This window comes from Streptomyces sp. RLA012 (assembly GCF_056270325.1).
In genome coordinates this window covers 10,080,545-10,138,215 of record NZ_JBWDPA010000002.1, presented here as the reverse complement: position 1 = coordinate 10,138,215, position 57,671 = coordinate 10,080,545, and the positions used below count along the sequence as shown (strand labels likewise).

At 72.1% G+C, this 57,671-nt stretch carries 45 protein-coding genes and 4 pseudogenes (2 of these 49 running past the window's edge); 22 read left to right on the top strand and 27 right to left on the bottom strand.

Going from position 1 to position 57,671, the window contains the following annotated elements:
- From RV986_RS46050 to RV986_RS46040, 3 genes and pseudogenes are all read left to right on the top strand, one after another.
- Positions 1 to 104, top strand: partial view of a hypothetical protein gene (locus RV986_RS46050; protein WP_475923047.1) — the 3' end only. Its footprint begins 181 nt before the window's first position; only the last 104 of its 285 coding nucleotides appear in the window; its start codon lies beyond the left edge, outside the window; its stop codon occupies positions 102 to 104.
- Between the two features lie 2 nt (positions 105 to 106).
- Positions 107 to 349, top strand: a pseudogene (locus tag RV986_RS46045) (serine hydrolase); the annotation flags it as partial.
- A 151-nt stretch (positions 350 to 500) separates the two neighbouring features.
- Positions 501 to 2,792, top strand: coding sequence for an FUSC family protein (locus tag RV986_RS46040; RefSeq protein WP_475923046.1), 2,292 nt, complete (start codon positions 501 to 503; stop codon positions 2,790 to 2,792).
- A 64-nt stretch (positions 2,793 to 2,856) separates the two neighbouring features.
- On the opposite strand, the gene RV986_RS46035 is transcribed toward RV986_RS46040, so the two are convergent.
- The gene (locus RV986_RS46035) at positions 2,857 to 3,513 is read right to left on the bottom strand and encodes a response regulator (RefSeq protein ID WP_475923045.1); all 657 of its coding nucleotides are present in this window, start codon (positions 3,511 to 3,513) and stop codon (positions 2,857 to 2,859) included.
- Complete coding sequence (locus RV986_RS46030; RefSeq protein ID WP_475923044.1) at positions 3,513 to 5,867, bottom strand: sensor histidine kinase; 2,355 nt, start codon at positions 5,865 to 5,867, stop codon at positions 3,513 to 3,515. Before RV986_RS46030 ends, RV986_RS46035 begins: the two co-directional genes overlap by 1 nt.
- 137 nt (positions 5,868 to 6,004) lie before the next feature.
- On the opposite strand from RV986_RS46030, the gene RV986_RS46025 reads away from it, so the two are divergent.
- From RV986_RS46025 to RV986_RS46010, 4 genes are all read left to right on the top strand, one after another.
- On the top strand, positions 6,005 to 6,988 hold the full coding sequence (locus RV986_RS46025) for a lysostaphin resistance A-like protein (RefSeq protein ID WP_475923043.1): 984 nt from the start codon (positions 6,005 to 6,007) through the stop codon (positions 6,986 to 6,988).
- 29 nt (positions 6,989 to 7,017) lie between these two features.
- Positions 7,018 to 7,353, top strand: coding sequence for a PadR family transcriptional regulator (locus RV986_RS46020; RefSeq protein WP_475923042.1), 336 nt, complete (start codon positions 7,018 to 7,020; stop codon positions 7,351 to 7,353).
- The gene (locus tag RV986_RS46015; protein ID WP_475923041.1) at positions 7,350 to 8,240 is read left to right on the top strand and encodes a hypothetical protein; all 891 of its coding nucleotides are present in this window, start codon (positions 7,350 to 7,352) and stop codon (positions 8,238 to 8,240) included. Before RV986_RS46020 ends, RV986_RS46015 begins: the two co-directional genes overlap by 4 nt.
- Before the next feature lie 318 nt (positions 8,241 to 8,558).
- Positions 8,559 to 9,515 carry a DUF4184 family protein gene (locus tag RV986_RS46010; protein ID WP_475923040.1) on the top strand — a complete coding sequence of 319 codons (957 nt, stop codon included), beginning with the start codon at positions 8,559 to 8,561 and terminating at the stop codon, positions 9,513 to 9,515.
- Between the two features lie 319 nt (positions 9,516 to 9,834).
- Here RV986_RS46010 and RV986_RS46005 read toward each other — a convergent pair whose 3' ends face one another.
- Complete coding sequence (locus RV986_RS46005) at positions 9,835 to 10,338, bottom strand: RICIN domain-containing protein (protein WP_475923039.1); 504 nt, start codon at positions 10,336 to 10,338, stop codon at positions 9,835 to 9,837.
- Positions 10,339 to 10,756: 418 nt separating this feature from the next.
- On the opposite strand from RV986_RS46005, the gene RV986_RS46000 reads away from it, so the two are divergent.
- Entirely contained in the window at positions 10,757 to 11,539 is a 783-nt protein-coding gene (locus RV986_RS46000; protein ID WP_475923038.1) for a polysaccharide deacetylase family protein, read from the top strand.
- Positions 11,540 to 11,634: 95 nt separating this feature from the next.
- On the opposite strand, the gene RV986_RS45995 is transcribed toward RV986_RS46000, so the two are convergent.
- The gene (locus RV986_RS45995) at positions 11,635 to 12,285 is read right to left on the bottom strand and encodes a TetR/AcrR family transcriptional regulator (RefSeq protein WP_475923037.1); all 651 of its coding nucleotides are present in this window, start codon (positions 12,283 to 12,285) and stop codon (positions 11,635 to 11,637) included.
- A 69-nt stretch (positions 12,286 to 12,354) separates the two neighbouring features.
- On the opposite strand from RV986_RS45995, the gene RV986_RS45990 reads away from it, so the two are divergent.
- Complete coding sequence (locus RV986_RS45990) at positions 12,355 to 13,017, top strand: O-methyltransferase (protein WP_475923036.1); 663 nt, start codon at positions 12,355 to 12,357, stop codon at positions 13,015 to 13,017.
- Between the two features lie 188 nt (positions 13,018 to 13,205).
- Here RV986_RS45990 and RV986_RS45985 read toward each other — a convergent pair whose 3' ends face one another.
- Positions 13,206 to 14,351 carry an Lrp/AsnC family transcriptional regulator gene (locus RV986_RS45985; RefSeq protein WP_475923035.1) on the bottom strand — a complete coding sequence of 382 codons (1,146 nt, stop codon included), beginning with the start codon at positions 14,349 to 14,351 and terminating at the stop codon, positions 13,206 to 13,208.
- A 51-nt stretch (positions 14,352 to 14,402) separates the two neighbouring features.
- Here RV986_RS45985 and RV986_RS45980 point away from each other — a divergent pair, with 51 nt between their 5' ends.
- Together RV986_RS45980 and RV986_RS45975 are read left to right on the top strand one after the other, a co-directional pair.
- On the top strand, positions 14,403 to 15,692 hold the full coding sequence (locus RV986_RS45980) for a metal-dependent hydrolase family protein (protein ID WP_475923034.1): 1,290 nt from the start codon (positions 14,403 to 14,405) through the stop codon (positions 15,690 to 15,692).
- Positions 15,692 to 16,777: pseudogene (locus tag RV986_RS45975) on the top strand (AbgT family transporter); the annotation flags it as partial. The gene RV986_RS45980 and the pseudogene RV986_RS45975, both read left to right, overlap by 1 nt.
- A gap of 276 nt (positions 16,778 to 17,053) precedes the next feature.
- Here the strand turns inward: RV986_RS45975 and RV986_RS45970 are convergent.
- The 3 genes and pseudogenes from RV986_RS45970 to RV986_RS45960 form a co-directional block, all read right to left on the bottom strand.
- Positions 17,054 to 17,377: pseudogene (locus tag RV986_RS45970) on the bottom strand (alpha/beta fold hydrolase); the annotation flags it as partial.
- A complete protein-coding gene (locus RV986_RS45965; RefSeq protein ID WP_475924672.1) occupies positions 17,374 to 18,426 on the bottom strand; it encodes an LLM class flavin-dependent oxidoreductase in 1,053 nt (350 codons plus the stop codon). The gene RV986_RS45965 and the pseudogene RV986_RS45970, both read right to left, overlap by 4 nt.
- Before the next feature lie 416 nt (positions 18,427 to 18,842).
- The gene (locus RV986_RS45960; protein WP_475923033.1) at positions 18,843 to 19,520 is read right to left on the bottom strand and encodes a uracil-DNA glycosylase; all 678 of its coding nucleotides are present in this window, start codon (positions 19,518 to 19,520) and stop codon (positions 18,843 to 18,845) included.
- Positions 19,521 to 19,776: 256 nt separating this feature from the next.
- On the opposite strand from RV986_RS45960, the pseudogene RV986_RS45955 reads away from it, so the two are divergent.
- From RV986_RS45955 to RV986_RS45945, 3 genes and pseudogenes are all read left to right on the top strand, one after another.
- A pseudogene (locus RV986_RS45955) lies at positions 19,777 to 19,932 on the top strand (uracil-DNA glycosylase); the annotation flags it as partial.
- A 2-nt stretch (positions 19,933 to 19,934) separates the two neighbouring features.
- Positions 19,935 to 21,062 (top strand): N-acetylglucosamine kinase, encoded by a 1,128-nt coding sequence (locus tag RV986_RS45950; RefSeq protein ID WP_475923032.1) that lies wholly within the window; start codon positions 19,935 to 19,937, stop codon positions 21,060 to 21,062.
- 95 nt (positions 21,063 to 21,157) lie between these two features.
- Positions 21,158 to 22,081 (top strand): sirohydrochlorin chelatase, encoded by a 924-nt coding sequence (locus tag RV986_RS45945; RefSeq protein ID WP_475923031.1) that lies wholly within the window; start codon positions 21,158 to 21,160, stop codon positions 22,079 to 22,081.
- Between the two features lie 134 nt (positions 22,082 to 22,215).
- On the opposite strand, the gene RV986_RS45940 is transcribed toward RV986_RS45945, so the two are convergent.
- From RV986_RS45940 to RV986_RS45920, 5 genes are all read right to left on the bottom strand, one after another.
- Positions 22,216 to 23,262, bottom strand: coding sequence for a lactonase family protein (locus tag RV986_RS45940; RefSeq protein WP_475924671.1), 1,047 nt, complete (start codon positions 23,260 to 23,262; stop codon positions 22,216 to 22,218).
- Between the two features lie 177 nt (positions 23,263 to 23,439).
- The gene (locus tag RV986_RS45935) at positions 23,440 to 23,886 is read right to left on the bottom strand and encodes an NUDIX domain-containing protein (RefSeq protein ID WP_475923030.1); all 447 of its coding nucleotides are present in this window, start codon (positions 23,884 to 23,886) and stop codon (positions 23,440 to 23,442) included.
- A 197-nt stretch (positions 23,887 to 24,083) separates the two neighbouring features.
- Positions 24,084 to 26,195 carry an acyltransferase family protein gene (locus RV986_RS45930; protein WP_475923029.1) on the bottom strand — a complete coding sequence of 704 codons (2,112 nt, stop codon included), beginning with the start codon at positions 26,193 to 26,195 and terminating at the stop codon, positions 24,084 to 24,086.
- A 218-nt stretch (positions 26,196 to 26,413) separates the two neighbouring features.
- Complete coding sequence (locus tag RV986_RS45925) at positions 26,414 to 27,916, bottom strand: FUSC family protein (RefSeq protein ID WP_475923028.1); 1,503 nt, start codon at positions 27,914 to 27,916, stop codon at positions 26,414 to 26,416.
- Positions 27,917 to 28,182: 266 nt separating this feature from the next.
- Positions 28,183 to 28,740 (bottom strand): TetR/AcrR family transcriptional regulator, encoded by a 558-nt coding sequence (locus RV986_RS45920; protein WP_475923027.1) that lies wholly within the window; start codon positions 28,738 to 28,740, stop codon positions 28,183 to 28,185.
- Positions 28,741 to 28,912: 172 nt separating this feature from the next.
- Between RV986_RS45920 and RV986_RS45915 the strand changes: the two genes are divergently transcribed.
- The 3 genes from RV986_RS45915 (at position 28,913) to RV986_RS45905 (ending at position 31,622) form a co-directional block, all read left to right on the top strand.
- Positions 28,913 to 30,106, top strand: a complete 1,194-nt coding sequence (locus RV986_RS45915) for an MFS transporter (RefSeq protein WP_475923026.1) — start codon at positions 28,913 to 28,915, stop codon at positions 30,104 to 30,106.
- Between the two features lie 185 nt (positions 30,107 to 30,291).
- Complete coding sequence (locus tag RV986_RS45910) at positions 30,292 to 30,768, top strand: Lrp/AsnC family transcriptional regulator (RefSeq protein ID WP_475923025.1); 477 nt, start codon at positions 30,292 to 30,294, stop codon at positions 30,766 to 30,768.
- 98 nt (positions 30,769 to 30,866) lie between these two features.
- Positions 30,867 to 31,622, top strand: a complete 756-nt coding sequence (locus RV986_RS45905; protein ID WP_475923024.1) for an HAD family hydrolase — start codon at positions 30,867 to 30,869, stop codon at positions 31,620 to 31,622.
- A gap of 25 nt (positions 31,623 to 31,647) precedes the next feature.
- On the opposite strand, the gene RV986_RS45900 is transcribed toward RV986_RS45905, so the two are convergent.
- From RV986_RS45900 to RV986_RS45880, 5 genes are all read right to left on the bottom strand, one after another.
- Entirely contained in the window at positions 31,648 to 32,580 is a 933-nt protein-coding gene (locus RV986_RS45900) for an NADP-dependent oxidoreductase (protein ID WP_475923023.1), read from the bottom strand.
- Positions 32,581 to 32,747: 167 nt separating this feature from the next.
- The gene (locus RV986_RS45895; RefSeq protein ID WP_475923022.1) at positions 32,748 to 33,917 is read right to left on the bottom strand and encodes an XdhC family protein; all 1,170 of its coding nucleotides are present in this window, start codon (positions 33,915 to 33,917) and stop codon (positions 32,748 to 32,750) included.
- Positions 33,910 to 36,060, bottom strand: a complete 2,151-nt coding sequence (locus RV986_RS45890) for a xanthine dehydrogenase family protein molybdopterin-binding subunit (RefSeq protein ID WP_475923021.1) — start codon at positions 36,058 to 36,060, stop codon at positions 33,910 to 33,912. Before RV986_RS45890 ends, RV986_RS45895 begins: the two co-directional genes overlap by 8 nt.
- Positions 36,057 to 37,049, bottom strand: a complete 993-nt coding sequence (locus tag RV986_RS45885) for an FAD binding domain-containing protein (RefSeq protein ID WP_475923020.1) — start codon at positions 37,047 to 37,049, stop codon at positions 36,057 to 36,059. Before RV986_RS45885 ends, RV986_RS45890 begins: the two co-directional genes overlap by 4 nt.
- Entirely contained in the window at positions 37,046 to 37,654 is a 609-nt protein-coding gene (locus RV986_RS45880) for a (2Fe-2S)-binding protein (protein WP_475923019.1), read from the bottom strand. Before RV986_RS45880 ends, RV986_RS45885 begins: the two co-directional genes overlap by 4 nt.
- Before the next feature lie 248 nt (positions 37,655 to 37,902).
- On the opposite strand from RV986_RS45880, the gene RV986_RS45875 reads away from it, so the two are divergent.
- Positions 37,903 to 38,493, top strand: a complete 591-nt coding sequence (locus tag RV986_RS45875) for a TetR/AcrR family transcriptional regulator (RefSeq protein WP_475923018.1) — start codon at positions 37,903 to 37,905, stop codon at positions 38,491 to 38,493.
- Between the two features lie 26 nt (positions 38,494 to 38,519).
- Here RV986_RS45875 and RV986_RS45870 read toward each other — a convergent pair whose 3' ends face one another.
- Positions 38,520 to 39,194, bottom strand: a complete 675-nt coding sequence (locus RV986_RS45870) for a dihydrofolate reductase family protein (protein WP_475923017.1) — start codon at positions 39,192 to 39,194, stop codon at positions 38,520 to 38,522.
- A gap of 185 nt (positions 39,195 to 39,379) precedes the next feature.
- On the opposite strand from RV986_RS45870, the gene RV986_RS45865 reads away from it, so the two are divergent.
- Both RV986_RS45865 and RV986_RS45860 read left to right on the top strand, forming a co-directional pair.
- Positions 39,380 to 39,811, top strand: coding sequence for a tetratricopeptide repeat protein (locus RV986_RS45865; protein ID WP_475923016.1), 432 nt, complete (start codon positions 39,380 to 39,382; stop codon positions 39,809 to 39,811).
- Between the two features lie 697 nt (positions 39,812 to 40,508).
- Complete coding sequence (locus RV986_RS45860) at positions 40,509 to 41,513, top strand: SGNH/GDSL hydrolase family protein (protein WP_475923015.1); 1,005 nt, start codon at positions 40,509 to 40,511, stop codon at positions 41,511 to 41,513.
- A gap of 164 nt (positions 41,514 to 41,677) precedes the next feature.
- Here the strand turns inward: RV986_RS45860 and RV986_RS45855 are convergent, their stop codons facing one another.
- The gene (locus RV986_RS45855) at positions 41,678 to 43,042 is read right to left on the bottom strand and encodes an FAD-dependent oxidoreductase (protein ID WP_475923014.1); all 1,365 of its coding nucleotides are present in this window, start codon (positions 43,040 to 43,042) and stop codon (positions 41,678 to 41,680) included.
- A 268-nt stretch (positions 43,043 to 43,310) separates the two neighbouring features.
- Here RV986_RS45855 and RV986_RS45850 point away from each other — a divergent pair, with 268 nt between their 5' ends.
- Positions 43,311 to 44,495, top strand: a complete 1,185-nt coding sequence (locus RV986_RS45850) for a PP2C family protein-serine/threonine phosphatase (RefSeq protein ID WP_475923013.1) — start codon at positions 43,311 to 43,313, stop codon at positions 44,493 to 44,495.
- Positions 44,496 to 44,587: 92 nt separating this feature from the next.
- Here the strand turns inward: RV986_RS45850 and RV986_RS45845 are convergent, their stop codons facing one another.
- The 4 genes from RV986_RS45845 to RV986_RS45830 are packed head-to-tail and all read right to left on the bottom strand — an operon-like array spanning position 44,588 to position 47,568.
- A complete protein-coding gene (locus tag RV986_RS45845; RefSeq protein WP_475923012.1) occupies positions 44,588 to 44,848 on the bottom strand; it encodes a hypothetical protein in 261 nt (86 codons plus the stop codon).
- Positions 44,849 to 44,874: 26 nt separating this feature from the next.
- Positions 44,875 to 45,282 (bottom strand): hypothetical protein, encoded by a 408-nt coding sequence (locus RV986_RS45840; protein ID WP_475923011.1) that lies wholly within the window; start codon positions 45,280 to 45,282, stop codon positions 44,875 to 44,877.
- 49 nt (positions 45,283 to 45,331) lie between these two features.
- Positions 45,332 to 46,825, bottom strand: a complete 1,494-nt coding sequence (locus RV986_RS45835) for a sensor histidine kinase (protein WP_475923010.1) — start codon at positions 46,823 to 46,825, stop codon at positions 45,332 to 45,334.
- Positions 46,822 to 47,568, bottom strand: a complete 747-nt coding sequence (locus RV986_RS45830) for a response regulator transcription factor (RefSeq protein WP_475923009.1) — start codon at positions 47,566 to 47,568, stop codon at positions 46,822 to 46,824. Before RV986_RS45830 ends, RV986_RS45835 begins: the two co-directional genes overlap by 4 nt.
- Positions 47,569 to 48,185: 617 nt before the next feature.
- On the opposite strand from RV986_RS45830, the gene RV986_RS45825 reads away from it, so the two are divergent.
- On the top strand, positions 48,186 to 49,544 hold the full coding sequence (locus RV986_RS45825) for a C40 family peptidase (RefSeq protein WP_475923008.1): 1,359 nt from the start codon (positions 48,186 to 48,188) through the stop codon (positions 49,542 to 49,544).
- A 120-nt stretch (positions 49,545 to 49,664) separates the two neighbouring features.
- Here RV986_RS45825 and RV986_RS45820 read toward each other — a convergent pair whose 3' ends face one another.
- From RV986_RS45820 to RV986_RS45810, 3 genes are all read right to left on the bottom strand, one after another.
- A complete protein-coding gene (locus tag RV986_RS45820) occupies positions 49,665 to 50,357 on the bottom strand; it encodes a SpcZ (RefSeq protein WP_475923007.1) in 693 nt (230 codons plus the stop codon).
- Positions 50,354 to 51,232 (bottom strand): TauD/TfdA dioxygenase family protein, encoded by an 879-nt coding sequence (locus RV986_RS45815; protein WP_475923006.1) that lies wholly within the window; start codon positions 51,230 to 51,232, stop codon positions 50,354 to 50,356. The genes RV986_RS45820 and RV986_RS45815 overlap by 4 nt, the downstream gene beginning before the upstream one ends.
- A gap of 80 nt (positions 51,233 to 51,312) precedes the next feature.
- On the bottom strand, positions 51,313 to 57,671 hold the 3' portion of the coding sequence (locus RV986_RS45810; protein WP_475923005.1) for an amino acid adenylation domain-containing protein. The gene runs 3,391 nt beyond the window's last position; the window shows 6,359 of its 9,750 coding nt (coding positions 3,392–9,750); its start codon lies off the right edge, out of view; it ends in the stop codon at positions 51,313 to 51,315.

Genomic DNA, 57,671 nt, shown 5'->3' with positions numbered 1-57,671 from the left:
TCGGCACCACCGAGCTGGGCGGGCGAACAGCGCCGGACGCGAGTACTCATTTCCGGATCGCCTCCAACACGAAGACCATGACATCGGCGCTGATCGCCTGTTGAAGATGTGCAGCGGGCTCTACCACTACACGGACGCGCCCGAATTGGCGGCGCGTCCGGACGCCGACCCGGCCAAGGCGTGGACCCCGCGGGAGCTGTTGACCATCGCATTCCGGCACCCACCTGAGTTTCCGCCCGACACGGCCTACGACTACAGCAACACCAACTACGCGCTGCTGGGTCTGACAGCAGAGAAGGCCGGCGGGCGCCCCTTGGCCCAGCAGTTCCGGGACCGGCTGTTCGGCCCGCTCGGGCTGCGGCGGACCTCGCTCCCCCGCTCCCGACGACACCTCCATGCCGGCCCCCACCGCCACGCGGTAGTGCGATGCTGTCCTGCGTCGCGAGAGACGTCACACTCGGGTGAGGCGGACGATCTGTCCACAGGAGGTGTGCGGGCACGTGCGGACATCCGGCGGCATCCGGCTCGGGCCGGTCGTAGCGTGGCTGCGCGACCACGATCCCGAGTTCGCGGCGACCAGACGTGCCGGGCGCACGGCGATCGTGATGCCCGCCCTGTTCGCGCTCTGCAGCCAGGTCATCGGCTCGCCGACGATGGCGACCTTCGCCGCGTTCGGTTCGTTCTCGATGCTGCTGCTCGTGGATTTCACCGGCCCGATCGTGCAACGGCTGCGGGCCCACCTCGGACTCGCGGTGGCCTGGGCCGTCCTGATCTGTCTGGGCACGCTCGTGGCCGACGACACCTGGCTCTCGGTCGCCGTCATGGTCGTCATCGGTTTCCTGGTGCTGTTCTCCGGCGTGGTCAGCTCCGTCCTCGCGGGCGCCTCGACCGCCCTGCTGCTGGCCTTCATCCTCCCGGTGACCTCGCCCGTCCCGTTCGCGGAGCTTCCCGAGCGGCTCGCGGGAGCGGGCCTCGCGGCGGTCGCCGCCATGCTCGCGATCACCCTGCTGTGGCCCCGCCCCACCGCGGACCCGCTCAGCGCGCCGGCCGCCCGGGTCTGCCGCGCGGCCGCCGAGCAGCTGCGCACCGACGCGTCCCTTCTGGCCGGCGGACCGGGCGCGCCGAGCACCGGGCACTGCCGTACGACGGCCGACGAGGCCGCCGCCGCGGCGGCCGACCTGCGGACCGTCTTCGACGCCACCCCCTACCGTCCCACCGGCCTGTCCACCGGCTCACGCGCCCTCGTCCGGCTGGTCGACGAACTGACCTGGCTCAGCAGCATCCTGGCCGACAGCGCGCCCCCTCCCGGCGACCGCCCGGCCTGCGACGCCGACGCCCATTTCGTACGCCGGGCAGCCGCCACCGTGCTCGACGAGGCGGCCGCTCTGCTCGACACCCCGCGCGGCTCGCCGGACCGGTTGCGCGCCGCCTCGGAGAACCTGAGTACGGCCATGGCCGACATGGAGCGCAACGCCACCACCCGGCTGCCCGTGCACCAGGGCGGAGCCGGTACGCCGGCGCGGGTGCACCCCGTCATCGGGGCCCTGGACCTGTCGTTCCGCGCACAGGAGCTGGGTTTCGCGACGCTGCAGATCGCACGCAACGTGGACCTGGCCGCGGCCGCCGACCGCCGTGGCTGGCTCGACCATCTGCTGGGCCGCGATCCCGGTGCCGTGACCCAACCCCTGGCGGCGGCGCGCGAGCGGGCCGCCGCCCACCTTCAGCCGCAGTCCGTCTGGCTGCACAACAGCCTGCGGGGAGCCGTCGGCCTGGGCATCGCCGTCGCCCTCGCCAACGTGACCAGCGTCCAGCACTCGTTCTGGGTGCTCCTGGGAACCCTGTCGGTGCTGCGCTCGAACGCCCTCAACACCGGGCAGAACGCGGTCCGCGCCCTGGGCGGCACCCTCGCGGGTTCGATCATCGGCACCGGACTGCTGCAGCTCATCGGCGACCACGGCACCGCGCTCTGGTTCCTGCTGCCGCTCGCCGTGCTCCTCGCCGGCATCGCCCCCGCCGCCATCTCCTTCGCCGCCGGTCAGGCGTCCTTCACCATCACCCTCGTCATCCTGTTCAACATCGGTCAGAACCCCGACTGGCACATCGTGCTGCTACGGATCCAGGACATCGCCATCGGCTGCGCGGTGAGTGTGGTGGTGGGCCTGTTCTTCTGGCCGCGCGGCGCCACGGCGGCCGTCGACCGGGCACTCGCCGAGGCGTACACCGACAGCGCCCGTTATCTGGCGGGCGCCGTGGAGTACGCCATCGGCCGCTGCGGCACCAGGCCCGTGTCGGCCGAGGTCGCGCTGCAGGAGGGTGTCGAAGCGGCCGCCGCCGCGCGCAGGCTCGACGACGCCTTCCGCAGCTATCTGGCCGAACGCGGTGCCAAACCGATGCCCCTGGCCGACATGACCACCCTGGTCACCGGCATCGTGGGGCTGCGTCTCGCGGCGGACGCGGTGCTGGGGCTGTGGCAGCGCGCCGGCAAGCTGGACAGCGAGCCGAACCGGGCCGAGGCCGGCCTCGTTCTGCTGGGCGCCGCCGGGCGGGTCTCCGGCTGGTACCGGGATCTGGCCGCCGGCCTGGGCCGGCACGGCGTCGTCCGGGATCCGCTGCCGCGCAACCCCGCGAACGAGGCACAGCTGGTCGATTCCCTGCGCCGCGACCTCAGCGACGAGTACGGGCAGGCCACGGACACGGCCGTCCGCATGATCTGGACCGCCGACCATCTCGACGCCGCCCGCCGTCTCCAGCCGAGCCTGGCCGCCGCGGCGAGGCCGAGCAGGCCGTCCTGACCCAGGGTCCTGGCCCAGGGCGGCGCACCGGCCTCGGACGCAAGCCCGGTCGGCCGGTCCCGGGTCAGGGGGCCGGTGTGCCGCGCGGGCGGATCAGGCCGCTCTCGTAGGCCAGGATCGTGGCCTGTACCCGGTCGCGGAGCCCGAGTTTGGACAGCAGCGCGTTGACGTGGGTCTTCACGGTGCCGGTGGTCACGCCGAGTTCCGCTCCGATCTCGGCGTTGGTCAGTCCGGAGGCGATCTGGAGCAGCACCTCCCCTTCCCGTCGGGTGAGCCCGGTCAGGGCGCCGGTGACGGAGGGCGGCTGTGGGGCGCCCTGGGCGAAGGTGTCGATCAGACGGCGTGTGACGGCCGGGGCCAGGATGCCGTCACCGGCGGCGACGACGCGGATGGCGGACAGCAGTTCCTCGGGCTGGGCGTCCTTGAGCAGGAAGCCCGACGATCCGGCGCGCAACGCGTCGTAGACGTAGGCGTCGAGGTCGAAGGTGGTGAGCACGAGTACGCGTGGCGGTTTTTCGCCGGCGGTGATGAGGCGGGTCGCGGTGAGCCCGTCCATGCCGGGCATCCTGATGTCCATGAGGACCAGGTCGGGCTCGGCGGTGGCGACGAGCGACACCGCCGACGCTCCGTCACCGGCCTCGCCGACGACGGTCAGATCGGGTTCGGCGTCCACGATGGCGGCGAATCCGGCGCGGACCACGGCCTGGTCGTCGACGACCATCACGCGTATGGCGACGGGGACACCTCCTGGACGGGGGCCGGACGCGGTCCGGCCGGCAGCGACACCCGTACCGTACCGGCCGGTTCGAGGGTGATGCGTCCTTCTCCCGTGGCGACCTGCACGCGCAGACGTTCCGCGACCGGGCCGACGACGGCGAGCCGTACGCCCGAGACCGTGAGATGCAGGGCGCTGCGACGCCGGCGCAGCGTGACCCGGGCCGGTCCGCGGTCACCGGCGCCGAGGGCCGTCTCCACGATCCGGTACGTCGACAGTGCCACCGCGGGCGACAGGTCCGCGGCGGCTTCGGGCAGGCCTCTCAGCGTCACGTCCCGGCCGGTCGAACGCAGGGTGTGGCACAGCGCCTCGAGGTCGGCGGCGGTGCGAGAGGGAGCGAGCCGCTGTCCGGGATCCTCCGTCCCGCCCAGGCTGTGCAGTAGTTCACGCATGGCGGTGAGCGCCGAGCGGGCTTCGGCCGCCACCTCGTCCAGCCGCCCCTGGCGGGCCAGTTCGACGAGCGTCGCCGTGCGGTGCAGCACGGCGTCCTGCACCTTCGCCGCCAGCCGGCGCCGTTCGGCGTCCGCCGCCCTTTCGGCCTGCCACACCGAGTCGGCGAGCTCGAAGTCGTCGTGAGCCAGGACGCGTCGGCGTCGGCGCCTCACGGCCAGGCCCGCGCCCCAGAGCAGGGCGAACAACGGGCACAGCACCGCGCACAGCAACACGGTCATCAGCGCGGCGGAGAACCACGAGGCGTCCTCGCCCGCCAGTGCTCCGTCCGCGGCTGCCGTCACCGTCAGCACGCTCGCTACCCCAACCGTGGCCACGGGCACCGCGGGCCAGGTCCGGGCGGGGCCACGGCCGTAGCCCGCCACCGCGTACACGGCCGCCGTCTCCGCGAGCACTCCCCCGGCGAGGAAGGGCGACAACCGTGGTGACACGGCGGCCCCCGCGACAGCCACGGGCCACAGCCACGCCGTGGCCAACACCCCGGTGAGCGCGGCCCACGGGGCGCGCCGGCGCCACAGCAGCGGCAGTGCGTGGAGGGCCAGCAACGCGGACAGTACGAGCATGCCCGGCAGTCCGGCGCGTCGGCTGCCCTCCGTCCAGTCCTCCGCGGCGGCGAGGGCGACGAACAGCGGAAGCACCGTGGCGGTGAAGGCGAGGGCGGGGTCCGCCAGCCGCTGCTCCCGCAGGACGTCACGCCTCCACCCGTGGGCGGCGGGAGTGCGCGGACCGGTGTTGTCGGGGAGCGTGGCCCGGACCCGCCAGCCTCCGGCGGGCCCGGGACCGGCGGTCAGTTCCCCGCCGGTCGCCGCCGCCCGTTCCTTCATGCCCAAGACACCGCGCCCCGCCCCCAGGTCGCCTGCGCCGTGGGTCGCGGGGGCTCGCGGTGCGGCGTTGTCCACGGTCAGTTCCAGCAGCCCGTTCGCGCGCCGGACATCCACGCGTACGGCCGCGCCGGGGGCGTGGCGCAGCGCGTTCGTGAGGGCTTCCCGGACGATGCCGTGAACCGCCTCGGCTGCCGGGCCCGCCAGGTCGTCGGGGATCTCCATGGCGACCGTGGGCCCCAACCGGCCGAATCCCGCGACGAGTTCCTCGATGCGCCCCGTCATCGGCCGGAGGCCGGGGCGGTCCGTGGCCCGCATCAGGCCGACCAGCTGTCGCAGGGCCGTCAGGGTCTCGGTGCCGGTCCGCTCGGCGAACGACCGTGCCTCGGCCGTCATTTCGGGTCTGCTGCCGCCGAGTCTGCGTGCGGCGTCCACGGTGACGACGACCGACGTCAGTTGGTGGGCGCTCACGTCGTGCAGTTCTCTCGCGAGTCGCTGACGCTCGTTGTCGCCGGCGCGCTGCCTGCTGTTCTCCGCCCCGGCGAGCCGCCGTGCGGCCGTCAGCCGTCCCGCGAGCCACTGCCGCCGTGCCTCGCCCAGACCGGCGCAGACCACGTAGACGACCGCGCTGATCGCCGTCTCGGACGCCAGCGAGGGGTGGAACCCCAGGCGGGCGAGGGACAGCAGCCATTCGGTGCCCACGGCGGCGGCGACGGCCCGGACCGTCACAGGTACGGGGCAACGGACCGCGACGGAGTACAGGGCGATCGGTGCACCCAGGCCGAAGTAGTAGTCCGGCGAGGCGACTTGGCCCAGAGCCAGGGCCCCGAGGGCCCCCGCCAGCGCCCGGACCGGTGCCTGTCGGCGTCGGCCGAGTGCGACCGTCTCCACGGCCAGCGCACACAGCACACCGACGATGCCGGCCGGCCCCGGCACCTCACCTCCGGTCAGGGCGGCTCCGGGCCACAGCCAGGCGACCTGACCGGCCGCGAGCAGCGCGGGGAGCAACCAGTTGCGTATCGTCTCCATGTCGCACATGAGCGTAGGGCGCTGTCCGGCTCCCGGGCACCTGCTCCGGAACGAGACTCTTCCCTACCCTGCGACAGAGACGCTGGTCCTGCCGACGGCCGATGCGGGAGGGCGCGCCCGCCCGGCAGGCTGCCGCCATGACGAATCCGCCGCTTCCCGAACAGCTCCCGTACCACCGGCTGGCCCATACGTCCCCACGTCACCGCTGGTGGCGGCCCTGCGTGGGAACCCTGTTCGTGGTCGCGGGGTGGATCGTCGCCGTGGGCGTGCTCGACGCCCTCTTCTCCGGTCTGGGCGATCTGTGGGGATACCCCGAAGGCCCGGACGGTTCCGTCGAGTTCGGTCCGGTCTCGGGCACAGCCGTCGACCTGCTGTTCATCGCGGCAGCCGTTCCGCTCGTCCTGCTGGCCGTGCGGTGGATCGGCCGGCGTCCGGCCGGCACGGTGTCGTCGGTCACCGGAGGACTGCGATGGCGCCGGCTGGGGTTGTACTCCCTGATCGCCCTGCCGGTGCTCGCCCTGACCACCGGCGTCATGCTCCTGCTGCCCGCCGACGACGGGGAACCGTTCCGCTGGGCAGGCTGGGATGTCTTCGGACCCGCGCTGGCCATGCTCGTCGTCCTGGTGCCGCTGCAGGCGGCCGCCGAGGAATACGTCTTTCGCGGCTGGCTGACGCAGGCCGTGGGCGCCTTCGTCCGCTCACCTTGGTCGGCGGTGGTGCCGCAGGCGGTTCTGTTCGCCGCCGCTCACGGCTGGGGCACACCTTGGGGCTTCGCCGAGCTCACCGTTTTCGGGGTCGTTGCCGGCCTGCTGACCGTGCGAACCGGCGGCCTGGAGGCGGCCATTGGGCTGCACGCCGTCAACAACCTCCTGGCCTTCGGCCTCTCGGCCGCCGTGGTCGACGGCCTGAAGAGCGACGAAACAGCGGCCGACGCGACGTGGCAGATCGTGACGGTCGATCTGGCGGGAGTCGCGCTGTACGCGATGGCTGTCCTGTGGCTCGCACGCCGCCGTCGGCTGCGCATGCGCAGTCGCCACGACTTGGACCTGACCGCCCAGGGGGTGGCGGTGCCCGGCCCACGCGCCTCCGAGGGCGAGACCGCCGTGGCTCCGGCCCGTTGAAGGTCCGCCGGGCGGAATACTCTGTTGGTATGAGCGAACGAGGAATGCAGGAGTTGGCGCTGCTGCTGCTGACGGCGCTGGCGAATGCCCCTCGGCACGGGTATGCCATTGCCCAGGAGGTCAAGACCATCACCGACGGCCGAGTGGCGCCGCGTACCGGGGCGCTCTACGGGGCGCTGGACAGGCTGCTGACGGAGGGTTTGATCCAGGTGGAGCGTGAGGAGGTGGTGGACGGCCGGGCTCGTCGGATCTTCGCTCTCACTCCCGCCGGGCGGAAGCGGCTGGAGGCCGAGGCGGACCGGCTGGCCGCGACCGTTCGGGAGGTCAGGCGGCGTCTGGCCGACGGCACGGCGTCGCCGGCGTGAGCGATCTCCTCGTCCGTCTGTATCCGGCTGCGTACCGGGCTGCCTACGGGCAGGAAATCATCGACGTGCACCGGGAGATGACGGCGGACCTGCCGCGTCCGGCCCGGCTGCGTGCGGACGCCGATCTGGCCGCGCACGCCCTACGGGTTCGGCTGCGGCTCGACTCGGCGTCGCCTGCGGGGCGTTTCTTCGCCCTGGCTGCCCCCTTCGCACTGGCGGGCGGTGCGGTGGACAGCGGGCTGCATCTGACGCGCTGGTACGCCGGGCTTGTTCTCTCGCCGGCCCCGGTACGGGTCCAGCTCTCCGCCATGGATGGTGCGTGGACCCTGTACATGCTGCTCTCACTGCTGGTGTGCGTCGGCGCGGTCATCGCCTTGACCGGCCGGTGGGGGCTGGGCGTGGGGGTGGCCGTGTGCGGGCTGCTGGGGACGGCCGTGCAGTGGGCCACCGGCGCACACGTGTACGACGACGGGGCCATCGCCCCGGTCGCGGCGTTGCTGACCGTCGCCGTCGTCCTCGCCTGCCCTCCGGATCGACGCGGTGACAGGCGACGGTCGGCGGCGGCCGGAGCCATGGCAGCCGTGGCGTGGTTTCCCGTCCTCGTCGTGAATGCAGGAACCTATACAGGGGCCTTCGGTGTGACCACGGACTACGGCGCCTGGCCGATGCTGGTCCTCGCCTTCACGGGGGCCGTCCTCGCCCTCCGCGCGCGTTCCTCGGGTCTGCGTGAGATGGGCGCGATGGCCGTGGCCTCTCCGCCGCTGGTCGCCTACTCCTACGCGACTGCCTGGGGCAATCTCTGGCCCGTCCTCGGCACCCTTCTCCTGCTGTCGGTCGTGGCCGCGCTCACCGCGTCCCTCCGGGCGGTGCGCCGCCACCGGCACTGACCCGGCCTCCCCTGTCCAGCCGCCGCCCGCTCCGGTCGGCGGCTTCGTCGTACCTTCAGGCGTCTTGCCCGGCCCGGCTTCCTCGCGCGGGCAGCGCGTCACCGAACCACGGTCACCGCGTCACCGCGTCACCGCGTCACCGCGTCACCGCACGATAGCCATAGTCCGTTGAAATGAATACTCTGTCTGGTGTTCTATCCGTGAGTGCTGCCTGGGCCAGGCCAGCCGGGCGATTTCGGACGCCCCGGGTGAAGGAGCGCCCTCCGGCGGCGCGCGGTGGCCCCGGCCGGCCTCGTCCCGGCAGAGAAGGTCATCGAGTTGCCGTTCACCTTGTCCCATCCCGCGGCAGTGCTGCCGCTGCTGCGTCAGCCGTTCGTTCCGGCCGCTCTGGTCGCGGGTGCCGTGGTACCCGACGTCCCGTACTTCCTGGACGCCCTCGGCATGTCCGAGTCCAGCCCCCAGGACTGGTACGGACCGCTCCTCAACGCCACCGAGACCCACTCGCCCGGTGGGGGCCCGGTCATCGACCTGCCCATTGCCCTCGGTTTGGTCGCCGCCTACTCGATGCTGCGCGCGCCCCTCACCGCACTGCTCCCGTCCGGCCTCCGCCTCCCGGAACCCGAGCGGACAACCGGCCCGCGGGCCAAGGCCCGGTACGCCATGTGGCTGCTGCTCTCGGCCCTGATCGGTATCGCCTCCCACCTGGCATGGGACTCCTTCACCCACGGCGACGGCTTCCTGGTCACCCATCTGCAGCCGCTGCGCGCCTCGGCACTGGGCGGCCTGACGGTCGCCCGGCTGCTGCAGTGCGCGAGCACCGCGTTCGGCCTGGCGGTGCTCGGCCGGCATCTTTGGCGCCGCCGGGGCCGTCTACGCACCCACGGCGGTACCGACACCGCTGCCCGCCTGGGTCCCGTCATGCGGTGGGGCGTGGTGACCGTGCTGGTCGTGACCCCCTTGTTGGGCGGCGCCCTGAAGGCGCACGACGACTTCAACGCCTACCGTCACGTGACCGAAGTGGACTACAGCCAACCGGCCACCGCCGAACTGGGCGGCGGCGCGAGCGCGACCACCTATCCCTCCAAAACGGTCCAGGCTCCGTGGGGCACCCTCGCCGAAGGCGTGTTGACCGGGGCCGCCAAGAGAGCGGGCGCCTCGTTCGCGGTCGCCCTGCTCCTGTACTCCGCCGCCTGGCAGATCGGCGGTATCTCGCGCCGGCCGGCGAAGACGTTCAGCCCCGCTCCCTCGCCGCAACCGACCCAGGACGGGAAGTGACGGCGCTCGGCAGACGGCAGCCGCGCCTCACAAACGGCCGGTGGGCTTCCTTGGTGCGTACGGCGGGTCGGCCTCCCTGCCGCGACACCGGTTTGCTGCTCGGGCCTCACCTGCGGCCCACGGCGACGATCGTCCGGCTGAAGCCCCACGGAGGCCTTCCGCCGCGAGGCGACCGCCCCCGTACGCCACAAGGTCCGACGCCGGACCACGCACGTCAGGTGCGCCATGAGCTCGCACCTGACGTGCTGGACACGTTGTCGCCGCCGTGCGTGGAGCGACAGCCCCGTTTCGGGCCGCGCGGGACGGACGGGGGCCGGGATCAGGAAGCCGGCATCCTCCAGTACTGCCAGGCGTTCGGGCCGCAGTTGCGGACGTTGATCCCGGCGTGCTCGTTCGGGTCACCGTTGTTCTGGATGCTCAGGCACTGGTTGTTGACCTCGGTGCGCAGCCAGTCGCCTTCCTTCCGCCAGCGCTGGTTGGCCAGTCCGTGGCAGTCTCCGACCACCTGGACCGCGGCGTTCAACTCGCCGTTCCGTACGTCGAGGCAGTGGAGTTCGGCGACGTTGCGCAGCTTGCCGCCCTCCCAGTACCAGAGCTGGTTGCCGGTGCCCCGGCAGGTCTGTACCTCGACGTTGTCGCCGTTGGAGGCCAGGCACTTGGCGTTCAGAGCGGTGCTGATCTGGAAGAACTCCGCCGCCTTCGCGACCGGGGCGGACGGGACGAGCGGGGCGCGGGCGGCCGCGTGGACGGGCGGCACCGAGGCGAGCAGGGGCAGGGCGGTCAGTGCGAGCGCGGGGAGACCGCGCACCAGGTTCTTGATCACGTATGTGGATCTAGCGGATTCCGGCCGCCCCTCGAAAGGTTGTGGGAGGACAACTCACCCGTCCGGAGGGGTGCGTTCACCGCAGAAACGATCAGCGGGCGGGCTCCGCGGCGACGTCTTCTTGCGCGGTTACACGCCGCCCGGGCCGGCCAGGTCGTGGTTCCGCCGGCGTCCGGCCACGCGGTCGTGGACGGGGTGATCGAGGAGTCTCCCTGTCGCGCCTGTCGTGCCTGTCGTGCCTGTTCTGCCTGTTCTGCCTGTCGTACCTGTCGTACCTGTCGTGGTGTCTTCGTCCAGTCTCCGGATCCCTGCGGAATCGTCCGTGATCGGTAACGGACGCATCCCCCGGCCGCGTTCCCCCGTCCTGACCGATGAACGAGATCCACCAGGACGACAACGAACAGAAAACGGGGCGGACATGGCGCGGCACGGCGGACGAGGATGGCATGGCCGAGTGCTCACGGCGGCGGTCGCGGTGACAGCGGTGGCCGCGGCCACCTCGGTGTACACCGCACAGGCCAACCCCTCCGGAGAAGCACACACACCGTCGGGCAGCCCTGCGCACTCCGCCGCACCGAACACTCCCGACCGCACCCCCGTAGCCGTCGGCATCGCCCACGCCTCGGACCACGGCCCCCGGGGTGTCAACATCACCATCGACGACGGGCCGGACCCCACCTGGACACCACAAATGCTCCAAGTCCTGCGCGACAACGGTGTGAAAGCCACCTTCTGCATGGTCGGCACCCAAGCCAAGGCGCACCCCGACCTCGTCAAGGCAGTCGTGGCAGCCGGACACCGGCTCTGCGACCACACCGTCTCCCACGACACCACCATGGACACCAAACCCGATACCTACCAGGCACAGCAGATCCTCGACGCCGAGCGCATGATCACCGAAGCCTCCGGAGGCACCCCACCGCTCTACTACCGTGCCCCGGGCGGCGCCTTCACCCCCTACAGCCGACACCTCGCCGCCGGCCACGGCATGCGCCCCCTCGGCTGGAACGTCGACTCCAAGGACTTCGAACGCCCCGGCGCCCAGGCCATCGTCACCACCGTCAAGAGCGAAGTCCCCAACGGCCCCACCCTGCTCTTCCACGACGCCGGCGGGGACCGCTCCCAGACCGTCACCGCCGTACGCCAGATCCTGCCCTGGCTCAAGGAGCAGGGATACTCGTTCGGCTTCCCCGTCCGCTGAGCAGCGCACGCGATGCTCGGCAGGCCGATCGCGTCGCGGTGAGACACCTGTGGTCCCGTGCGGTCTCGGCGCGGGCCGTCCGGACGACGCCAAAGTCAGGGCTGCGCCCGCGCCGGCAGCCCGTGCCGGTGGAGGAACGCGGCGACGAGCGCGTCGGTGAACGCGTGGCCGATCGGCTCGTCGGTCACCAGCGCACGGTAGTAGAGAGGGCCCACGAGTTGGTCCGTCTCGGCCGCGAGGTCGAGGCCGGCGGGCAACTGATCCCTCAGCGCGGCGCGTTCCAGCGGCAGACGGTCGCGGTCGCGTTGCACGTCAAGACATCTGGTCCGGAAGTCCTGGGCGAACGCCGGATCGTGCTGGGCCTGGGCGATCAGGGCCTTGAAGACGGCGCCGGAGTCGGATTCGCAGAGGAACCACGCCAGTTGGCGCAGATAGGCGCGCAGGTCGCGTGCGACGTCTCCGGAATCGGGTGGCGTCAGGTCCTCGGTCGCGTCCTGGAGGAAGGCGTCCATCAGGACGTCTGTCTTGGTGTTCCACCAGCGGTAGATGGTCTGCTTGGCCACGCCGGCCTTCGTGGCGATGCCCTCCATCGTGACGCCGGAGAAGCCCTTTTCGACGAGCAGGTCGTCGACCGCCTCCAGTACCGCCGTCCGGGCCTGTTCGCTGCGCCCGTGCCGGTTTCCGTGGTGACGCCGTCCCGATCCGCCGATGTCGCTCGCCTCGGCAGCGTGTGTCGCAGGTGTCATCTCGCCTCCTCCTTGGTTCAGGATATTCCCCTCTAGAATTGACGCAACGTTGCGTCTACTCTAGCGCCCATGACACACACTCATACGCTCGCCGCTCCCCAAGTCGAGGCGGCCCTCAGCCACATGTTCGAGCGAGCCCAGCAGGACGACGCGACAGCCGCACGCGTCGACGCGGAGCTGCCCGGCGGGTTCGCGCCGCTGTCACCCCGGGAGCAGGCCGACGCCGCGGCGCAGATCTACATGCCGATCTCCGCCGCGGGCGGAGAACTGCTCTACAACCTGGTCCGGGCCGTCCGGCCGACCACGGTCGTCGAGTTCGGCATGTCCTTCGGGATCTCCACGCTGTACCTGGCCGCGGCCGTGCGGGACAACGGCGCCGGACACGTCATCACCACGGAACTCAGCAAGGAAAAGATCGCCTCGGCGCGCCGGACCTTCGCCGAGACCGGCCTGGACGACCTGATCACCGTGCTGGAAGGAGACGCCCGCGAAACCCTCTCCGGCCTCGACGGCCCCGCCGACTTCGTGCTGCTGGACGGCTGGAAGGACCTGTGCCTGCCCGTACTGCGGCTCCTGGAGCCGCAGTTGCAGCCCGGCACACTCGTCGTGGCCGACGACGTCGACCTGAGCAATCTGCAGCCGTATCTCGACTACGTACGCGACCCACAGAACGGCTATCAGAGCGTGACCTTCCCCGTCGAGGACGGCATGGAGATCAGCTGCCGCCTCTGAACCATGCGGAGGCGATCGCGGACGCCCCGAGGGACACCCTTGTCCGGATCTTCTCGACGGCCCGCGCCGGAATCTGTGCGACCCCTGTCACAACACTGTGTCGACCGTCGCGCGGGCGCGAACGGGTCCACGGGTACGGCTACAGGTCCGGGTACGGCCTGCCCGCGGCGCGCGTCCGGCGGGCAGGCCTATACCGACAACGGATGGGTGACGCCCGGACGCGAGCCCTGTGGAAGGCCCAGCGGGACGACGCCCACACAGTGGCCGTCCCTGTCCAGCAGCCGGCCCATGTGTTTGACCGTGCGCAGCACGACCGACCGGTCGCCGATGGTCAGGCGCGGCAGCTGGCGCGACAGATGGGCCTCGAAGGCGTGCACGTCGGCCAGCACACGCAACCAGACGTCGATCACCAGGTTGTGGGGCCCCGCCGTGATCGCGCACGACCGGACCTCGCGTATGCCGGTCAGCACGCGGCTCGTCTCCTCCAGGTACTGACCCGGTACGGACGCGAAGTACACCGCGGACAGCGGCCACCCGGAGAGCGGCCGGGCCAGGTCGCAGCGCAGGCTCACCCCCGACGCGAGCAGCGTCTGAAGCCTGCGGCGCACCGTCGTCAGACCCGCGTCGGTCGCGGCCGCCAGCTCACGCAGGGACATCCGGCCGTCGGTGCTCAGCAGTTCCACGAGCCGTGTGTCCAGGGCGTCCCACCCCACCGTGGCCTCGCCCGTGGTCGGAGCGGGCACGGGCATGGCCGCCTCGATCCGCGCGCACTGGGCGGCGTCCAGGCTGCGCAGCCTCCAGCGGCTGCCTTCGGTGGGCACGCCCGTGGACACGTGGGTGCGGGTGGCCCGTACCCCCGGCGTTCCCTGGAACAGCAGCGTGGTGAGGCGGGCCAGTCCGTTCAGGTCCCGGGCCTGCACCGTGGCCACCAGGTCCCGTCCGCCCGCCATGAGCTTGACGTTCGCCACCGTCGGGACGGCCGCGAGTACATGGGCCACGTCCTCCGCGGCACCGGGCTCCGTGTCGACCTCGACGACCCCGCTCACCACGATCCGGGAGTCGGAGAGGCGTGGATAGGCCGTCACCCACGCCAGACCGGCCTCCTCCAGCCGCTGCCAGCGTCGCGCCGCCGTGACGGGGTTGACGCCGAGCACGTCACCGACGAGCGTCCAGGAGGCTCTGGGGCGGATCTGGAGCGCGTGCACAACGGCCCGGTCGAGTTCGTCCAGCCCCAGCGCGGCAAATTCCTGCGATTCTCCGGGCGGCGTATTCCTGCGCGTCTCGTGTGAATCGCAGCCGAATCCTGCACCGTCACACGGAGTTTTCTTGCGCATTCCACACTCCATTCGCCTGTTCTCGATATCGGAGGAGTGATCCCGCCCACTATGACGGATGCCACGACACAAGAGATCGTCAGGACCGCGCTGCGTATCCACAACGCCCGGCTCATCGACGGCACGGGCGCAGCGCCCGTGGACGACGCCGTCGTCGTCACCGATGCCGGGGGAAACATCGTCTACGCCGGACCCGCCGCCACGGCGCCCCCGGCGTCCGGCGACACCGAGTCGGTACGGACCGTCGACGCCGGCGGGCGTACCGTACTGCCCGGCTTCTTCGACTGTCACGTACACCTTGCGTACGCGCAAGGCTCGCCGCCCGGTCGCCGCGGTGAACTCGACCCGGTCCTGGTCACCCTGGACACGGTCGCGCGGCTGCGGCAGACCCTGGATGCGGGCATCACGACCGCGCGTGACCTGGGCGGTCTGTCCGTGGGCTACCGCACCGCCGTCGAGAGCCGCCGGATCGTGGGTCCACGGCTGCACACGGCCGTACGGATCATCAGCCACACCGGCGGCCATGCCGATGTACGGCTGCCCGACGGCACGGACCTGAGCGCGGGGATGTCCGAGATCGCGGACACGGTGGACGAGTCCCGCCTCGCCGTGCGCCGGGTGCTGCGCGAAGGCGCCGATCTCGTCAAGATCTGCGCCACGGGCGGTATGGGCAGCCCCTATGACCAGCCCGACGACGAGGGCCTGTTGGAGGAGGAGATCCGGGCTGTCGTGGACGAGGCACGGCGCCACGGCGGCAAGCGGGTCGCCGCCCACGCCCAGGGCAACGCGGGCATCCTCAACGCGATCCGTGGCGGTGTCACCAGCATCGAGCACGGCTACGGCCTGGACGACCGGGCGCTGGAGATGGCGGGCGAGCGCGGCGTCTTCGTCGTACCGACCCTGTCGACGGTGTACGCGGGCATCAACAAGGACACGATGCCGGACTACCACTACCAGAAGAAGGTCCGCTGGTCCGGCATCACCAAGAAGAACATCGCCCGCGCCATCGAGTACGGTGCCCGCATCGCGCTCGGCACCGACGCCGCCGTCGGCCCGCACGGTGTGAACCTGATGGAACTCAGCTACCTGGTGGACCTGGGCATGGACCCCATGGCCGCGATCGTCGCCGGCACGCGTACCTCGGCCGAACTGCTCGGGGTCGCCGACCGGCTCGGCACGCTGGCACCCGGCCGCGCCGCGGACCTGATCGTCTGCGACGGTGACCCGCTCGCGGACATCGGTGTCCTCGGCGATCCCGCGAACATCGTCTGCGTCGTCCAGGACGGCGTGGTGCGCAAGGACCTGCTGCTCCCAGCGGCCCCGACCGGAAGGCAGTCCTGATGTCGTCACTGACCAGCCTCCCCACTCCGGACAGCAAGTACCCGGACGGTCGGCGCCCCGGGGGCCTCGACCGGGTGCTCGCCCTGATCGAGCGGGCGGGCAACGCCCTCCCCAACCCGATCGTCCTGTTCGCCGGACTGTTCATCCTGCTGGGCCTGGTCTCCACCGCCCTCGCCCTGGGCGACATCTCCGTCGCCGTCCCCGGCACCCAGGACACCAAGCCGGTCAGCGGGCTGTTCACCGGCGAGGGACTGCGCTGGCTGGTGGAGAACCTGATACCCAACTTCGCCACGTTCCCGCCGATCGGCGCCGTACTGGTCCTGATCATGGTGGTGGGGCTCGCGGAGAGGACCGGCCTGCTGGAGACCGTGATGCGGGCCACCCTCGCCCGGGTGCCACGCGCCGTGCTCCCGTACGCGGTGGCGCTCATCGCCAGCCAGGCGCACATGATGAGCGACGTGGGCGCGATCGTGCTCCCCCCGCTGGCGGCCATGGTGTTCAAGAGCGCCGGGCGCCATCCGGTCGCGGGTCTCATCGGCGGCTTCGCCTGCGTCACCGCCGGGTACGCCGCCGGTTTCACCGTCGGCTCGCTCGACGCCCTGTACGTCGGTATCACCCAGCAGGCCGCCTCGGTGCTTCCGGCCGCCGCCGGGCTGCACATCCATCTGCTGATCAACTACTTCTTCACCGCGTCGAGCAGCATCGTCCTCGCGCTGCTCGGCGGGTTCCTCATCAGCCGCGTCCTGGAACCTCGGCTGGGCCCGTACGAGGGGACGTACGAGCCGGCCGAGGGCGAGGACCGGCAGGAGGATCTCGCCCTCACCCCGGTACAGCGCCGGGGACTGCTGGCCACCGGGTTCGTCGTCACCCTCTATCTGGGCGGGGTCCTCGCCCTCTGGCTGCCGTCCGGCGCACCGCTGCGCGGGGAGGGCGGAGCCTTCGTGCCCTCGCCGGTGCTCACCGGAATCGTCCCGGTGCTCTTCGGCGTCTTCCTGCTGGCCGGGCTCACCTACGGCTTCACGGTCAAGACGCTCACCGGCACCGAGGACGTGGTCACCGCCGTGACCGACTCGGTGAAGAGCATGTCCGGCTACATCGTCATGATGTTCGTCGCCGCGCAGGTCATCGCGCTCTTCAACTACGGTCAGCGCGTCGATCATGAACCGGTTGAGGGCGGCCTCCTCTCCCTCCTGGTAGAAACCGCGACGGCGGTTCCACAGCTCCAGCAGGTGCGAGCCGTCGGACTGGGGGACGACGTGGTCGACGGGCTTGCGCTCGCCCGCCGTGCGGCGCTTCTCGTCGTCGATGAAGGGCGTGCCGGACAGCAGGAGGCTCGCGACCCGGTCCTGGTGGCGGGCGGCGAGCTCCACCGCGATCACTCCGCCCGTGTGATGGCCCACGAGGTGGAACCGTTCCAGGCCGAGCGCCTCGATCAGCGCGTCCGCGGCGTCGGCGAAGCGCTCGACCGAGTGCGGACCGTCGGGCTTCGCGGAGGCGCCGAAGCCCAGGGTGTCCATGGCGATCGCCCGGTGCTCGGCACCGACCAGGGGCAGCACGTCGAGGTACTCGGTCCAGGAGCGTGGGGTCTGATGGAGTATCAGGACGGGCTCGCCGGTGCCGCATTCGACATAGTGCAACTGCCCGAAGGTGCTGGGCACATAGCCCCTTCGCAGAATGTCCGTCATGCGTGACCTGCCTTCATGGGCGTGGAGAGGGAGAGGGCCGGCAGCACCGAGGAGCCGACGGCTTCGATCAGCTCGGCCGGTAGGTCGTAGGAGCCGACATGTTGGAGGAACACCCCGGTGACCCCGGTGGTGTGCAGGGCGCGGAGCCGTTCGGCGATCTGCTCCGCCGTGCCGAACAGACAGAATTCCTGGGCGAACCGGAGAGCTGCCGCATCGCTGATCCACGCCGAGCAGATCCCGACCGCGGCCTCCCAGTCCTCGGCGTGCACGAGATCGGGGTAGACCCCTTCGACCGTCGCGGGTACGTCGACGTCGATGCCCGCCAGGGCGAGGAAGGGCGCTCCGCCGTTCTGTGCGATCGACGCGCAGATCGGCTTGATCAGCCGGGCTTCGGCCTCGATGTCGTCGGTCACCGCGCAGAAGGCGGAGACGGTCAGCGGAATGTCCGTGGCACTCCGGCCCGCCGCCTCGGCGCCTTCGCGTACGCGGGCGGTCGCGCCCTCCAGAGTCCTCGGCGAGACACCGCTGAGAAGGATCACCCCGTCCGCGATCTCCCCGGCGAGCCGCAGGTTCTTGGGCCCGCTCGCGGCCAGGTGCAGGGGCACGTCGGGTCGAGGGTCCCGCAACCGGGACCGGACCGTCCCCCCGACGCCCTCGAAATCCCACTCGCGGCCGTCCAGTAGCGCCCGCAGCATGCCCAGACCTTCGCGCATCGCCGCCGAGGTGGTCTGACGCAGCCCGATGGGCCCGACGGAGCTGTTGCCCACCCCGAGCCCGAGGGTGAAGCGCCCGGGGGCGAGCTCGGCGACGCTACGGGCGGCCGAGGCGACGACGGCCGGGTGCCGGGTCGCCAGGTTGGTGACCGCGGTGCCCAGACCGATCCGTTCCGTGCCCAGGGCGGCGGCGGTCAGCGTGGTGAACACGTCCCGCCACAGCAGCTGGGAGTCGGGGAACCAGACGTCGTCGAAGCCGAGTCGCTCCGCTCGGCGTACGGTCTCCACCACGCGGTCCGCCCGGTCGCAGGGCGGGACACGGACACCGACCCGCAGCCGGGCCCGTTCGGTGCCCCGCGGCGGAGTCCGCACCACGCCCCTGTCCGGGGTCTGTCCGGCGCTCACTGCCGTGCCTCCGCCACCGGATCGCGCGCGACATCCGTCCCGCCGATCGGCGCTCGCGCCCACTTCTCCGCCAGGTCCGTCCCGTTCGCCATACGCCGCCTCCGCACTCGGGTGAACGGACGCTAGCCCCGGCGCTCTCGGCATCACCACAGAACCGGCCCGCTCAGTGGACCCCTCCACCGGGGCGCGCGGCCGGCACACGACAGCGTTCGGACAGAGGTCTCATGGGCACGCACGCGCCGGGCACGCCTCATGGACGGGAGTACGGGAGTACGGGTGCTGATCGTTGGTGCGGCATCCGCCGAGGTCGGCCAGCAAGCAGACCGTCAGCCCCATGTCTCCGCGCTCTACGGCAGGCGCCATTCCACCGGTTGCACGCCCTGCTGCACCAACAGATCGTTGGCCCGGCTGAACGGACGCGAGCCGAAGAACCCGCGATCCGCCGACATCGGCGAGGGATGAGCGGACTCGATGGCCGGGAGATCCCCGAGCAGCGGCCGCAGATTGCGGGCGTCACGCCCCCACAGGATCGACACCAGCGGTTTCTCCCGCGCGACCAGGGCCCGGATCGCCTGCTCCGTCACCTCTTCCCATCCCTTGCCCCGGTGCGCCGCCGGCTTGCGGGGCGCTGTCGTCAGCGCCCTGTTGAGCAGCAGCACCCCCTGCTCGGTCCACGGCGTCAGGTCGCCGTTGGACGGCCTGGGCAGCCCCAAGTCCGTGTGCAGTTCCCGGAAGATGTTCTCCAGACTGCCCGGCAGCGAACGCACCTCGGGCGACACGGCGAAGCTCAGTCCGACGGCCATCCCCGGCGTGGGGTAGGGGTCCTGACCGACGATCAACACGCGTACGTCGTCGAAGGGCTGCTGGAAGGCCCGCAGTACATTCGCCCCGGCCGGGAGATAGGTCCGGCCTGCCGCTATCTCGGCCCGGAGAAAGTCCCCCATGGCGGCGATACGTTCGGCCGCAGGTTCCAGAGCCTTCGCCCAGCCCGCTTCGATGAGTTCATACAAAGGTCGTGGTGCCACGACGCGTCACTCTACTGGCACACGCCGCGACACATACATACGGACAACCCCTGTACACGGACCCGGCTCTCGGCGCTAGTCTTCCTCCTCGTCGAGATCGCCGAGCCCGGTCCGGCAGATCGCCCAGCCGGTCACCAGGGAGGAGGGGAGCTTGTCGCGTCCCGTGGTCAAGCCACTCCGCCGTCGTCATCCTGCCTGGTCAGCCTCTTGCCCTGGCTGGTCGCCCTCTCGTCCTGGACACCTGCATCCCGGAGCTCCCGCCCACGCGTCAGGTCGGTCGTTCCCGGCCGCGCCGGACGTACGCCCGTTGCCGAACAGACCGATCACCGTCTTCCGCACACCGACCACGGCCCTCGGGCCGCCCCAGCCGTCCAACGGCGACCTGACGCCGTGTACACAACAGGGAGTGCTGTCATGACGCCCCCCGTCGCGGCGCCCGGTGTGCTGGCGGTCGACTCGGGCGGCTCGGGGCTGCGGGCGGCGCTGGCCGTGCGCGGGCACGTCGTCGGCGTTCCGCTGACGTCCAAGGAGCCGGTCCGCACCGGGCCGCGCGGCATCGACGCCGGGCATCTGCTGGAACAACTCCTCCCGATGGCCCGGGAGTTGATGGCCGCGAACGGAGTGGGTGAGCTCGGGGCGGTCGCCGTCGGAGCGGCGGGTCTCGCCACGCTCGGCGACGAACTGCGCGCCAGGTTGCCCTCGGCGCTGAAGCGTGAACTCGGCGTGCCACGACTCGCGTTGGCCGCCGACGCGGTCAGCGCGTACGCGGGCGCACTCGGTCAGCGGCCGGGCGCCGTGATCGCCGCGGGAACCGGCATGATCGCGGTCGGCACCGACCTGGCGAGGTGGCACAGAGCGGACGGCTGGGGCCATCTTCTCGGCGACTGCGGCGGCGGGGCGTGGATCGGCCGGGCCGGGCTCGAAGCGGCCCTGCGGGCCTTCGACGGGCGCCCCGGAGGGTCGGCGGCACTGCTGGCGCGGGCCGAGCAGATGTTCGGGCCGATGGCCGGGTTGCCGGGCAGGCTGTATCCGCGCACCGACCGGCCCGCCGCACTCGCCGCCTTCGCACCCGAAGTGGCCGCGTGCGCGGGGTCCACCGCGCCCGCCGGGAGCGACCCCGTGGCACGCGAGGTGCTGCGCTCCGCCGCCCAGCACATGGCGGAGTCCGCGGCCGCCGTCTGCCCGGCCACCGGCGAGGCCCAAGTCGCCCTCACCGGTGGCCTGTTCAAGATCGGCGAACCCCTCCTCGTACCTCTGCGCAAGGAGCTGTCGAAGCAACTGCCGCAGGCCCGGCAGGTACCGGCGGCGGGCGATCCCCTGGACGGTGCCGTACGCATCGCCGTCGATCTGGCGAACGACCGGCTCACGCTCCCCCGCGACGCACACATGCTGTATGTGATGACCGAAAAGGATGCAGGCGAGCCGTCCATGCCCCGAAAGGGGGATTCATCCGGCCTGTCGGACAAGCGAAGTCACCCGTCACCCCAGGAGTCACAGGCACACGACAGCACCGGCAAGTGGGGCCGGACCGATCATTTCTGATCCACGCGTAACTCATCAGACAAAACCGGACGGATACCGCTCACCTGCACCCTCCCCGAACAGGGGAGCCCAAGAAGCCAGTAACATGCGTCGCCATGAGCTCCCCCACTGGGCCCGCGTCCGGCCTGCCAGTACGAATGCCGCGACCTCGCCAGCCCGGGCGGCACCGCCGACCCGAGCAGCTGGCGGCTCCCGAGGGCGCGCCCGCGCTCGTCCTCGCGGTGCCGGGCACCTCCAGCGCGGCCACGCGCAGCCTCGCCGAGGAGGTCGTGAGCATCGCACGCTCCGAGCTGCCCGGCCTCGACGCCCGGATCGGGTACCTCGACGGGGACGACGCCGAGTTCCCCACGCTGCAGTCCGTGCTCGCGCGCGCCGCCGAGGAGCGCACCGCCCGCTATGAGCAGGCCCGTGCCGCCGGTGCGGACGTGACCGCGCCCGACGGCCCCGTCGCCGTCGTGGTGCCCCTGCTCGCCGGTCCGGACAACGCGCTGCTGCGCCGGGTCCGCCAGGCCGTCATGGAGAGCCGGATCGCGGCCGACCTGACCGATGTGCTCGGCCCCCACCCGCTGCTCGCGGAGGCGCTGCACGTACGGCTGTCCGAGGCGGGTCTGGCGCGTGCCGACCGTGCCCGGCTGTTCACCGTGGCGACGGCCGCGGACGGCATCATCCTCGCCTCCGTGGGCGGCGAGGATGCCGTGCAGGCGGCCGGGATCACCGGCATGCTGCTCGCCGCGCGACTCGCTGTGCCGGTGATGGCGGCGGCGCTCGACGAAGAGGGCGCGATCGCGGCCACCGCCGAGCAGCTGCGCGGCTCGGGCTCCCAGCATCTCGCCCTGGCTCCGTACCTGATCGGCCCGGAGATCGACGCCGGTCTGCTGGACGCGGCCGCCAAGGAGGCGGGCTGTTCCGCGGCCGAGGCGCTCGGCCCGTATCCGGCGATCGGCAAGCTCGCGCTGGCCAAGTACACGACGGCGCTCGGCATCGCGCCGCAGCAGCCGCAGGGCACGCCGGTCCGCTGACGGCCCCCCGCACCACCCCTCGTGCGTCGAAGGGCCCGCTCCTCTGGCAGGAGCGGGCCCTTGCTCTCTCATCAGCGACTTTCACGTCGGCGGCGCATCACCACTGGGCAAACGGGCGAACGGGCAGATCGGCATCAGCCGAAGACCACACAGGAAGCCGCCGGAACCTCCACCGAGCCGCCCCGCCGCGGCACCCCCGTGTCGGGGTCGACCGCGAACCAGGTCACATCCCCGGAGCGCTCGTTGGCGGCGTACAGGAAACGCCCCGTGGGGTCGAGGGCCAGCGCGCGTGGCCAGGTGCCCCCGCAGGGCACCGTGGCGACCAGCCGGAGCCCCTCGCCCACCGCGTCGGGGGTGAGCACGGAGACGACGTCCTGGCCGCGCGTGGCGGTCCACACGAAGCGGCCGTCGGGTGACACCACGATGCCCGAGGGATACGCGTCACCGCCCGGGGCGCCGGACAGCACCGGCGTCTCGCCGACGGGCCGCAGCGAGCCTTCCACGGCGTTCCAGCGGCAGACGGTGACGGTGGGGGCGAGTTCGTTGAGTACGTACGCGTGTTCGCCGCGCGGGTGGAAGGCCAGGTGGCGGGGCCCGGAACCGGGGCGCAGCGCGATCTCGCGGTGCACCGTGAGCCGGCCGCCCTCCAGCGCGCACACCCGCACGGAGTCCGTGCCGAGGTCGACGCTCACCGCCCAGCGCCCGCTCGGATCGGGCTGTACCTGGTGGGCGTGCGGGCCCTGCTGACGCCGGGTGTGCGGGCCGGAACCCTTGTGCTGGAGCACGCTGGAGGCGGCGCCGAGGAGTGTGCCGTCGGTGCGCACGGGCAGGGCGGTGACGCTGCCGGAGCCGTAGTTGGCGGTCAGGACGTGTCCGGCGAACACGCTGAGGTGCGTCGGACCGCTTCCGCCGACCGACACCAAGGGTCCGGCGGGCACCGTCTTGTCGCCGTTGAGACGGTACGCGGCCACCGCGCCGTCGGCCGTCTCGCTGACCGCGTACAGCATGTCGCGCGCGGGCGAGAGGGCCAGATACGACGGGTCGGGTACGCCGTCCACCGCGCTCAGGAGGGTCAGCGCACCACTGCCGCGGTCCACGGCCGCGTTCACGACACCCAGGCCTCCCGCCGCCGTGAACGAGCCGATGAACGCCCGCGTTTCCCGCCTGCCGCCGTCTGTCACTGCCGTGCCCCTCTCGGTCCCGCGCTGTCCGGGGCCGACGGTAGCAGTCATCGCACCGCGGTCTAGACCAAGGTCTCGCTCACCCTCCTCCGTGTGGTGGTCGGTAGTGGTCCGCGCTCTGCCGTTCGCGACGCGGCGGACGCCCGTACGTCGAACGCTCGATGGCCGGCGCCGGACTCACCGGGTCGGGTCCGCCAAGGTGGCCAGGTCGGTGCCGGTCGTCACCGTGTCGCGCAACAGTGCGGCGATCTCCTCGGGGTCCAGACTGATGGCGTCGAGCGCCTGGACCGTCAGCGGGACTTCCTCAAGTCGGTACTCCCCGCGGTCCGGGTCGTCGAACTCCGGACCGGTGCGGTCCGCCTCGGACCACGACGGGATGCGGGCCAGGTAGAAGTACTGGCGCAGGTGCTCGTCGGCCACCACGTGGAGCAGGCCGGTGATCTGCGGTTCCGCTCCCGCCTCTTCGCGTACCTCACGGGCCAGGGCTGCTCGCAGGCTCGGATCGCTCGATTCGACGTGCCCGCCGGGACATACCCGGTAGGGCGTCGCGCCCGGCCAGGTACGCCTGATCAACAGCAGCCGACCGGCGGGCGTGATCAGTACCGCCCGAACGCACTCGATCACCGAGCCTCCCACCGTCGTCTCAGGACCTCGACCGCCATACCCATGCCATCGAATCAGCGTTCGAAGGCTCGTGCTGCCGATTGCCCGAGATGCGGGCCGGACGAACTCCGGACGAACTGTCGAGTCGGACGGGCACTGGGTTCCACCGTTCCGGAGGTGTCCGGCTGCTCCTCCTGGCGGAACTTCCTCGGGCGTGCTCAGGACTTGCCGACGAGGCGGTCCAGGGTGGGAGCGAGGACCGGGGTGAGGGCCGCGGCGTAGGCCTCGGAGAGGTGGCTGCCGTCGCGGTAGACGGGGATGTTGCCGACGACGACGGGACAGATGCCCGTGCGGGTGGCGCAGACCCAGGGTTGGGGGTCGATGACCGAGGTACCGGTCGCGGCGGCGGCGCGACGGGTGGCGGTGTGACGGGTCGCGTCGTAGATCGCGTCCGGCAGGTGGTTCGCGCAGGCGTGCAGTTGCATGGAGTTGTCGGCGGCGCAGTCGACCGGGTCGCCCTTGGGCCACGGGGTGTCGAGCAGGGCGGCGACGCGAGCGCCGGAAGCGGCGAGGTCCCGGAAGGTGTCCTCGAAACCGGTGGTCCACTGCTGGAGGGAGTCGCCGACGGGCTGGGCGGGGTCGCCCGCGTCCGAGGAGGAGACGACGACCAGGGCCGGGTGCAGAGCGTTGATCCTCGCCACGGCCTTGGAACGCCAGGTGTCGCAGGCGGTGTACGGCTTCTGGCGGTTGATGATGGTCACGGCGGCGACCTTGCAGGAAGCCTTCGTCAGGGAGACCAGCTTCCACCCGCGGTCGGTCGCAAGTCCCTGCAGGGCCGGGAACCACTGGGCCGCGTGGGAGTCGCCGAAGAGCACGACGGTCCGGGAGGACGCGCGGTCCCCGTAGACACAGGGCGGGTTCTGGATGCTGTCGTAGTTGACGTGACAGCCGTCCCGGTAGACCGCGGACCGGGCGGACTTCACCTTGGGCAGCGACGGGGAGAGATTGCTCGGCAGGCTGCCGGAGGACGACTCCAGGAGTTCGGCCAGCCGCGCCTGCGGGTCCGGCGCGGCGGCCAGTTCCCGCGCCAGTACGGGCGCGGGCCCGCCGACCTCGATCGTCGGCGGGACCGCCGCCGCCGTCAGCGACAGCGCCGTGGCTCCGACCGACAGCCCGACCCCGAGCGCGAGAGCCCTGGAGGGCCGCCCCCGGAACACCCGGTGGAAGCGGACCGGGTTCTCGACGAGGCGCAGCGTCAGCCACGCCAGGCCCAGCGCCACCGCGCACAGCCCGAGCGCGAGCGGTACCCCGGCGGTGCCGTCCGGACGGCCCAGCGCCGCCGGGGCTATGACGAGCAGCGGCCAGTGCCACAGGTACCAGCCGTACGAGAGCCCGCCCAGCCACACCAGCGGGCGCCGCCCGAGCAGCCATCCCGCGCCGTGCGCGGCGGGCGCGCAGCCGCCGGCCAGGACGAGCCCGGCGCCGAGGACCGGCAGGAGGGCGCGGTAGCCCGGGAACGGCGTCCCGTCGTCGTACCAGACCGCCGCCAGCGTGACGCAGGCCAGGCCGAGCCAGGTCAGCGGGCCCGCGAGGGCGGCGGGCAGCCGTTCCAGCCGGGTCGTGGCCAGCGCCAGCAGCGCACCGACGCCGAGTTCCCAGCCCCGGGTGGGGGAGCCGAAGTACGCCCAGGGCGCCGAGGAGTTCGTCACGACGACACTGAGCGCGAGCGACCCCAGGCACAGCACCCCGAGCGCCAGAGCGATCGGTCGGCGCCGGCCGCGGGCGACCCGCCAGCTGAGCAGCAGGAGCAGCGGCCACACCAGGTAGAACTGCTCCTCCACGGCGAGCGACCAGAAGTGCTGGAACGGCGAAGGCGGGCTGTCCTGGGCGAGATAGTCCGTACCGGCGGCGGCCAGCCGGAAGTTGACCGCGTACAGCGCGCTGCCGATGGCGTCGCCCGCGTACTCGGCGAGCCTCGCCTTCGACAGGAACAGCCATGACCCGGCCAGTGTGACGACGATGACCAGGGACGACGCGGGCAGCAGCCGCAGCGCCCGGCGGCCGTAGAACGCGCGGACCGACAGGCGGCCGGTGGTGGCGAGTTCGCGCAGCAGCAGGGAGGTGATGAGAAAGCCCGAGATCACGAAGAAGACGTCGACCCCGACGTAACCACCGCTGAACTGCGACACCCCGGCGTGGGAGAGGACCACGAGCCCGACGGCCACCGCGCGCAGCCCCTGGATGTCCAGCCGTAATGAGTCGCGTCCGTGGGGTGCGGATCCGCCGCCCGCTGGGACGGAACGGACCTCGGCGGACGTAGTGCTCGACATCGGGGGGCAACTCCTTGCAGGGACCAACACGAATTGATGCTGCACTTTCCAGCCGCCAACCGGAGTTCAGGTGAACATCGCCTCAACTGCGCGAGAATTCCCGGCACTCACCTGCCTATCCGGCAATCACACCTTAGTCAGCACGCGACCGGCCTACGAACACTCGACGTCAGGTCCGCTCAAAAAGCGATAAATCCGGCCGCGTCGAACGCCTTCGCTCAGGCCGGCGAGAGCCGCGGAGCGTGGCCGAGCGGCGCGGCGAGTTCGACGAGCGCCAGTTCCAGATCGTGGAGATGGGTGAGCGCCCGCGCCGACCCATGGGCCGAAGGCGCGCTGCCGACGACGGTCGGCGCATCGTGCGAACCGCCCGGCACGGTCAGTGCGTCGACAGCCGCAGCCACGCGCTCGCAGGCAGCGGTGAGGCGGGCGTCGCAGGACGCCTCGGCGTCCGCGGCGACGACAGCCAGCCCCCTCGCCTCACGGGCGCAGACATCGAGCAGGGCGAGCACACGACGGGCGCGTCGACCGCGGCCGCGCATCGGATTGAGCGGGTGCAGCAGGGGCCCGAGCGAGGCCCGCACCCTGCCGAGCACCCTCTCCAACTCCGCGACTTCCGCGAGCGGGTCGGCGGTCGGGGACCCTTCGAGTCGCGCCGCGGCTTCAGCCGTGCAGGCGTGCACGCACCGCAGAGCCCGGTCTATCCAGGCGTCGGTGGTGGAGTGCGTGGTGACGGGCAGCACCAGCAGGACGGCCAGCACCGCGCCGACGGCCCCGACCCCCGTTTCCGCCAGCCGCAGGCCGACCAGCTGGGGATCCAGTACCCCCAGAAGCCCGTACAACAGCTCGGCCATCAGCGTCACCGCGAGCATCATCCAGGTGTACGAGACCGCGGCCGCGTAGAAGATCCCGAAGACGCATACCGCGACGAGAAGCACGGTGGGCACGGGCGCCCCCTGCAGGGGAACGGCCACGGCGAGGCCCAGAAGCATGCCGAGCATCGTGCCGAGAACGCGGCGGAAGCCGCGCACCAGGGTCTCACCGCGTGATGCGGTGTTCACGAAGATCCACCAGGTGGCGCCCACGGCCCAGTACCAGCGTTCCGCGGACAACAGGTGGCCCGCCACGAGGGCGAAAGCGGCGCCCGAGATCGCTTGGACCGCCTGGCGGGTGGTCGGCCTGGCCAGTCCCGCGGCGTCAGGGGGCGCGGGTGCGGTGGGGGGCGGCAGTCGCTTCTCGTAACACCACAGGCCGAAGCGCACCGTCGAGGACGCGAGCAGGGACAGCAGCACCGCGGCGTACAGCTCGGGCAGTTGCCCGGGCACCGCATGCAGGAACTGCGCCATGAAGAAGGACATGAACGCGAACACGCCCAGGGCGTGGCCCCGCGGCCCCCAGCGTCGGGCGTACACGCCCATGCCGACCACCGCGAGGAAGGCGGTGTCCCGTGCCACCGGGACGTCGTGCAGTTCCGTGGCGAGGGTCAGTACGGGCAGCCCCACGGCCGGCAGCAGCGCGGTCGTGACGGCCTGCCCGCGCACGGTCGCGTCGGTCACCGTGAACAGAGCGAGCAACGCGGCCAGCCCACCGGTCATGGCCCCCACGAGCGAGTGCACGGAAAGGCCGCAGAGGGCCACCGCCAGTCCGATGCCGAGGACGGACCGCGATGCACCGCGCAGCCGCAGCCGGCCCGGATCCGGAGCCATGAACATCCGCTTGAGCACTGCCCCGCCCTCTCGCACGGAACACGAGGATCCGGCATGAAAAAGGCGCCGCGAGTTCCGCAGCGCCATCGACGGGGACATCACACCATCTGCGGACCTTCTGGTTCAACAGAGGCAGCATCGGCTGGACCATTGGTACAGCCACAGGCGGTCATGCCGGACCAAAGGGAAGCCAACGGACTACTTGGATTTGGATACGGACTACTTGGATACGGACAACTCACACGGGGGACGCCCGTTACATGGGGGCGCCCGAACCGTCCGGACTAGATCTCCGCGATCAGCGTCGTCACCAGTCCCCGCGCCCACTCACCTGACGCGGGCTCTCCGCCGAAGATGGCGCGGTAGTACAGCGGACCGAGCAGTGCGTCGACGGCTCTTTCCACGGTCGGCGCCTTGCCTCCGCGCGCTCGTTCCCGCTCGATGATCGCGCCGAGCTGCGCATGCCGATCGGCCGAGCAGGCGCTGCCGCCTTCGGGGCCCGAGCCGACGGTCGCCCGCATCAGAGCGAGGACGTCGGGGTCGGAGAGGTCGGTGGCCACATCGCTCGCCCATCGCTCCAGGTCACCGGCGAGTGAGCCGCTGTCCGGCACCACCACGTCGCCACTGAAGCGACTGGTGGTGACATCACTCAGGAGCTGCGCCACCGAACCCCAGCGCCGGTAGACCGTGGTCGCGTGCACACCGGCGCGCGCCGCGATGACGGGGATGGTCAGCGCCTCGCCCGGCCCTTCGGCCACCAACTCCTCGACCGCGCGATGGACGGCCACCCTGACCCGCGCGGAGCGGCCGCCGGGACGAGTTTGAACTGTTGCTTCGGTCATACGGAAATTATCGCACTCATCGCTGCGTTAGGGCTACTCTGACTAACGCAACGATCACTGCATTCGGAGAGGGCGCATGTCCCACGCACCCACGCGTCACAAAAGCACCCCGTCAACCTCGGCCCCGGACGACCGACCGGGCGGTCCCGCGCGGCGCGGACTGAGCCGGCCGGTGGCCTTCACCTCCATCGCGGCCGTCTTCATCCTGTTCATGGCCGCCTCAAGCGCACCGTCGCCGCTCTACGTCATCTACCAGCACGAATGGAGCTTCTCCGCCACCACGCTGACCACCGTGTTCGCGGTGTACGTGGTCGGCATGATCGGGGCCCTCCTGGTGCTCGGGGCGCTGTCCGACCACATCGGCCGCCGACCGGTGCTGGCCTCGGCCATCGCCCTCGAAGCGGTGGCGATGGTGCTCTTCATCGTCGCCGACGACGTCTCGATACTTCTGCTGGCCCGCCTGGTGCAGGGCATCGCCACCGGCGCGGCCATGACGACCCTCGGCGCGACACTGGTCGATCTCAATCCGCCGCACGCCCCGCATCGCGCCGGCGTCATCACCGGCGCGGCCCCGACCTTCGGACTCGGCCTGGGCGCGTTGGGCTGCGGCATTCTGGCCCAGTACGGACCGCACCCGACCCGCTTGGTCTACGTACTGCTGCTCGCGGGCCTGGTGCTCGCCGGTGCGCTCGTCGCCCTGCTGCCCGAGACGGCACAGCGCCGACCGGGCGTCGTACGGTCGCTGCAGCCGCGCCTGGGCGTCGCCCCACGACTGCGCCGGGACCTGATCGCCCTCGTACCGATCCTGGTGGCGAGCTGGGCCCTCGGCGGGCTGTACCTCTCGCTCGGTCCGTCCGTGGCCGCCAACCTGTTCGGCCTGTCCAGTCACGTCATCGGCGGGCTCGTGGTCACCCTGCTCTGCGGCCCCGCCTCGATCACGGTGTTCGCGTTGCGCGGCTGGCCCACCGAGCGCACGCTCGCCCTCTCGGCGACCCTGCTGCTCCTCGGGACGGCCGTGGGCCTGAGCGGGGTGCAGGCGGACTCGCTCACGCTGGCCGCCGTCGGTACCGCCATCGCCGGAATCGGCTTCGGCGGGTCGGCCCTGGCCAGCTTCGGCACCCTGGCCCGGATCGCCGAGCCGGCCGAACGGGGCGAACTGTTCGCGGTCGCGTTCGTCATCTCCTACCTGGCCTTCAGCATCCCGGCCGTCGTCGCCGGGTTCGCCACCACGAACGTGGGCCTGCACGAAACCTCGGTCGTCTACAGCTCGGCGGTCATCGCCTTCAGCGCCCTGGCACTCGTCGCACAGAAGCTGCGCACCGGACGGGCCAGAAATGCCGGCCTCAGCGGGCCGACCGGGGCCTAGGACCGAAGGACCGGCGCACGGCCGCTGGATGCGGTGCGGTTCCAGGACGGACTGTCGAGTTCGCGCGGTTGGCTCCGGGGGGGCGTGCACCCCCCGGAGCCAACTGGCCCCACAGTCCTCCGGCGGGCTGAGCCATTGGTACGGTCGGCGAAGATCACCTCAGGCCGTAGGGAGGCCGACGGACCATGGCCGTGGACGAACTCGACACCCGCATCCTGCGGCTGCTGCTGGAGCAGCCGCGCACCAGCATCCGCGAGTACGCCCGCACGCTCGGTGTCGCCCGCGGCACGCTGCAGGCCCGCCTGGACCGGCTGGAGCGGGACGGAGTGATCACCGGTACGGGGCCTTCGCTGTCCCCCGCGGCGCTCGACCACCCCGTTCTCGCCTTCGTGCACATCGAGGTCACGCAGGGCCATCTCGACGAGGTGGGCGACGCGCTCGCCGCCGTACCGGAGATCATCGAGGCCTTCTCGATCACCGGCGGCGGCGATCTGCTCACCCGGGTCGTGGCGCGGGACAACGCGCACCTGGAGGATGTGATCCAGGCGCTGATCAGCATGCCCGGGGTGGTCCGCACCCGCACCGAGGTGGCGCTGCGGGAGCGCGTCGCACACCGGGTGCTGCCGCTCGTGGAGTCGATCGGCCGGGCGGCGAGAAGCTGACCCGGTCGCACCGGGCGGGACAGGGCCGGGCGGTCCATGGCGCCACACCACCCGGGCCGGTCCATGGCAGCGCGTGGCCCCTTGGCATCCTGGACCGCATGGGCACTCTCGGCAGCACTGCGGTCATCTTCGATCTCGACGGAACACTCGTGGACAGTGAGCCGAACTACTTCGAGGCCGGGCGCCAGACACTCGCCGAGCAGGGCATCACCGACTTCACCTGGTCCGAGCACGAGCGGTACGTCGGCATCAGCACCCAGGAGACGCTGGCGCTCTGGAAGGAGCGGTACGGCCTGCGGGCCCCGCTCGACGTCCTGCTCGCCGACAAGAACCGCCGCTATCTGGAACTGGCCCGCGCTGCCACCCACGTGTACCCCGAGATGCGGAAGTTCGTGGAGCTGCTGGCCGCCGAGGGCGTCCCGATGGCCGTGGCCTCGGGCTCCTCACCGGCCGCCATCGAGGCGATCCTGACGGGCACCGGCCTTGCCTCCCACCTGACCACCGTCGTCTCCGCCGACGAGGTCGCGCACGGCAAGCCCGCTCCGGACGTCTTCCTCGAAGCGGCGCGCCGGCTGGGCTGCGCCCCGGCGAGCTGCGTGGTCCTTGAGGACGCCGCTCCCGGCGCCGCCGCCGCGCACGCGGCCGGGATGCGCTGCATCGCGATCCCGTACGTGGCCGCGCAGGCCGACGACCCGGCGTTCGCCACGGCGGGGCTGCTGTTGCGCGGTGGCCAGGCGGAGTTCACGGCGCGAGCCGCGTACGAGTGGCTGGCGCGCTCGGGTTCGGGTTCGGGTTCGGGTTCGGCATCGGGTGCGGGTGCGGCATCGGGTGCGGGTGCGGCATCGGGTTCCTGAATTGTGGGCGCCGTCCCAGGAGGCGTCAGGACACATGCAGCACGATCTTGCCCCGGCGCCGGCCCCGTTCCAGTGCCTCGTACGCCTGCGCGGTCTCGGCGAGGGGCAGCACGGTGTCGACGTACGGGACCAGCGTGCCCGCGTCGACCAGGCGGGACAGCTCCTCAAGTCCGGTGCGGTCCGGTTCCACCACGAAGAACCGGCCGCCCTCCTTCGTGGCGTCGGGCGGGGCGACGACGCTCACCAGCAGGCCGCCCGGACGCAGCACCTGCCAGGAGCGGTCCTGGATCTCGCCACCGACGGTGTCGAAGACCAGGTCCACGTCCTTGACGTGCTCCTCGAAGCGTTCGTCTCGGTAGTCGATGACCTGCTCGGCGCCCAGCTCCCGGACGAAGTCGGCGGCCTCGGCGCCGGCGGTCGCGATGACGGAGGCACCGAGCGCGGCCGCGACCTGCACCGTGAAGGAGCCGACCCCGCCCGCACCGCCGTGCACCAGCACGCGGGCACCGGGACGCAGACCGCCGTGCGCCACCAGACCCTGCCAGGCCGTCAGCCCGGCCAGCGGCAGTGCCGCCGCGTGGTCGTGGTCCAGGGTCGCCGGCTTGGCGGCGAGCACGGCCGCCGGCACGGCGGTGAACTCCGCCGCCGCCCCGTCCCGGGTGAACGGGATCAGCCCGAACACCTCGTCCCCCACGCTCCACTCCGTCACCCCGGGACCCAGCACGGCGACGACCCCCGACACCTCCTTGGAGGGCACGATCGGCACCCGCGGGCTGCCGCTCCCGTCGAAGCTGTCGGTCCAGGTCGCGTCCCAGTCCAGCTCGCCGGCCGTGACGGAGGCGGAGCGCACCTCGACCAGTACCTCGCCGTCGCCCGGCACCGGGCGCACGGCGACCTCGTAGGTCAGCTGCCGCGGACCGCCCCGCCGGTGGCCGCGTACCGCGTGCATCGTGTCCATTCCGACCTCCCAGGTCCGTGCCCGCCGGGAACCGGCGACACCTCCAGACTGGCCGAGCGGAACGGCTCGCGCAGAAGTCGTCCGACGTGATCGTTCATCGGCGAACCTGCCGAGCGGGGAGAGCCGACCGGCGGGCCCGAGGGGGGTACGCGGGCCCGCCGGGTCCGTCAGGCGGCCTCCCGTGTCCCGGCCACGCCGGTCCCGCGCTCGTCGCCGTTCCGATGGATGGGTGTCCCGCAACTGGTCAGCGGGGCGCCCGTCCCGCCCTCCCGCGCGGCGACGATCTCCGCCGCGATGGACAGGGCGGTCTCCTCGGGCGTACGGGCCCCCAGGTCGAGCCCGATCGGAGACCTCAGGCGGGACAGCTCCCGCTCGGTGAGGCCGGCCTCGCGCAACCGCCGCTCGCGGTCCTCGTGGGTGCGGCGCGACCCCATGGCGCCGACGAACGCCACCGGCATCCGCAGGGCCACCTCCAGGAGCGGTACGTCGAACTTCGCGTCGTGGGTGAGCACGCACAGGACCGTACGGTCGTCGGTCCCGGTGTGCCGGAGGTAGCGGTGCGGCCAGTCGACCACGATGTCGTCCGCGTCGGGGAACCGGACCCGGGTGGCGAACACGGGGCGGGCGTCGCACACGGTCACGTGGTAGCCGAGGAACTTGCCCACGCGTACCAGCGCCGTGGCGAAGTCGACGGCACCGAAGACGATCATGCGGGGCGGCGGCACGCTCGACTCGACGAGCAGGGTCACGCCGCCCGGACAGCGTGAGCCGTCCTCCGAGAGCTCAAGGGTGCCGGTGCGGCCCGCGGCGAGCATGGCGCGCGCCTCACCCACCGCCGTACGGTCCAGCTCCGGACTCCCGCCGAGACTCCCCTCCTGCGAGCCTCCGGGACCCCCGTCGGGGCGGACGAGCAGCGTCCTGCCCAGCAGTTCCGCCGGTCCCCGGGCCACGCGGACGACGGCCGCCGTCCCTCCTCGGGCGGCGGCGGACAGCGCCGCCACGTACACCTGCCGGTCCGGTGTGTCCGCGGTCACCGGCGTGACCAGGATGTCGATGACCCCGCCGCAGGTCAGCCCCACCGCGAAGGCGTCCTCGTCGCTGTAGCCGAACCGTTCGAGCACCGTACGGCCGTCCCGCAGCGCCTCGACGCACAGCTCGTACACGGCGCCTTCCACGCAGCCGCCGGAGACCGAGCCGATGGCCGTGCCGCCGCTGTCGACGGCGAGGGCGGCGCCGGGACCCCGCGGGGCGCTGCCGCCGACGCTCACGACAGTGGCGACGGCGAAGTCCCGGCCCTCCTCGACCCACCGGTGCAGTTCGTCGGCGATGTCAAGCATCCCGGTCCCCTCCCGTTCCCGTGCCCGCCAGAAGCACGCGGTCGGGGCGGATCGGCAGGTCGCGGTGGCGTACGCCGATCGCGTGCCAGACCGCGTTGGCGATCGCCGCGGCCGCTCCGACGACCCCGACCTCGCCGATGCCCTTGATGCCGACCGGGTCGTCCGGGTCGGGGTCGTCCACCCAGTCCGCCTCGATGTGCGGTACGTCGGCGTGTGCGGAGAAGTGGTAGCCGGCGAGGTCCGCGCCGACGTGGCCGCCGCTCGCACGGTCCCGGACCGCCTCCTCGTGGAGCGCCATGGACAGGCCCCAGATCATGCCTCCGAGGAACTGCCCGCGCGCGGTCAGCGGGTTGACGATCCGGCCCGCGGCGAAGATGCCGAGCATCCGTCGCACCCGCACCTCCCCGCTGGTGACATCGACGGCGACCTCGGCGAACTGCGCCCCGAAGGAGTGCCGTTCCTTCTGCTCCAGCGCGCCGACGGCCTGGGAGGTGTCCGAGCGTGCCGTGATCCCCTCGGGCGGGATGCCGCCGCCCAGCGCCAGCCGCTCGCGCAGCTCGTCCGCCGCGACCCTGATCGCCCAGGCCCAGGAGCGGGTGCCCATCGAACCGCCGGCGATCATCGCGAAGCCGAAGTCGCTGTCCGCGATCCGCATCCGGATGCGCTCCGGCGCCACCTCCAGCGCGTCCGCGGCGATCAGGGTGAGCGCGGTACGCGCCCCGGTCCCGATGTCGGACGCGGTGATCCGCACGGTGAAGGTGCCGTCCGGTTCGGCCGTCACGGCCGCCGTGGACGGCGCGGACAGCACGGGGAACGTGGACGCGGCCGTGCCGGTCCCGAGCAGCCAGCGCCCCTCGCGGCGGATGCCGGGCCGCGGGTCGCGCTCCGCCCAGCCGAACCGGCGGGCCCCCTCCTCGAAGCACGCGAGCAGGTTGCGGCCGCTGAACGGCAGCCCGGAGACGGGGCCGACGTCCGGTTCGTTGCGGGCACGCAGCGCGATCGGGTCGAGGCCGCACTTCTCGGCGAGTTCGTCGAGCGCGGACTCCAGCGCGAAGGAGCCCGGTGCCTCGCCGGGGGCCCGCATCCAGCTCGGGGTCGGCACGTCGAGCCGTACGACGCGGCTTTCGGAGTGGTGCGCGTCGGAGGCGTACATGGCACGCCCGTACTCGGAACACCGCTCGACGAACTCGTGGACGGTCGAGGTGAGGCACTCGGCCCGGTGCTCGAACGCGCGCAGTCGGCCGTCCGCGTCGGCGCCGAGCCTCACCCGCTGGGCGGTGGGGCTGCGGTAGCCGACGAGCGAGAACATCTGGCGGCGGGTCAGTACGACGCGGACGGGGCGGTGCAGGACGGTCGCGGCCATCGCGGCGGCGACCGAGTGCGGGCGGGTCGCCTTGGAGCCGAAGCCGCCGCCGACGTGTTCGGAGCGCACCCGCACCGACTGGGGGTCGAGCGAGAACAGCTTCGCCAGCTCGTCCGCCACGAACCTGCTGCCCTGGTTGGAGTCGACGACCTCCAGTCGGCCGCCGTCCCAGCGTGCGGTCGCCGCGTGCGGCTCCATGGGGTTGTGGTGTTCCTCCGGGGTGCTGTACTCGGCGTCCACGACGACGGCGGAGGCGGCGAGTTCGGCCTCCAGGTCGCCCTTCCGGGCGGCGGGGGCGCTCTCCGACGCGTACACACCGGGAAGTCCGGCGGCGAACACGACGTCGTGCGGCTCCTCGTCGTACTCCACGACGAGGGCCTCGGCGGCCTCTCTGGCCTGTTCGGGCGTCTCGGCGACGACCAGCGCCACCGGCCAGCCGACGAACGGCACCCGGTCGTGCTGGAAGATCTGGGCGATCGGATCGGGCGCTCCGAAGGCGTTCGTGTAGTCGCCGTTGAGGCGCGGGGCGTTCTCGTGGTGCAGGACGGCGAGGACGCCCGGCATCGCGAGGACGGGCGCGGACTCCACCGCGCGGATCCGGCCACGGGCCACGGTGGACAACACCAGCCAGCCGTGGGCGAGTTCGGGGTACGGGACCTCGCCCGCGTAGCGTGCCGCCCCGGTGACCTTGGCCACGCCCTCGACACGGGTGTGCGCGGTGCCGACGGCTCCGCTCGTTGCGGTGGTCGCCGTCGTCGAGGTCGTGGTCGTGCCGGTCATCGGGCGGCCTCCTCGGTGAGTTCGCCCAGCATCGCCACGACGAGATTGCGCATGAGGGGCACCTTGTATCCGTTGTGGGGCAGCGTCTCGGCGGCCGCCAGTTCGGCGTCGGCCGCGGCGGCGAACGCCTCGGCGCTCGCCGGTCCCCCGGTCAGTGCCCGCTCGGCCGTCCGGGCCCGCCACGGCCGGGACGCCACCGCACCGAAGGCGAGGCGCACTTCGCGTACGACACCGTCGTGGACGTCGAGCGCGGCGGCGATCGAGCCGATCGCGAACGCGTACGAGGCACGTTCGCGCACCTTGCGGTAGCGGGAGCGGGCGGCGACCGGGGCGGCCGGCAGGGTGACGCCGGTGATCAGCGCGCCGGGCGGCAGAGCGGTCTCCAGGTGCGGAGTGTCCCGCACCGGCAGATAGAAGTCCGCGAGCGGCAACTCGCCCGGGCCGTCCGCCGTCTCGTACGACACGACGGCGTCGAACGCGGTGAGCGCCACGGCCATGTCCGAGGGATGTGTGGCCACACAGTGTGCGGAGGCGCCGAGGATCGCGTGGTTGTGGTGCTCGCCCTCGACGGCCGGGCAACCGCTGCCGGGAACACGCTTGTTGCAGGGTTTCGTCAGGTCGGTGAAGTAGCCGCAACGGGTGCGCTGGAGCAGGTTGCCGCCGACCGTGGCCATGTTGCGCAGCTGACCGGAGGCCCCGGCCAGCACGGCCTGGGTCAACGCCGGGTAGTGGCGCCGCACTTCGGGATGGGCGGCGAGGTCGCTGTTGGTGACGGTCGCACCGATGCGCAGCCCGTCACGCTCGGAGAACTCGACCCGGTCGAGGGGGAGTTCGCGTACGTCGACCAGCCGTAGGGGCCGCTCCACCCCGCTCTTCATCAGGTCGACCAGATTGGTGCCGCCCCCGAGATAGCGCGCGTCGGGGTCGGCGCCGAGCAGGGCGAGCGCGCCGGAGACGTCGAAGGCGCGCGCGTAGCCGAACTCCCTCATGCCGCGGCCTCCTCGGCGCGTGCCGAGCGGGCGTCGGCCGTGCGCGCTTCGGGCACCCGCGCCTGCGCCGCCCGCGCGACGGCCTGGACGATCGACACATACGCGCCGCAGCGGCACAGGTTGCCGCTCATCCGCTCGCGGATCTCCTCGGCGTCGAGCGGTGGGAGATCCGCTTCGGGCCCCACGTCGGCGGTCACGGCGCTCGGCCAGCCCGCCGCGTGCTCCTCGATCACTCCGAGGGCCGAACAGATCTGGCCCGGTGTGCAGTAGCCGCACTGGTAGCCGTCGAGGTCGAGGAAGGCCTGCTGCACCGGATGCAGCCGCTCACCGTCCGCCACCCCTTCGATGGTGGTGATCGCGCGCCCCTCCGCGGCGACGGCGAGTTGCAGACAGGAGACGGCCCGGCGTCCGTCCAACAGCACCGTGCAGGCGCCGCATTGGCCCTGGTCACAACCTTTCTTGGTACCTGTCAGATCGATATGATCGCGCAACGCGTCGAGCAGGGTGGTGCGATGGTCGACGGGCAGGGTGTATTTCTCGCCATTGATGTGCAGGGTGATGGTGCTGGACGTGGATTCCAGGGCGCTGGACGCCGAGGGGGCCATGATCAGCCTTCTTTCGCCTGTCTTGCGCGTACGCCCGTCTGCTGCGTACGCGTGCTTGCCACCGAGGGAAGTCGAGGGAAGTCGAGGGAAATCCCGGTAGTGCCGGGGAAAAGGGCACCGGTGGTCCACACTGGCCGGATCTGGCGCTATGGTGAACCTAACCGGACAATTGTCCGTTAGCCCTGAAACCTAGCGGACAGCTGTCCGCTCAGCAAGCCGGAATCACGACGGAAGGCAAGGGAGGCCGAGTGCAGCAGAAGAGGGACGCCCCGCTGCGCTCGGACGCTCAACGCAATCGCGAGCGCATTCTCCAAGTGGCCCTGGTGGAGCTGACCCGGTCGGCGAACGCCCCGCTCAGCGCCATCGCCAAGAAGGCGGGCGTGGGGCAGGGGACGTTCTACCGCAACTTCCCCAACCGCGAGGCGCTCATCGTGGAGATCTACCACCACGAGGTGCAGCAGGTCGCCGGCACGGCGGCCCAGTTGCTGGACACCCGCACTCCGGACCAAGCGCTGCGGGAGTGGATGGACCGCCTCGCCCGGTTCGCCCTGACCAAGGTCGGACTGGCCGAGGCCCTGCGCGCGACCACCCTCGCACAGGGCACTCTGACCAGGCTGGGACACAGCGCGATGTCCTCGGCCGCCACACTCCTTCTCACGGCCAACGAGAAGGCGGGCACCATCCGCCCGGGAGTGACCTCCGAGGACTTCTTCCTCGCCATCGCCGGACTCTGGCAGATCGACGCGCACGGAGACTGGCAGCCACGCGCCGCCCGCCTCCTGGACCTCGTCATGGACGGTCTGCGCGCGGGCGCGCCGGGGCCGGCGTCATCGGAGTGAGCTGAGCCCCGGCCGCCGGGGCGCCCTCAGCGGCGCAGCAACCGGGCGTGCGCGACGGTCGGCGAGCTGATCAACTCGACAACCTTGTAGCCGTCGATCCCGTCCCCCAGCTTGTCGAGCAGGCGCTCGCCGCTGCCGAGGAGCCGCGGCACGATGGCCAGGTGCAGCTCGTCGACGAGCCCGGCGCGCAGATACTGCTGGACGGTGGCGGGACCGCCGCCGATGCGCACATCCCGGCCCGCCGCCGCCTCGAACGCCCGCTCCAGCACGGTCTCGACGGGCTCGTCGGTGAAGTGGAAGGTGGTCCCGCCCTCCATGGTCAGCGACGGCCGCGGGTGGTGCGTGTGCACGAACACGTCGTTGTGGTACGGCGGGTTGTCGCCCCACCAGCCCTTCCAGGACTCGTCCTGCCACGGTCCGCGCTGGGGCCCGAACATGTTGCGCCCCATGATGGTGGCGCCGATGTTCTCCTCGCTGCGCTCGACGTATTCGACGTCGATCCCGGTCCTGCCGTCCACGTCGTCCGCGTCGTCCGCGTCGTCCGCGTCGTCCGCGCGGTCCGCGCGGTCCGCCATCGCGGCGACCATCCACGCGTGCATGTCCTCGAAGCCCTCGCCGAGCGGGTGCTCCAGGCGCTGGTGCGGGCCGGCGGCGAAGCCGTCCAGCGAGACGGTGATGTTGTGTGCGCGCAGCTTGGGCATGGCCGTACTCCTTTGGTTCGCGGTTCCCGCTCTCACCCGTGCGTCGAACGGGAGACCGTCCGATCGACAGCTCCCCCGGACTCTGTCGGGCGGGCGTGGGGGCCTCCGGTCGGGACCGCGGAATGAAACACGTTCGTTGAATGCTTAACGAATCGGCGCGCAGAGCACGCCGGAGAGGAATCGTCATGATCGACAACTTCAACGACTTCCAGCCGAACGGCGAGGTCGCGGCCGACCGCTGGGCGACTGCCCGGCACCTCTTCGACAACGGCGTGGGCGTGGCCCACGAGGAGACCATCGGTGAGCGCTGGGAGCGGGCGCAGGCGCTGTTCGGGGCCAAGGACTACAACCGGGCCGCCAAGCTGCTCGCCGTCGTCGTCGAGGAGGTCCCCGAGCAGACCGGTCCCCGGCTGCTGCTGGCCCGCGCGTACTACCACTCCGCGCAGCTGCGGCGCGCCGAGGAACAGCTGCGCGAGGTCATCGACCGCGACCCGGTCGAGCACTACGCCCACCTCATGCTGGGGCGCACCCTGGAGCGCCAGGCGCGCCACGACGAGGCCGCGCCCTGGCTCCGCATGGCCGCCGCGTTCGCCGGTGAGTTCCCGGCGGACAACTGAACCACCCTCCACGGCCCCGGCCGGACTTCCCGTCCGGCCGGGGCTTCGTGTTGTCGGTAACCCCGAACGGCCCGAGCCCACGGGCGAAGACCTCGGTCAGGTCGGCCGCTGCGCCCTTGGCCGCCGCGCAGTGCCCGCCCGTCGCCGTACCGCCGTTCCGGCCGGCCGGCGAGGCGATGCCGAAGATCCGGCCGTAGCCGCGCTCCGCGAAGCCTGCGCAGGACGTGCACGGCGTCCCAGTGTGCGGGGAGCCGGTCCCGGACCCGTGCGAAGGGCGTGCTTGTCGCGTAAGTCCGGGCCGAGGTCGCCCGTGTGCCGCCCGGCCGGATAGAGGTCCGTCGCCGCCTTCGCGGTGGCCCCTCGGACGGCCGGCTCCGCCGGACCGATGGTGTACCGCGCTACACCATCGGTTCGGGAGTGCGCTCACTCGTGGCGGCGAGCCCGCGCCGGGATCGTTGATCCCGCAAGCACCTGGCTCCCCCACCGTGAAGGAAACCGGGCGTGAGCACACGGACCGGGGCCACCGGAAGCGGAGGTGGCCTTGCCGCGCCGGCCCGTGGGGACGGGGAACGGCACGGTCCCGGGCCCGGCGGCCCTGCTCCCCCGTTCCGCCGCCGGGCCCGAGGACACCGGCCGACGTCGCCCTCTCCCGCCACCGCGCAGGACCATCCGAGACGAAGGACGCAGGACACCCCTGATGAAGACTTACGCACGAGCCGGACTCGCCGCCATGGCCGCGGGCGGCGTTTTCTTCGCGGCCCTCAGCGTCGGAGGCGGCGACGACTCGGCCGACGCAGCCCCGAAGAGCGCGGCGGTCTCCGGACAGTCGAAGAACTCGACGGTGTCCGCGCAGCCGCGGAGCCCGGCCACCTCCGAACCGCCGAAGGACTCGTACGTCGCCCTCGGCGACTCCTACACCGCCGGCCCCGGCATCCCCTCCCGGACCGGGACCCCCACCGGATGCGACCGATCCGACCGGAACTACCCCGCACTCGTCGCCCGAGAACTCGGCATCGGCGCATCGGACTTCCGTGACATGAGCTGCAGCGGCGCCACCATCACCGACCTCACCGCACCCCAGACCACCGACAGCGGCACCAACCCGGCCCAGTTCTCCGCCCTCACCGACACCACCGGACTCGTCACCATCGGCATCGGCGGCAATGACATCGGCTTCAGCAAGCTGATCAAACAGTGCGCCAAGTCGGGCATCTTCTACTTCGCGACCGGCAGCGGCAAGTACACCGGCGACGACGCCCCCTGCCGGAGCCGGTACGTCGACGACGGCACGGACGAGATACGGCAGAAGATCGACAAGGCGGGCGAGCGGCTCGCGGACACCCTGGCCGAGGTGGGACGCCGCGCTCCGCAGGCACGGGTCTACGTCGTCGGATACCCCGCGATCCTGCCCTCCGAGGCGGGCGACTGCGGCCGGGAAATGGGCCTCGCCCCCGGCGACGTCACCTTCCTGTACGAGGAACAGCAGCGGCTCAACACCACACTGCGCACACAGGCGGAAGCCGCGGGCGCCGGATACGTCGACACCTACGCCCCCTCGACCGGCCACGACGCCTGCTCCGCACGCGAGAGCCGCTGGATCGAACCCCTCATCCCCCTCGCGGCCGCCGCCCCCGTCCACCCCAACGCACGCGGCGAACGCGGCATGGCCGACGCCGTCCTGAACGCCGTCGAAAAGTCCTGATGAGCCCTGGCGTCCTGATGAGCCCCGCCGACGCACCGCCAGGGGACGCGACGGCGACCCGACGACGACCTGGCTGCGGCATGACTGCGGCCTGACTGCCGCTTGATGCCGGAAACAGGAACGTGCGGTCGCCGTCCGGGACGGCGACCGCACGGCAGGTCGATCTACGCGCCGCTCGCGTCGAGCATGCCCTCGCGCTCGACGATCTTCACACGCTCGCGGCCCTGCGGTTCGCCCAGCGCCTTCTCCGCGGCGTCCAGCCGGTACCAGCCTTCCCACGTGGTGAAGCGGACGTCCCGCTCGCCCAGGAACGCGTCCACGGCCTCCGGGTCGGGCGAGGTGGGCACGTGCAGACGGCCGTTCGCGTGGTCGTCGAGCAGACTGGCGACGGTCTCGTTGGCATCGCCCTTGGTGTGGCCGATGAGGCCCACGGGGCCGCGCCGGATCCAGCCGGTGACGTACGTCGACTGCAGGTGCTCGCCGGTCTCCTCGATCACCCGGCCGCCCTGGTCCGGAACCGTGCCCGACTCGGCGTCCCACGGCAGCTTGGGCAGTTCGTCGGAGAGGTAGCCCACGGCGCGGTAGACGGCGCCGAGGTCCCAGTCCTTGAACTCGCCGGTGCCCTTGACGTTGCCGGTGCCGTCGAGGGCGGTGCGCTCGGTGCGCAGACCGACGACCTCGCCGTTCTCCCCGAGGATCTCGGTCGGCGACTCGAAGAAGTGCAGGAACAGCTTGTGCGGCCGGTCGCCGATGTCGCGGATGGCCCAGTTCTCCAGGGTCTTGGCGACCATGTCGGCCTGCTTGTTGCCGCGCCGGGTGGCGATCGAGCCCTCGTCGTAGTCGATGTCCTCGGGGTCGACAATGACCTCGATGTTCGGGGAGTGGTCCAGCTCCCGCAGCTCCATCGGGCTGAACTTCGCCTGCGCCGGGCCACGGCGGCCGAAGACGTGGACCTCCAGGGCCTTGTTGGCCTTGAGGCCGTCGTGGACGTTCGCCGGTATCTCGGTCGGGAGCAGTTCCTCCGCGGTCTTGGCCAGGATGCGCGCGACGTCGAGCGCCACGTTGCCGACACCGAGGACGGCGACCTTCTCCGCGTCGAGGGGCCAGGTCCGCGGTACGTCGGGGTGCCCGTCGTACCAGGAGACGAAGTCCGCCGCGCCGTACGAGCCGTCGAGGTCGATGCCGGGTATGTCGAGTGCGCGGTCGGCCGTCGCTCCCGTGGAGAAGATCACCGCGTCGTAGAAGGTACGCAGGTCGTCGAGGTTGATGTCCCCCGGGTAGTCGACATTGCCGAAGAGACGGATCTGGGGCTTGTCGAGCACCTGGTGCAGGGCCGTGATGATGCCCTTGATGCGCGGGTGGTCGGGGGCCACGCCGTAGCGGATCAGACCGAACGGGGCCGGCATCCGCTCGAAGAGGTCGATGGACACACCGGGCTCGGCCGCCACTGCGGACTTCAGCAGCGCGTCGGCAGCGTAGATCCCGGCGGGGCCGGCTCCGACAATGGCTACCCGCAGAGGGCGAGGCATGATCAGGTTCCCTTCGAACGGTGGCAGGGTGACACGCCGGGAAGCCTAAACTAAGGCAAGCCTTAGTCAGTAGTCGGGCTGGATCTATGACCTCATAAACCCATGTTATGACTAGATTTCCTGCCGACTTCCCGCCGACTTCCCCGCCGACTTCCCCGCCGGCGCCCCCGGTGGTTCCCGTGCCGGTTCCCTCCCGGTTCACCCGCCGTCTCTCACCAAGCTCCGACGGGCCGTACCTGGCAAAATGGGCTAGGTGGAAGTCCGGCGTGTGTCAGTGGACCGCCTCGTGGAGCAGCCGTCGGGCCGCGGACTGGTGGCGATTCCCCTCGTGCTGATCGTAGTGATCACCGTGGTGGACATGCACTCCCCGCTCGACGTCCACCTGGGCCCGTTGCTGGTCATCGCGCCCGCCCTCACCGCCTCCTTGGCCGGGCCCCGGCTGACGGCGCTGGTCGGGGGGCTGGCCGTGGCCGCCCAGGCGTTCATCGCGGTCTTCCACGGCGGGCTGACCACGGCCAACCACATCGCGCAGATCGTCGCCCTGTCCGTACTCTCCGCGCTGGTGGTGTTCGTCTGCCACCTGCGCGAGCGGCGCGCCCGGGAACTGAGCCGCGCCCGGTCGGTGGCCGAGACGGCCCAGCGGGTGCTGCTGCGGCCGCCGCCCCACCGGATCGGGCCGTTGCGCGTGGCCTGGCTGTATCTGGCCGCCGAGGACGAGACACAGATCGGGGGCGACCTGTTCGCGGTCGCCCGCGCGGCCCACGCTGCCACCCGGGTGATCATCGGTGACGTCCGCGGCAAGGGGCTGGCCTCCATCGGCGAGGCATCGGTGGTGCTGGGCTCGTTCCGCGAGGGTGCCTACCGCTACACCGCCCTGCCCGAGCTGACGGCGGCGCTGGAGGTGAGCGTGTGCCGCGACCTCGACGACGTGGCCGACACCGAGCACGACCCCGGTGAGCACTTCATCACCGCGCTCGTACTCGACATCCCGGACGACGGCTCGAAGGCCGAGATGATCAACTGCGGTCATCCCCCGCCTCTGCTGCTGCACCAGCACGAGGTCACGGTGCTGAACCCGCGCCATCCGATACCCCCGCTGGGCCTGTGCGAACTGCCCGCGGCGAGCCACCACCCCGACCCCTTCGCCTTCGAGACCGGGGACATCCTGCTGCTCTACACCGACGGCGTCATCGAGGCCCGCTCCCCGGCGGGCGCCTTCTACCCCTTCCTCGACCGGGTCGCCTCCTTCCCCGCCCCCAGTCCCGACGTCCTGCTGCGCCACATCCACGACGACCTCCTCGCCCACGTCGGCGACCACCCCGCGGACGACGCCGCCCTCCTGGTCATCGAACGCATCCCCGCCCACCATCTGCACCGGCCGAATTTCACGACCCACCCGGTCGACGGCCGCCGCCGGCTCCATCCCAGCAAGTCGTCCCCACCGGAAGGCTGACCGCGGGCTCGCCGGCCGGCGCCACTGCCGGATCAGGGGCGAGGGCGCAGCGACACCGAACCCATCGCCCGGGCGATCCTGGAAGCGGACCGTCACTCCCGAGCCATGTCCGACTCCGCCGTGTTCGCCGCCGTCTCGGCGTCGTCGACGAGTTTTCGGAGGTGGCCGAGGTCCGTCGAGGAGGCGGGCGTCGACTGCCTGACGCCGGGTGTCGACTGCCTGACGCCGGGTGTCGACTGCCTGACGCCGGGCGCCGACTGCTGGGCGCCGGGCGCCGGCTGCCCGGCGTTGCCGCCGTGGCCGCAGCCGGCCAGCAGCGGTACGGCGGCCAGTACCGCCAGTACGGTCGGCACGGCCGGTACGGTCCGGCGCGCGCGCATCAGTTGCCACGTCCGTTGTCGTTGGCCCGGCACCACTTCTCGACGTCGGCCAGGTCCTTCTGGCGGGTCTCCAAGGTGGGGACCAGGGAGCGCCGGGAGGTGAGCCGGTCGTTGAGGTAGGTCTCGATCTGGGTGTGTCCCGCCGACCTGGCGTTCGCCACGCGCTGTTCGAGGCGGGCGATGGAGCCACGGTGTGACGCGTCCGCGCGCAGCCGCTCCAGTATTCGGTCGATCCGTTGGTCGATCTTCGGCGCGCGCCGGCAGAGCGCCGCCGCGCCGTCGCCCGTGGGCGTACCGGACGGCGCGGGACTCGCGGTGTCCGCGGTCGCGGCGCCCGCGGCGCCGAACAGTGAACCGACGGCGACCAGCGAGACGACCGAGATCACGGTTTTCCTGGTACTTGGCATGACGAACTCCTCCGCGTTCACGGGCGGGTTGCCCGCACGCCCCGGAAAGCTAGGAGCCGTCTTTGTGGAAATCTTGTGGGTGCTCGGGCCGGTCGGCGGTCGTGATCATCCAGTTGCGCCGGAGCGGCAGCGTGGCCCCTTCGTCCACCGCGCCGCTGACGAGCGGCAGGGTGACCTCGATACGGGTCCCCGGCTCCCCGGGGCGGTCCAGTACCCGGATCCCGCCCCGGTGCAGGGCGATCTGCTGGGCGACCAGGGTGAGTCCGAGGCCGGAGCCAGGACTGTCCGGTCGGCGCCTGAAGCGCTGGAAGACCTCGGTGCGCAGCGCGGGTGGGATGCCCGGGCCGCGGTCGTCGACGAGGAGGAGCGCGTCGGGGCCGCTCGCGCGCAGGGTCACCTCCACCTGCGCCGGCTGTCCGTCCGCGTGGCCGTGCACCAGGGCGTTGACGAGGAGGTTGTCCACCACGGTCCGCAGCCCCGGCTCCCAGCCGTGCACCCGCAGGCCCGGCGGCCAGTGGCCGGTCATCCGTGCGTGCGGATGGCGTCGCCGCTGTTCCTCCGTGCTCGCCTCCACGAGGTCGGCGAGGTCGACCGGGCCGAAGGCGTCCGCCTCGACGAGGTCTCCGCGGCCGAGGTCGCGCAGCATCACCAGGAGTCCGAGCAGTCGGGCGTGCTCGCGGCTCAGGTCGTGGAGCACGTCGTCCCGGTCGGGCCCGGCGAGCTCCGGATGCTCGGTGAGGATCTCCAGGTTGGTCTGCATGCTCATCAGCGGGGTGCGCAGTTCGTGGGCGGCCGCGGAGGCGAAGGAGCGGGCGGTGGCGAGCGCCTCCGCGGTCCTGGCGGCCTGCTCGTCGTAGCGGGCCAGGACGGTCTGCAGGGTGTGCGCGAGGTCGTCGACCTCGGCGATCCGCGTCGGGGTGTGGTCCAGACGGGTGGGGCTGGAGCGCGGGTCCAGGCCGCTCGCCCGGCGCTGCAGGCGGCGCAGCGGCCGGCTCGCCCGGGTGGCGACGGCCCAGGCCAGCAGCCCGGACAGCGGGGCGGCGAGCAGGGCGACGGCCACCGCGCGGCGGCGGACCAGGCGCAGCTGGGTGTCGGCGGCGGTGTCGGACGCGAACAGCCACAGCGTGCCACGCGCTCCGGGCCGCGTCCCGGTCACCTGGGTCGACAGGATCCGCCAGCTCCTGCCGTCGGCCCGGAAGGTCGTCGGGGCCGGCGCACTCGCGGGCAGTGCCACGGCGGCAGCCGGTTGCGGGCCGCCGGTGAAGGTCTCGTCCGGCCCGATCAGCCGGACGCCGACGTCGAGGGCCGAGGTGAACAGCCGCCGCTCGCGGGCCTGCCGCACCGCCGCGGACCGGTCGGCGGCACTGGCCCGGAGCAGTCCCCGGGCGTCCTTGGCGACGGCCGTCGCGCGCTCACGCAAGTGCGTGTCCTGCTCGTCGTGCAGGTCCGCCGCGACCAGCCGCAGCAGCAGCCAGCCGGTGGCCAGGACCAGTACGGGCACGGCGGCCCCGACGGCCAGCGCGATCCGGGTGGACAGCCTCATCGCCGCTCTCCCGGGTCGTCGTCGCGCAGGACGAAGCCCACGCCTCGCACGGTGTGGATGATCCGGGAGCGGCCCGCCGTCTCCAGTTTGCGGCGCAGATAGCTGACGAAGGTGTCGACGGCGTCGGTGCGCACCTCGAAGTCGTATCCCCAGACGCGGTCGAGGAGTTGGTCACGGCTGAGCACGAGGCCGGCGTTGCGGGCGAGGACGTGCAGGAGCTCGAACTCGCGCCGGGTCAGCTCCACCGGCCGCCCGTCGAGGCTCACCCGGCGGGCGGCGGGATCCAGCAACAGGCCGCCGGCCCGTACGGTGTCGGTGTCCCGCGGCGGCCTGCGCCGCAGCAGCGCGCGCAGGCGCAGGACCAACTCCTGCAGGGCGAAAGGCTTCACGAGGTAGTCGTCACCGCCGGCCTGCAGGCCCGCGATCCGGTCGGTGGTCTCGTCCAGAGCGGAGAGCATCAGCACGGGTACGTCGTTGTCCTCGTCCCGCAGCGTCCTGCACACCTCGATGCCGCTGAGGTCCGGCATCGAGATGTCCAGCACGATCACATCAGGCGGCGTCCTGCGGACCACGGCCAGCGCCGGACGGCCTCCGTCGGCCAGGTCCACGGTGAATCCGCCGAGCCTCAGTCCACGCTCCAGCGAACGGCGTATCGCCGCGTCGTCGTCCACGACCAGGACACGGCCCTGATCCAGGCCTCCACCCTGGCCCTGATCCCAGCCCCGGTCCTGGCCCGCACTCATCGCCACCTCCCCCTCCCACCCCGAAACCCGGGCCGCACGGCCGCACGGCCGGACCGCCGGGGCCCGCCGCCGCCCATCGTGCATCAGCCCCGGCGGTCCCGGCCCTCCGGGGGCTCATCGGACGGGCACGGGCAGGCTCCTGACGGGCGAGGCCCTGCCCCGCGCAGCCGTGGTTGCGGATCTCACCGCGTCGATGGGCCTCCGGCCTCCGGGCTTGGCCGGAGGCCGTGTTCGCCTCCCGCATGGGGGAACTCCCCGGAGTCCGCTACCTCAAGAGCCGACACCGTCACGCCGTGTGGCATGTCGACCCCAGTACGACGAAGGTCACAAATACATATCGGACACTTCGCACTTCAATCTTCACGCGAGGCACACAAATTGGCTAAGTTGACGTCGGACCGCACGACTCCCTCCGGCGAACCTCGCCGGGTCGAGCGGCCTCCGCCAAGTCCGGTGCTCCCTCGGGGCAGCCGGAGCCGGGGTCCCAACCGACCTTGGGGTGAATCGGTCCAACCGCCCGGCAGGGCAGGGGCCGTAGGGCAAGCCTTCCGGAATCGTCCGCCCGAACCCTCCAGGCGACTCGGCAGGCGGAGCACGGAAGGAGATACGTCCCCCCCATGGCGCCGGAACGAACCCCGCGCCCTGGAGGCAGCAGCCTCCCTGGCACGCGCAGCTCCGTCCCCGCGAAGTCGGCCCTCAGTGATGCGGACGGGCCGAGTCGCGAAGAGGTCCAGCAGCGGATCCACAGCCTCTACGACCAGGCTGAGAACGCCACCGGGTTCGTCAACGGGACCCGCGCGATGACCACGGGGAGCCGCAACCGAGCCAACCCGGCGCCCGAAACCGTGCGCAGGCGTAGCGATCCGGCCCTCGACGACATCAGCAAGCCGTGGTTCGACGCGGCCCGCAGGCAGTTGGGCCCGTCCGCGCCGGCCAGGCTGCCGGCCGACAGATTGCCGAACCGTGCGGCCGAGACGCGGCCCGCGGGCCCGGCCGGACGTCCGCAGAACGAACCGGCCGACCGTGGGCGGGAGTCGGCCGGCCGCCCCGTACTGGAGCTGACCGCCGGGCCGTCCGCCGAGGCGGCCGGGGGTCCCGTGGCGGAGTTGACCGGCAGGGCCGTCGCCGCGCTGCCTGCCGCGCCGGAGACACGGCAGGACGCCACCCAGGTCATGCCGACCCTGCCGTCCCTGCCTGCTCTGCCCGCACCGGCCGCACCGGTCGCCGGGCCACGGCCGTCCTCGTTGAAGACCTCCAAGGAGCAGATCCAGCGGAAGCTCGCGACGGCCCGCGAGTTGCTGTCCAGGCACGTCGCACAGCGGACCGCACCCGTCGCGGCGATCGAGGCCCGGCCGGCCGAGGACGCCTGGCGCGCCGCTGAGGAACAGGCCCTCCGCCAGGCCGAGGAACAAGCCTTCCGCCAGGCCGAGGAACAGGCCTTCCGTCAAGCCGGGGAGCAAGCCCTCCGTCAGGCCCAGGAACAAGCCCTCCGTCAGGCCCAGGAGGAGTGGCAGCGACAGTTGTCGGGCGGCCTGGGCACGGGCCTGTCCGTCGACACGGGCGCGAGCATCGGCGCCGGTGTTCCCCTCGCCGTCGGCAACGCGCCCTCGGCCTACGTCGGCAGCGCCGAGACGGCACTCGCCTTCGCCCGCGCGCAGATCGGCAGGCCGTGCCTCTGGGGCGCGACCGGACCGGACTCGTACGATTCCGCCAGCCTCACCCAGGCGGCCTGGCGGAGCGCCGGGGTCACCCTCCCGCGTACCGTGCACGAGCAGGCGACCGCGGGCACGGCGATCCCGCTCACCGACATCCGGGTCGGCGACCTGATCTTCTTCTCCGGCAACATCAGCCACGTCGGTCTCTACACCGGCAACAGCATGATGATCCACGCACCGGGCCCGGGGGCGTCCATCCGCGAGGAGTCGATCTTCTTCGCCGGGCAGACGGCGATCCACGGCGCGGTGCGGCCCGCCTGAATCCCTGACGAACGGCGGGTCGGCGCACCGGCGGGCGCGGATCCGCACGAAACGTCGCGCAGCCGCCGCTCGGGCCCGCCGGACGCGTTCCCCTGATGGCGCGCGGTCAAGCAGTCCGCTTCATGGTGTGGCTCCGGAGGGTTCGAAGGGCCCTCTCCGCAGGGCGGCCAGGAGGCCCTCCGCGAGTTCCGCGTAGGCCGTCGCGTGCCGGCCGTCGACGGCGACCGCCCGTGCGTAGGCGTGGGTTCGGACGGCCGGGAAGGTGCGGGCGTAGGCGTCGTCGTCGGCCGTCGCGTACGCCGCCGCCACCGCCCGCGCGTTCGCCAGGGCGTTGGCCTCGGTACAGGCACGGGTGTCGGGGTCCGTGGTCAGCCCCGCGTAGTCGGTGCCGTACTCGTCGGCGTCGGCGTCGTCGAAGCCGTTGGCCACGGCGTAGGCGCGGGCGTTCTCGTACGCGACGGCGAATGCCTCCTCGAAGCCGTAGGCGTCGCGGTAGACCTGCCGGAGCACCGGCTCCAGCACATCCACCCACGCGTCCTCCGTGACCGGACCGCCCGCCAGTGCCCGTCCGTGAACGGCTGCCAGGGACGTGCAGGCGGCCGTGGTGCGCCCCGAGCGCGCGGATGCCTCGGTCAGCAACGGGATCACGGTGCGCAGGTGCCACTCGTGGACGACGTCCAGCGTGATGGGCGGGCCGCCGTGGCTGAGCACGGTGGCCTGCACACGCCGGGCCCAGTAGGCACCCGCGCTGTCGGTCTGGCCCTGGTGGAGCACCGCGGTCAGCTCCGCGAACCAGGCGGGCGGCGAGGTCATGCCTGGGGCCTGGTGCCGTCGATGGCGATGCGCCGGCCGTGGCGCGTGTGCGGGAAGTAGTCCCAGACGGCGTGGTGCTGGACACAGCGGTTGTCCCAGAACGTCAGCGTGTCCGGCTGCCAGCGGACCCGGCAGTGCAGCAGGGGTGTGCGGGCGATGTGCTCGTACAGCATGCCGAGGACGGCGGCGCTCTCGGTGCTCGACAGCTGGGGGATGTGCGAGGTGTAGGGGGCGTTGACGAAGAGCAGCTTGCGACCGGTGTCGGGGTGGCGGACCACGACGGGGTGTTCGGTGCGCGGGACGTCGTACTCGGGCGGCGGGGTCTGCCCCTGCGTCAGCCAGGGGCGCGCACCGTCGTGGACGGCGGTCAGGCCGTCCAGGAGTGTCTTCATCGACGGCGACAGCATGTCGTGGGCGAGATGCATGTTGGCGAACAGGGTGTCCCCGCCGCTGCCGGTCTCCGGGACCGTGGTGAGGTGGAGCATCGAGCCTAGGGAGGGCTCGGGGTCCGCGGTGCCGTCCGCGTGCCAGCCGTTGCCGGCCACCTCGCGGGAGTTCTTGTCCGCGCTGATCTCCAGGATGTACGGGTCGGAGCCTTCGGCGGCCAGGGCGACCGGGTGCAGCGGGCCGAAGAGCCGGGCGAACCGTTTGTGGTCCTCGGGCGTGAGGCGCTGGTCGCGGAAGACCAGCACGTGGTGGGTGAGGAAGGCCTGCTTGACCTCCTTCTCCTGGCGGGGCGTCAGCTCGCGGGAGAGGTCGACGCCCTCCACCTCGGCGCCGAGCAGCGGGGTCAGCGGAGCGACGGCGAGGGTCTCGTACGTCTCCGGCGGCCTGGTGGTGAGGCGCTCGACGGCATCCAGGGCGAACTGTTCCATGGGGCTGCTCCTGTGGGCTCGGGGGTGGCGGTCGCGGAGGGTTCACAGCGGAACGGGACTGGACAGGCGGGACGGGGGCGTCAGGCGGGTTTGGCCGACAGAGGTGGCGCGAGGGCCTCGGCGTTGATCGTCCGGGCGATGTCGTCGATGTGCGGGCGGGTGACGATGTCGTAGTGCGAGGCGGGCAGTTGGTGCACGGGCGAGCCGTCCGGCAGGAGCCCGCGCCACTCCTCCGCCGCCGACCGCGGGTCCTGTGGTGGCAGGGGCAGGTCGGTGACCGCCCGGGTCGCCAGCCAGAGGGTGCTGGGTGTGCGGGTCAGCCGGGGCGGTGTGTGGGCCGCCATGGCGGTGAGGTTCGCCCGGCAGCAGTGGGCGAGGCGCTCGGCGTAGGCCTGTCCGGGCTCGGCGAGGGGCGACTGGGCTCCGTTTCCGCGCAGTTCGTGCGCGAAGACCGTACGGAGGTCGTGGTCGTCGTACGCGTACCTTCGCGAACCGGAGTGCGGCGACGGCGGGTCGAGGAGGTGGAGCCCGTCGACGGGACGGCCGGCGGCCTCCGCCTCGGCGGCCATGGACTGGGCGACCAGGGCGCCGAACGACCACCCGGCGAGCCGGAACCGGGTGCCCGTGCCGGGAAAGCCGGCGCGCAGCGCCGCGTGGTAGCGGGCGGCGCGTTCGGAGACCGACCAGGCCGGAAGGCCGGGATCGCGCAGAGCGGGGTCGGGTATCAGACAGACCGTGGTCCGGGGGGCCATGGCCGACAGGCTCGTCACCAGGGGCCGGTACGCCTGGATGTCGCCGCCGACCGGATGGACCAGGCACAGTACTTGGCGGCCGTCGCCCGGCTGCCAGATCTCGACGGTCACCGGGTCGTCGGCCGTGTCCTCGGCCCTGGCGGGCGGATCGAGCTGGGCCAGGATCTCGTTCAGGCTCACCCGGTGGCCGAGCCGGGCGAGATCCAGATCGATGCCGTACCGCCGTTTCACCTCGGAGAGCAGGTCCAGGAGGGTGAGGGAGTCGGCGCCGAGGTCGTAGAGGGAGGTGGCCGGGTCGAAGGTGTCGACGCCGAGCAATCGGCCGACGACGTCGCTCAGTTCGTCGTCCACGGCCGGTGTCACCTGGCCGACCGGTGCCGATCGGTGTGCGGGTTCGTAGAAGAAACGGGACGCGTCGAGCGGAGTGGTGGAGACCAGCAGGTGCGGCAGCTGGAGTTCGACGGCGTCGGCGAAGACCCGCAGGCCCTCGGCGGAGGACAGCCCCACCTTGAGGTGTGCCTGGTGGCGGGGGTCGGCGGTGAGGGCGTCACGGGCCATGCCCGTCTCCCGCCAGACGTCCCAGCCGATGCCCAGCCGTACGGTGGTGGACTGGGCGTCCGAGTCATCCGGGGCGTGCGGGGCGTGGTGGGCGAAGGCGTCCAGAACGCCGTTCGCGGCGGAGTAGTCGAACTGGCCCACCCCTCCGAACAGGGCCGACAGCGAAGAGCAGTAGACGGCATAGCGTGGCCGGCGCTCGGCGATCAGACGCTCGGTCAGCAGCGCGGCGCGCAGCTTGGCCCGCGTCACGCCGCGCATGGCGTCGCCGTCCCGGCGCGCGAGGAGTGTTCCGGCCGCGGTACCCACAGCGTGCACAACGCCGTCGAGACGGCCGAGGTGCGGGGCGAGCCGCGCGAGTACGTCGTCGACGTTCTCCTCGGCGAGGTCGGCCTCGACGAAGGTGATACGCGCGGACCGGTCGGCAGCATCCGCCGCTTCCGCCGGTTCCGCCAGTTCCGCCAGTTCCGCCGGCTCTGGGGGCAGATGCGGGCGGCGGGCCAGCAGGACGATCCGGCCGTCGGTGTGGTCGAGCAGCCAGGAGGCGATGCCGCCGCCGAGGCCTCCGGTGCCGCCGAGGATCAGATGGGTGCCGGTCGTCCCTTCCGTGAGGCCGGTCCGGGCGTGCGGGAGCGGTCGGGGCACGGGCTGCTGTACCGGACGCCACCAGTAGCCCTCGCGCAGCGCGACGCGTCGCTCCGGCCCGGGAGCCGTCGTCGGCTCGTCCTCGAACACCAGGGACAGCAGGTGCGCCCAGTCGCCCGGCACACTGCTGGGCAGGTCCAACCAGCGGATGTCCAGGCCGAGTTCCTGGCGGGGGACCTCCACCGCGCCCGCCAGCAGGCCCAGTTCGGGACGGCGGACGGAGCCGGTCACGGGCTGGGCGCCGTGGGAGAGCCACCACACGCGCGGCCGCAGGCCTCGCGGGAGGGCGGCCAGCGCCTTGCACAGGGCGGCGGGGGTGTCGAGGCACGCCCGGAGCGCGTGGTCCAGGGACGTCTCCCCCACCGTTCCGCCGACGCCGAGGGGCAGGGCGTGCAGCCATTCCACACCGTCGTCGGTGTCCCGCGTCACCGCCTTCAGCAGGCGTGTCAGGGCCTGCGGATCCGCGGGGTCGACCTCGTACCGGTCCTCCGCGACGCGGGCGTAGGCGTGGGCATCGGTGGCGGTGACGTGCACGACGCGCGTGTGGTGGGCCAGGAGGCCGCTCCACTCGACCGGTGCGGAGGCCCTGTCGGTGACGACGACCACGACCCGGCGCGACGGCGGGCCGGTGACGGGGGCGGCCCGCCGGGTGCGCGACCAGGCGGTCTGGTGCAGCCACGCGTCCTCGGGCGCTCTGGCCGGTGTCCCGCCGGTGCCGGTGCCGGTGCCGGGGGCGACGGCCGAGGCGAGAGGATCGGCCGAGGCGAGGGAATCGGCCGAGGCGAGGGAATCGGGTTCGGCGGTCGCGCGGGGGAAGTCGTGGTCGGTCAGGTCGAAGGACGGGGGCGGGAAGTCCCAGGGCGCCGGTGCGGGACCCGCGGGCCAGGCCACCTCCTCACCAGCCGTCCAGGCCCGCGCCAACTCCTCCTCCGGGCTGTCCTCGCCCTCGGCACCACCGCCGGAGGCCGGCCGAGTGTCGGTGCCGGCCACCACGCGCAGCCAGGCGACGGCGGCCTCGGGGCCGGCACAGACCGTCGCCGCGCGATGGGGCAGAGCCGGCCGCCCGGCCTGAAGATGGCGCACGACCTGCTCGTACGTCTCCGGTCTGGCCGTCAGATGGTCGGCGATGCGTCGCGCGTCCTCGCGCAGCGCGCTCCCGCTGCCGCCGGACAGGACGAGACAGGGGATCGCCGTGGGCGCGGGGGCGGCAGCCGGGCCGGTGGTGTCGGGGTGCTCCAGGACCACGTGGGCGTTGGTGCCGCCGATGCCGAAGCTGCTCACCGCGGCGACGCGCGGCCGCTCGGCCGGCCAGGACCCGGCGGTGGCGGGGATGTGGAAGGGCGTCGGATCGGGGCCGATCTCCGGATTCAGCCGCCGGAAGTCGATGGTGGGCGGGATCAGGCCGTGGTGCACGGACAGCACGGCACGGACGAGGCCCACGACCCCGGCCGCGGCGCCCAGATGACCGATCTGGCTCTTCACGGACGACAGCGCGCACCGCGCGGAGTCGGCCAGGTCGAAGGCCTGGCGCAGGGCCCGCACCTCGACGGGGTCGCCGAGCCGGGTGCCGGTGCCGTGCGCCTCGACGTAACCGATGTCGGAGCTGCTGCGGCCGCTGCGGCGCAGGGCGGTGCGGATCACCTCGCGCTGTCCGGCCAGCGACGGAGCGCTGTAACCGAGCTTCGCGGAACCGTCGTTGTTCACCGCCGAGCCGGTGATGACCGCGTAGACGGTGTCGCCGTCGCGCCGCGCCTGGCGCAGTGTCTTCAGCACCACCACTCCGACGCCGCTGGCACCGACCGTGCCCTCCGCGTCGTCGCTGAAGGGCCGGCAGTGGCCGTCCGGGGAGAAGATGTGCTGCGGGCGGTAGGTGTAGCCGTCCGTCAGCTGGGTGTCGACGAGCACTCCCCCGGCGAGCATGACGTCGGCGTCGCCCTGGCGCAGCAGTCCGGCCGCGACATGGACGCCGACCAGCGAACTGGCGCAGGCGGCCTGCACGGTGAAGGCCGGTCCGGTCAGGCCCAGATGGTAGGCCGCCTTGGTGGCGAGGAAGTCCTTGTCGTGGTGCAGGGCCAGGCGGAAGCCGTCGGGCAGGTCGGCGGGGTCCGCCTCGCGCAGCATCGCCTGGAAGTAGGTGTTCTCGCCGCAGCCGGCGATCAGCCCGGTGCGCCGGGCGCCGGGGTCGGCGATACCGGCGTGGGCGAGTGCCTCGACACAGCTCATGAGCAGGTGCCGCTGCTGCGGATCCATCAGTCGCGCGTCCTGACGGCTGATGCCGAACCGGTCCGGGTCGAAGGCCAGCGGTCCCTCCAACTGGCTGCGGGCGCCGACGAGTCCGTCCGCCGCCGGGAAGTACGTGATGCCGCTGGCGCCCGTTGCGACCATGCGCCAGAACGCGGCCAGGTCCGGGGCCCCGGGAACGCGGACTGCCATACCGATGACGGCGACGGGTTCGGCCGCGTCCGTCTCCCCGCCACCGGATCCGCCCGTGACGGCGGGAGTGGAGGTGGGGACGGCGGTAGAGGTGGAGGTGGCGGTGGCGGGTATCCCGTCGGCCGTGTCCAGGTAACGGCTCAGGCGGCGGACCGTGACATGTTCGAAGAGGTCGGCGACCGTGAACGCAAGGCCCAGTTCGGCACCGCAGCGCAGATGGAAGCGCATCAGGTCCAGGCTGTTCGCCCCGGCGTCGAAGAACCGCTGGTCCGGCGCCACGGATGTGCCGGTCACCCGCAGGAACAGCGCGCACAGCCGGGCCTCCTGCTCCGTCACCTCGGCGGTGCCGGCCGTGGTCGCCCGCAGCTCCCGTCCCCCGGTGGTGGTCGTCCGGCGGTCCAGCTTGCCGCTGGGGGTGCGCGGGAGCGCGTCCACCCTGCGGAAGCTGCGGATCCGTACGTAGGGCGGCAGCAGTCCGGCCAGGTGGTGGGTGAGTTCCGCGGGGTCCGGGTCGTCGCCCCGGCACTGCAGGAGGGCCACGAGGCCGTCGTCTTCGCGGGTGACCAGGGCACCCACGATCCGCGGATGCCGCAGCAGGGCGGCTTCGACCTGGCCCAGCTCCAGCCGGTGGCCGCTGAGTTTGATCTGGTCGTCGGCGCGGCCGTCGTAGTGGAGCAGCCCGTCACCGTCGAAGTGCGCATGGTCGCCGCTGCGGTAGAACCGGCCGAGCCCGGGCAGTTCGACGAAGCGTTCGCGGTTGAGGTCGGCGTCGCCCAGGTAGCAGGGCGTGGCCATGGGACCGCCGATCAGCAGGTGCCCGGTGGCGCCCGGCGGGACCGGTTCACCGCTGTCGTCGACCACGCGCAGGACGGCGTTGGCCACGGGTCGGCCGATCGCCGGACGCGTCGGCCACACCGCGGGATCGCCGTCGAGGCACAGGCCGCTGACGACATGCGTCTCGGTGGGCCCGTAGTGGTTGAACAGGCGTGCGCCGGGCATTCCGCCGAACCAGCGGCGCAGGGCGTCGGTGCACACCAGCTGCTCCCCCGCGGTGATCACCTCGCGCAACCGGGAGGGGAAGCGGCCCAGGTGGACGGCGTGTTCGGCGAGGAGCTGGAGCGCCACGTACGGCAGGAACAGCCGCTCCACCCCGGCGCTCTCCAGTTGGTCGAGCAGGGCCGGCATGTCCTGCCGCCAGGCCGGACGCACCAGATGGAGCCGGCCTCCCGTGCACAGCGTGGTGAAGATCTCCTGGAAGGACACGTCGAAGGACAGCATCGAGAACTGCTGGGTGACCGCGGCGTCGCGCAGACCGCCGGTGCCGTCCTGCCAGTGCAGCAGGTTGCACAGCGTGCGGTCAGGGACGTCGACACCCTTGGGCGTACCGGTAGAGCCGGAGGTGAACAGGGTGTAGAGCGGCCGGAGGCCTTGGTGCGGTTCCGATACCGATCCCGATGCCGGTCCCGGTCCCGGTCCCGGTCCCGGTCCCGGTTCCGGTTCCGGTTCCGGTCCCGGTCCCGGTCCCGGTTCCGCTTCGGCTGAGGGCGCGGACGGTGCGGGCGGTGCGGGCGGTGCGGACACGGACAGGTCGACGGTGCGCCGGGCGAGGCCCGGCGGCGCGATCGTGTCGACGTCCGCCTCGCCGCCCGGGACGACCAGGACGCACAGGGGGTCGATACGGCGCAGGATGTCGCGCAGCAGGGCGGGCGGGTAGGCGGGATCCAAGGGGACGACGGTGAGGTTGAGGCGTGCGGCGGCCAGCAGGGCGACCACGTGCTCGGCCGAGGGGGGCAGATACAGCGCGATCCGGGCCGGTGCTCCGGCCCCGGCCGGCAGCGGGTGGTGGCGCAGCAGTTCGGCGGCGAACGCCGCGGCCTGGGCGTCGAGTTCGGCGTAGCTGAGGGTACGGTCGTCCGAGGTCACCGCGGGCGCGTCGGGCGTACGGAGGACCTGCCGGGCGAAGCCTTCGGCCACCGTGGTGAAGGCGGGCGTCGACACCGCTCCCCGGCCCTGCTCGGGCAGTTCGCGCCGGTAGGGTCCGACGAGGTCGGTCA

Coding starts and splice junctions, on each gene's coding strand:
- RV986_RS46035 (WP_475923045.1), bottom strand. CDS start 3,513: ATGGTCGTCGACGACCAGGCCGTGGTCCGCGCCGGATTCGCCGCCATC.
- RV986_RS46030 (WP_475923044.1), bottom strand. CDS start 5,867: ATGGAGACGATACGCAACTGGTTGCTCCCCGCGCTGCTCGCGGCCGGT.
- RV986_RS46025 (WP_475923043.1), top strand. CDS start 6,005: ATGACGAATCCGCCGCTTCCCGAACAGCTCCCGTACCACCGGCTGGCC.
- RV986_RS46020 (WP_475923042.1), top strand. CDS start 7,018: ATGAGCGAACGAGGAATGCAGGAGTTGGCGCTGCTGCTGCTGACGGCG.
- RV986_RS46000 (WP_475923038.1), top strand. CDS start 10,757: ATGGCGCGGCACGGCGGACGAGGATGGCATGGCCGAGTGCTCACGGCG.
- RV986_RS45995 (WP_475923037.1), bottom strand. CDS start 12,285: ATGACACCTGCGACACACGCTGCCGAGGCGAGCGACATCGGCGGATCG.
- RV986_RS45990 (WP_475923036.1), top strand. CDS start 12,355: ATGACACACACTCATACGCTCGCCGCTCCCCAAGTCGAGGCGGCCCTC.
- RV986_RS45985 (WP_475923035.1), bottom strand. CDS start 14,351: ATGCGCAAGAAAACTCCGTGTGACGGTGCAGGATTCGGCTGCGATTCA.
- RV986_RS45980 (WP_475923034.1), top strand. CDS start 14,403: ATGACGGATGCCACGACACAAGAGATCGTCAGGACCGCGCTGCGTATC.
- RV986_RS45950 (WP_475923032.1), top strand. CDS start 19,935: ATGACGCCCCCCGTCGCGGCGCCCGGTGTGCTGGCGGTCGACTCGGGC.
- RV986_RS45945 (WP_475923031.1), top strand. CDS start 21,158: ATGAGCTCCCCCACTGGGCCCGCGTCCGGCCTGCCAGTACGAATGCCG.
- RV986_RS45930 (WP_475923029.1), bottom strand. CDS start 26,195: ATGTCGAGCACTACGTCCGCCGAGGTCCGTTCCGTCCCAGCGGGCGGC.
- RV986_RS45920 (WP_475923027.1), bottom strand. CDS start 28,740: ATGACCGAAGCAACAGTTCAAACTCGTCCCGGCGGCCGCTCCGCGCGG.
- RV986_RS45910 (WP_475923025.1), top strand. CDS start 30,292: ATGGCCGTGGACGAACTCGACACCCGCATCCTGCGGCTGCTGCTGGAG.
- RV986_RS45905 (WP_475923024.1), top strand. CDS start 30,867: ATGGGCACTCTCGGCAGCACTGCGGTCATCTTCGATCTCGACGGAACA.
- RV986_RS45900 (WP_475923023.1), bottom strand. CDS start 32,580: ATGGACACGATGCACGCGGTACGCGGCCACCGGCGGGGCGGTCCGCGG.
- RV986_RS45895 (WP_475923022.1), bottom strand. CDS start 33,917: ATGCTTGACATCGCCGACGAACTGCACCGGTGGGTCGAGGAGGGCCGG.
- RV986_RS45890 (WP_475923021.1), bottom strand. CDS start 36,060: ATGACCGGCACGACCACGACCTCGACGACGGCGACCACCGCAACGAGC.
- RV986_RS45885 (WP_475923020.1), bottom strand. CDS start 37,049: ATGAGGGAGTTCGGCTACGCGCGCGCCTTCGACGTCTCCGGCGCGCTC.
- RV986_RS45880 (WP_475923019.1), bottom strand. CDS start 37,654: ATGGCCCCCTCGGCGTCCAGCGCCCTGGAATCCACGTCCAGCACCATC.
- RV986_RS45870 (WP_475923017.1), bottom strand. CDS start 39,194: ATGCCCAAGCTGCGCGCACACAACATCACCGTCTCGCTGGACGGCTTC.
- RV986_RS45865 (WP_475923016.1), top strand. CDS start 39,380: ATGATCGACAACTTCAACGACTTCCAGCCGAACGGCGAGGTCGCGGCC.
- RV986_RS45860 (WP_475923015.1), top strand. CDS start 40,509: ATGAAGACTTACGCACGAGCCGGACTCGCCGCCATGGCCGCGGGCGGC.
- RV986_RS45855 (WP_475923014.1), bottom strand. CDS start 43,042: ATGCCTCGCCCTCTGCGGGTAGCCATTGTCGGAGCCGGCCCCGCCGGG.
- RV986_RS45840 (WP_475923011.1), bottom strand. CDS start 45,282: ATGCCAAGTACCAGGAAAACCGTGATCTCGGTCGTCTCGCTGGTCGCC.
- RV986_RS45835 (WP_475923010.1), bottom strand. CDS start 46,825: ATGAGGCTGTCCACCCGGATCGCGCTGGCCGTCGGGGCCGCCGTGCCC.
- RV986_RS45830 (WP_475923009.1), bottom strand. CDS start 47,568: ATGAGTGCGGGCCAGGACCGGGGCTGGGATCAGGGCCAGGGTGGAGGC.
- RV986_RS45825 (WP_475923008.1), top strand. CDS start 48,186: ATGGCGCCGGAACGAACCCCGCGCCCTGGAGGCAGCAGCCTCCCTGGC.
- RV986_RS45820 (WP_475923007.1), bottom strand. CDS start 50,357: ATGACCTCGCCGCCCGCCTGGTTCGCGGAGCTGACCGCGGTGCTCCAC.
- RV986_RS45815 (WP_475923006.1), bottom strand. CDS start 51,232: ATGGAACAGTTCGCCCTGGATGCCGTCGAGCGCCTCACCACCAGGCCG.